This is a genomic window from Arthrobacter sp. GMC3 (assembly GCF_002929305.1).
GTDB lineage: Bacteria > Actinomycetota > Actinomycetes > Actinomycetales > Micrococcaceae > Specibacter.
Genome location: NZ_PJIO01000015.1, coordinates 1 through 57,671, shown reverse-complemented (window position 1 = coordinate 57,671; position 57,671 = coordinate 1). Strand labels below are relative to the sequence as shown.

The 57,671-nt window shown below is 63.6% G+C and carries 42 protein-coding genes (1 of these 42 running past the window's edge); 27 read left to right on the top strand and 15 right to left on the bottom strand.

Annotated elements, in window-relative coordinates; translation table 11 throughout:
- From CXQ94_RS18505 to CXQ94_RS18440, 14 genes are all read left to right on the top strand, one after another.
- Nucleotides 1-5,258, top strand: the 3' portion of a protein-coding gene (locus tag CXQ94_RS18505) for an Ig-like domain-containing protein (protein ID WP_104092067.1). The gene continues 838 nt to the left of window position 1, outside the view; the window shows 5,258 of its 6,096 coding nt (coding positions 839-6,096); its start codon lies off the left edge, out of view; the stop codon is at nucleotides 5,256-5,258.
- A 116-nt stretch (nucleotides 5,259-5,374) separates the two neighbouring features.
- A complete protein-coding gene (locus tag CXQ94_RS18500; RefSeq protein ID WP_104092066.1) occupies nucleotides 5,375-6,346 on the top strand; it encodes a MoxR family ATPase in 972 nt (323 codons plus the stop codon).
- A gap of 52 nt (nucleotides 6,347-6,398) precedes the next feature.
- Nucleotides 6,399-7,730 (top strand): DUF58 domain-containing protein, encoded by a 1,332-nt coding sequence (locus CXQ94_RS18495; RefSeq protein WP_104092065.1) that lies wholly within the window; start codon nucleotides 6,399-6,401, stop codon nucleotides 7,728-7,730.
- A complete protein-coding gene (locus CXQ94_RS18490) occupies nucleotides 7,727-10,213 on the top strand; it encodes a transglutaminase domain-containing protein (RefSeq protein WP_258067222.1) in 2,487 nt (828 codons plus the stop codon). The genes CXQ94_RS18495 and CXQ94_RS18490 overlap by 4 nt, the downstream gene beginning before the upstream one ends.
- The gene (locus CXQ94_RS18485; RefSeq protein ID WP_104092064.1) at nucleotides 10,214-11,596 is read left to right on the top strand and encodes an RDD family protein; all 1,383 of its coding nucleotides are present in this window, start codon (nucleotides 10,214-10,216) and stop codon (nucleotides 11,594-11,596) included.
- A 29-nt stretch (nucleotides 11,597-11,625) separates the two neighbouring features.
- Nucleotides 11,626-12,669, top strand: coding sequence for a PP2C family serine/threonine-protein phosphatase (locus tag CXQ94_RS18480; RefSeq protein ID WP_104092063.1), 1,044 nt, complete (start codon nucleotides 11,626-11,628; stop codon nucleotides 12,667-12,669).
- Nucleotides 12,662-14,587: an FHA domain-containing protein gene (locus CXQ94_RS18475; RefSeq protein ID WP_181034302.1), complete on the top strand. Its 1,926-nt coding sequence runs from the start codon at nucleotides 12,662-12,664 to the stop codon at nucleotides 14,585-14,587. Before CXQ94_RS18480 ends, CXQ94_RS18475 begins: the two co-directional genes overlap by 8 nt.
- Nucleotides 14,584-16,278: a serine/threonine-protein kinase gene (locus CXQ94_RS18470; protein WP_104092061.1), complete on the top strand. Its 1,695-nt coding sequence runs from the start codon at nucleotides 14,584-14,586 to the stop codon at nucleotides 16,276-16,278. Before CXQ94_RS18475 ends, CXQ94_RS18470 begins: the two co-directional genes overlap by 4 nt.
- An 83-nt stretch (nucleotides 16,279-16,361) precedes the next feature.
- On the top strand, nucleotides 16,362-17,078 hold the full coding sequence (locus tag CXQ94_RS18465) for a hypothetical protein (RefSeq protein ID WP_104092081.1): 717 nt from the start codon (nucleotides 16,362-16,364) through the stop codon (nucleotides 17,076-17,078).
- The gene (locus CXQ94_RS18460) at nucleotides 17,075-21,511 is read left to right on the top strand and encodes an FtsK/SpoIIIE domain-containing protein (protein WP_104092060.1); all 4,437 of its coding nucleotides are present in this window, start codon (nucleotides 17,075-17,077) and stop codon (nucleotides 21,509-21,511) included. Before CXQ94_RS18465 ends, CXQ94_RS18460 begins: the two co-directional genes overlap by 4 nt.
- A gap of 164 nt (nucleotides 21,512-21,675) precedes the next feature.
- Entirely contained in the window at nucleotides 21,676-21,942 is a 267-nt protein-coding gene (locus CXQ94_RS18455) for a WXG100 family type VII secretion target (protein ID WP_104086879.1), read from the top strand.
- Between the two features lie 196 nt (nucleotides 21,943-22,138).
- Nucleotides 22,139-24,433, top strand: a complete 2,295-nt coding sequence (gene ligA / locus CXQ94_RS18450) for an NAD-dependent DNA ligase LigA (RefSeq protein WP_258067221.1) — start codon at nucleotides 22,139-22,141, stop codon at nucleotides 24,431-24,433.
- Nucleotides 24,430-25,266, top strand: coding sequence for an inositol monophosphatase family protein (locus CXQ94_RS18445; protein WP_104092059.1), 837 nt, complete (start codon nucleotides 24,430-24,432; stop codon nucleotides 25,264-25,266). The genes ligA and CXQ94_RS18445 overlap by 4 nt, the downstream gene beginning before the upstream one ends.
- A gap of 223 nt (nucleotides 25,267-25,489) precedes the next feature.
- Nucleotides 25,490-26,971, top strand: coding sequence for a Cys-Gln thioester bond-forming surface protein (locus tag CXQ94_RS18440; protein ID WP_146070354.1), 1,482 nt, complete (start codon nucleotides 25,490-25,492; stop codon nucleotides 26,969-26,971).
- Between the two features lie 112 nt (nucleotides 26,972-27,083).
- Here the strand turns inward: CXQ94_RS18440 and CXQ94_RS18435 are convergent, their stop codons facing one another.
- Complete coding sequence (locus CXQ94_RS18435) at nucleotides 27,084-28,646, bottom strand: carboxylesterase/lipase family protein (RefSeq protein ID WP_104092057.1); 1,563 nt, start codon at nucleotides 28,644-28,646, stop codon at nucleotides 27,084-27,086.
- Between the two features lie 176 nt (nucleotides 28,647-28,822).
- Here CXQ94_RS18435 and CXQ94_RS18430 point away from each other — a divergent pair, with 176 nt between their 5' ends.
- Both CXQ94_RS18430 and CXQ94_RS18425 read left to right on the top strand, forming a co-directional pair.
- The gene (locus CXQ94_RS18430; protein WP_104092079.1) at nucleotides 28,823-30,184 is read left to right on the top strand and encodes a CoA transferase; all 1,362 of its coding nucleotides are present in this window, start codon (nucleotides 28,823-28,825) and stop codon (nucleotides 30,182-30,184) included.
- A 115-nt stretch (nucleotides 30,185-30,299) separates the two neighbouring features.
- Nucleotides 30,300-30,797: a GNAT family N-acetyltransferase gene (locus CXQ94_RS18425; RefSeq protein WP_104092056.1), complete on the top strand. Its 498-nt coding sequence runs from the start codon at nucleotides 30,300-30,302 to the stop codon at nucleotides 30,795-30,797.
- Nucleotides 30,798-30,859: 62 nt separating this feature from the next.
- On the opposite strand, the gene CXQ94_RS18420 is transcribed toward CXQ94_RS18425, so the two are convergent.
- The 5 genes from CXQ94_RS18420 to CXQ94_RS18400 form a co-directional block, all read right to left on the bottom strand.
- Nucleotides 30,860-32,260, bottom strand: coding sequence for a glycoside hydrolase family 3 N-terminal domain-containing protein (locus CXQ94_RS18420; RefSeq protein WP_104092055.1), 1,401 nt, complete (start codon nucleotides 32,258-32,260; stop codon nucleotides 30,860-30,862).
- Nucleotides 32,257-33,096, bottom strand: coding sequence for a carbohydrate ABC transporter permease (locus CXQ94_RS18415; protein WP_104092054.1), 840 nt, complete (start codon nucleotides 33,094-33,096; stop codon nucleotides 32,257-32,259). Before CXQ94_RS18415 ends, CXQ94_RS18420 begins: the two co-directional genes overlap by 4 nt.
- A 2-nt stretch (nucleotides 33,097-33,098) precedes the next feature.
- A complete protein-coding gene (locus CXQ94_RS18410) occupies nucleotides 33,099-34,055 on the bottom strand; it encodes a carbohydrate ABC transporter permease (RefSeq protein WP_104092053.1) in 957 nt (318 codons plus the stop codon).
- 163 nt (nucleotides 34,056-34,218) lie between these two features.
- Nucleotides 34,219-35,565, bottom strand: a complete 1,347-nt coding sequence (locus CXQ94_RS18405) for an extracellular solute-binding protein (RefSeq protein WP_104092052.1) — start codon at nucleotides 35,563-35,565, stop codon at nucleotides 34,219-34,221.
- A gap of 83 nt (nucleotides 35,566-35,648) precedes the next feature.
- Entirely contained in the window at nucleotides 35,649-36,800 is a 1,152-nt protein-coding gene (locus tag CXQ94_RS18400) for an ROK family transcriptional regulator (RefSeq protein WP_104092051.1), read from the bottom strand.
- A 235-nt stretch (nucleotides 36,801-37,035) separates the two neighbouring features.
- On the opposite strand from CXQ94_RS18400, the gene CXQ94_RS18395 reads away from it, so the two are divergent.
- From CXQ94_RS18395 to CXQ94_RS18375, 5 genes are all read left to right on the top strand, one after another.
- Complete coding sequence (locus CXQ94_RS18395; RefSeq protein ID WP_306418917.1) at nucleotides 37,036-38,388, top strand: LssY C-terminal domain-containing protein; 1,353 nt, start codon at nucleotides 37,036-37,038, stop codon at nucleotides 38,386-38,388.
- Between the two features lie 86 nt (nucleotides 38,389-38,474).
- A complete protein-coding gene (gatC, locus tag CXQ94_RS18390; RefSeq protein ID WP_104092050.1) occupies nucleotides 38,475-38,771 on the top strand; it encodes an Asp-tRNA(Asn)/Glu-tRNA(Gln) amidotransferase subunit GatC in 297 nt (98 codons plus the stop codon).
- A gap of 3 nt (nucleotides 38,772-38,774) precedes the next feature.
- Nucleotides 38,775-40,319, top strand: coding sequence for an Asp-tRNA(Asn)/Glu-tRNA(Gln) amidotransferase subunit GatA (gene gatA, locus CXQ94_RS18385; protein ID WP_104092049.1), 1,545 nt, complete (start codon nucleotides 38,775-38,777; stop codon nucleotides 40,317-40,319).
- Nucleotides 40,319-41,827, top strand: a complete 1,509-nt coding sequence (gene gatB, locus CXQ94_RS18380; RefSeq protein ID WP_104092048.1) for an Asp-tRNA(Asn)/Glu-tRNA(Gln) amidotransferase subunit GatB — start codon at nucleotides 40,319-40,321, stop codon at nucleotides 41,825-41,827. Before gatA ends, gatB begins: the two co-directional genes overlap by 1 nt.
- A 294-nt stretch (nucleotides 41,828-42,121) precedes the next feature.
- Entirely contained in the window at nucleotides 42,122-42,895 is a 774-nt protein-coding gene (locus CXQ94_RS18375) for a hypothetical protein (RefSeq protein ID WP_104092047.1), read from the top strand.
- Nucleotides 42,896-42,996: 101 nt separating this feature from the next.
- Here CXQ94_RS18375 and CXQ94_RS18370 read toward each other — a convergent pair whose 3' ends face one another.
- From CXQ94_RS18370 to CXQ94_RS18360, 3 genes are all read right to left on the bottom strand, one after another.
- Nucleotides 42,997-43,983 carry a formylglycine-generating enzyme family protein gene (locus CXQ94_RS18370; protein WP_104092046.1) on the bottom strand — a complete coding sequence of 329 codons (987 nt, stop codon included), beginning with the start codon at nucleotides 43,981-43,983 and terminating at the stop codon, nucleotides 42,997-42,999.
- A 77-nt stretch (nucleotides 43,984-44,060) separates the two neighbouring features.
- A complete protein-coding gene (locus tag CXQ94_RS18365; protein WP_104092045.1) occupies nucleotides 44,061-45,407 on the bottom strand; it encodes an aminopeptidase C in 1,347 nt (448 codons plus the stop codon).
- Nucleotides 45,408-45,469: 62 nt separating this feature from the next.
- Nucleotides 45,470-46,411 carry a LysR family transcriptional regulator gene (locus CXQ94_RS18360; protein WP_104092044.1) on the bottom strand — a complete coding sequence of 314 codons (942 nt, stop codon included), beginning with the start codon at nucleotides 46,409-46,411 and terminating at the stop codon, nucleotides 45,470-45,472.
- A gap of 89 nt (nucleotides 46,412-46,500) precedes the next feature.
- Here CXQ94_RS18360 and tdh point away from each other — a divergent pair, with 89 nt between their 5' ends.
- Both tdh and CXQ94_RS18350 read left to right on the top strand, forming a co-directional pair.
- Complete coding sequence (tdh, locus tag CXQ94_RS18355) at nucleotides 46,501-47,550, top strand: L-threonine 3-dehydrogenase (protein WP_104092077.1); 1,050 nt, start codon at nucleotides 46,501-46,503, stop codon at nucleotides 47,548-47,550.
- A 71-nt stretch (nucleotides 47,551-47,621) separates the two neighbouring features.
- On the top strand, nucleotides 47,622-48,833 hold the full coding sequence (locus CXQ94_RS18350) for a glycine C-acetyltransferase (protein ID WP_104092043.1): 1,212 nt from the start codon (nucleotides 47,622-47,624) through the stop codon (nucleotides 48,831-48,833).
- A 156-nt stretch (nucleotides 48,834-48,989) separates the two neighbouring features.
- Here the strand turns inward: CXQ94_RS18350 and CXQ94_RS18345 are convergent, their stop codons facing one another.
- Complete coding sequence (locus tag CXQ94_RS18345; RefSeq protein ID WP_104092076.1) at nucleotides 48,990-49,631, bottom strand: LysE family translocator; 642 nt, start codon at nucleotides 49,629-49,631, stop codon at nucleotides 48,990-48,992.
- 125 nt (nucleotides 49,632-49,756) lie between these two features.
- Here CXQ94_RS18345 and hutI point away from each other — a divergent pair, with 125 nt between their 5' ends.
- A complete protein-coding gene (gene hutI / locus CXQ94_RS18340) occupies nucleotides 49,757-50,968 on the top strand; it encodes an imidazolonepropionase (RefSeq protein ID WP_104092042.1) in 1,212 nt (403 codons plus the stop codon).
- Between the two features lie 39 nt (nucleotides 50,969-51,007).
- Here the strand turns inward: hutI and CXQ94_RS18335 are convergent, their stop codons facing one another.
- From CXQ94_RS18335 to CXQ94_RS18325, 3 genes are all read right to left on the bottom strand, one after another.
- Nucleotides 51,008-51,499 (bottom strand): hypothetical protein, encoded by a 492-nt coding sequence (locus CXQ94_RS18335; protein ID WP_146070353.1) that lies wholly within the window; start codon nucleotides 51,497-51,499, stop codon nucleotides 51,008-51,010.
- 45 nt (nucleotides 51,500-51,544) lie between these two features.
- On the bottom strand, nucleotides 51,545-52,210 hold the full coding sequence (locus CXQ94_RS18330) for a hypothetical protein (RefSeq protein WP_146070352.1): 666 nt from the start codon (nucleotides 52,208-52,210) through the stop codon (nucleotides 51,545-51,547).
- A gap of 250 nt (nucleotides 52,211-52,460) precedes the next feature.
- The gene (locus CXQ94_RS18325) at nucleotides 52,461-53,045 is read right to left on the bottom strand and encodes a ScbR family autoregulator-binding transcription factor (protein WP_104092039.1); all 585 of its coding nucleotides are present in this window, start codon (nucleotides 53,043-53,045) and stop codon (nucleotides 52,461-52,463) included.
- 842 nt (nucleotides 53,046-53,887) lie between these two features.
- Between CXQ94_RS18325 and CXQ94_RS18320 the strand changes: the two genes are divergently transcribed.
- On the top strand, nucleotides 53,888-54,790 hold the full coding sequence (locus CXQ94_RS18320) for an NADP-dependent oxidoreductase (protein ID WP_104092038.1): 903 nt from the start codon (nucleotides 53,888-53,890) through the stop codon (nucleotides 54,788-54,790).
- A gap of 68 nt (nucleotides 54,791-54,858) precedes the next feature.
- The gene (locus CXQ94_RS18315) at nucleotides 54,859-55,521 is read left to right on the top strand and encodes a maleylpyruvate isomerase family mycothiol-dependent enzyme (RefSeq protein WP_104092037.1); all 663 of its coding nucleotides are present in this window, start codon (nucleotides 54,859-54,861) and stop codon (nucleotides 55,519-55,521) included.
- Nucleotides 55,522-55,555: 34 nt separating this feature from the next.
- On the opposite strand, the gene CXQ94_RS18310 is transcribed toward CXQ94_RS18315, so the two are convergent.
- Nucleotides 55,556-56,104 (bottom strand): dihydrofolate reductase family protein, encoded by a 549-nt coding sequence (locus tag CXQ94_RS18310; RefSeq protein ID WP_104092036.1) that lies wholly within the window; start codon nucleotides 56,102-56,104, stop codon nucleotides 55,556-55,558.
- Between the two features lie 43 nt (nucleotides 56,105-56,147).
- Nucleotides 56,148-56,504: an iron chaperone gene (locus CXQ94_RS18305; RefSeq protein ID WP_104092035.1), complete on the bottom strand. Its 357-nt coding sequence runs from the start codon at nucleotides 56,502-56,504 to the stop codon at nucleotides 56,148-56,150.
- A 256-nt stretch (nucleotides 56,505-56,760) separates the two neighbouring features.
- Here CXQ94_RS18305 and CXQ94_RS18300 point away from each other — a divergent pair.
- Nucleotides 56,761-57,671, top strand: a 911-nt coding sequence (locus tag CXQ94_RS18300) for a leucine-rich repeat domain-containing protein (RefSeq protein ID WP_146070351.1), incomplete at its 3' end; no start/stop codon positions are given.

Genomic DNA, 57,671 nt, shown 5'->3' with positions numbered 1-57,671 from the left:
TCAATGGCGGGCAGGGTGTGACCACCGCCTTGAAAGTGGCCGGCCAGCCCATTGCCCCCGTGCAGCAAAGCGGCTGCGTACATGCGGCGTGGCAGGGAGTGAATGAATACCTGTTCTACTGTGCTGGCCAAAAAAACGAGCCGCGTGCCATCCCGAAGGCCGGGGCCAGCTCAGCCCTGGTCTTTAGGCAGAACCGGGACGTTGTGGTCCTCAACGACATGGCCGGTGGGGACGTGTGGCTGGTCAACAACAACCTCATGCTCGTCAACAACTGGGATGACCTGACCACCGATCAGCAAAAAGCGGACAATGCCGAGAAGGACTCCGCGGACCCCAACGTGGTGAACACGCTGCCGGACCGGAGCAAGCCGAACCGGCCGCCGGAACCTGCCCCCGACTCCTTTGGCGTTCGTGCCGGCGCCACCACCATCCTGCCCGTGCTGTACAACGACTCCGACCCTGACGGAGATGTCCTGACCGTCCGTGACGTCGGCGACAAACTGCAATCGGGGGAGCTGCAAACCATCTACGGTGGCACCGGCCTGCAACTGGCGGTCCCTGCCGGCGCTGCGCCGGGCAGTGAGAGCTTCAGTTACACCGCCGACGACGGCCGCGGCGGCACCGCCCCGGCCGCCGTCTCGATCCGGGTGGTCCCCGAGAGTGAAAACACCGGACCGATCTCCATGCGCCCCACCTCCATGGTGGTGGTACAAGGCCAGACGATCAGCCAAAACGTGCTCGCGGACATGATCGACCCCGACGGCGACAACATCTTCCTGGTCGGCGCCAAGGCGGGGGATGACACCGCCGAGGTGAAGTTCACCCCGGACGGCGAGCTGAGCTACGTGGATAACGGCCAGAGCGCCGGCCCCAAAACCGTCACCATCTCGGTCTCGGACACGCGCGCCATCACGGAAAAGCAGATTTCGGTCACGGTTAAGCCCTCCGGCGCCGTCCCACCGGTGGCCAACGCCGACTACGTGCGCGTGGTGGCCGGCCGCACCGCCGTGGTGGCACCCCTAAAGAATGACCAGGACCCCGGCGGTGGCGAACTGCGCCTGGCCAGTGTGGACAAGCCCACCACGGGTACCAGTTCACCGATTGCCGACAACGGCACCTTCACGTTCACCTCCGCCACCCCCGGGGCCGTGTACCTGAACTACCAGGTGACCAACGGGCCGCAGAGCTCCACCGGACTGATCCGCATTGACGTGGTGGCCCCCGACGATTCCCTGGCACCCATTGCCGTAAAGGACACCGCCATGCTGCCCACCGGCGGCACCACCTTGGTGGATGTTTTGGGCAACGACACCGACCCCGCCGGCGGCATTCTGGTGGTCCGGTCGGTGGAGGTCCCCGACGACTCTGGCATCTCCGTGACAGTCCTTGACCATAAGGTTGTCAAGATCACCGATGTGCGCAGTACCGGCCGGCCCGCAACGGTGAAATACACCATCTCCAACGGCCGTGCCACCGCGGTGGGCACCATTGCCGTGGTGCAGATCCCGGCACCGTCCACACTCCAGCCGCCCGTCGCCAAGGAAGACACCGCCACCGTGCGCGTGGGCGATGTGGTGCGCATCCCCGTGCTGGCGAACGATTCCGATCCCAACGGCGACGTCCTCAAGGACCCCGAAATCACCCAGGCCCCCGATGCGCAGAGCGGCAAACTGTGGGTGGACCAAAACTCGTTGCGGTTCCTGGCGGGAGACACCCCCGGCAGCTATTCGGCCATTTACAAGATCACCAACACCTCCGGCCAGTCCGACTCCGCCTCCGTGACCATCAATGTGGTGGCGCAAGACCCCGAACGGAACCTGCCACCGGCACCCCTGAACGTGGAGGGCCGCGTCATTGCCGGCTCCGCCACACGCATCCAGATCCCCTTGGACGGGATCGACCCCGACGGAGACTCCGTCCAGTTGGTGGGGATCGACACCGCCCCCACCCTGGGCACCGCAATCGTGGGCAATGGTTTCATCAACTACACGGCCGCCGGAAATTCGGCAGGCACCGACTCCTTTACCTACAAGGTGAAAGACCGCCTGGGCGCCGAGGGCGTGGGGCAGGTCCAGGTGGGCATCGCGCCCACGGAAGATAACAACCACCCGCCCAAGGCGCAGGACGACTACATCACCATCAGGCCCGGGCGTCAGGTTGCCCTGGACGTTCTGCTCAACGACGCAGACCCCGACGGCGACATCCTGGCCGTGCGCAAGGACGGCTTCGACGGGCCAGAGGAGATGAAGCCCTCCGTCACCGAGCAGGGCCGCGTCCTGGTGACGTCACCGGCAGCGATCGGAGTTGTGACCATGAGCTACACGGTGGCCGACCCGTCCGGCGCAACCGCCAAGGCCAACATTCGCATGACTGTCACCCCAGACGCCCCCTTGCGTGCGCCGATCGCCCGCGATGACTCCGTCTCGGTTCAAGAAGCCCTGGGAAAGAACACCGTTGACGTTCCCGTGCTCAAGAACGACGAGGATCCCGACGGTGTGGCAGAAAACCTGAAGGTCACCTTGACCCGTCCCACGGAGACGGCCAGTGTTGGAGCGGACGGCACCGTGCGCGTCAATCTGCTCCCCGAACCGCAAATGATCCCCTACACAGTGACGGATCAGGACAAGCTCACGGCCACCGCCATCATCTGGCTGCCCGGCACAGGGTCGCAGTACCCGGTGCTGAAAAAAACTGACACCATCAAGCTCCAGGCAGGCAGTTCGGCCACTCTGGATCTGAAGGACTATGTCAAGGTCCGTGACGGTCGCACCCCGCGCCTGACGCAGGCTGACAAGATCAAGCTGATTGGTGCGGCGTCGGAAAATTCGGTGACAGCCAATGGTGACGGCATCGTCTACGCCGCCAAGCCCGATTTTTACGGCCCAGGTTCCATCACCTTTGAGGTAACCGACGGCACCGGGCCTGACGATCCCGACGGTCTGAAATCCACCCTCACGGTCATGACCGAGGTGACACCGTCGCCAGCCAAGAACCTGCCGCCGGTGGTCACAGGTACCCAGCTTGAGGTGGCCCAGCTGGAGTCGGCCAGCCTGGATCTGTCCAAGCTGGCAAGCGACCCCGAGAACGACAAACTCTCCTTCAAGCTGACTGGGGACAAGCCGGCGAACATCACGGCGACCCTGAACGGGTCCGCGTTGAAGGTGGAAGCCGCCAAGGATGCCAAGTTGGGCTCCACCGGCAACCTGGACTTTGAGGTCACCGACGGCAAGAGTGATCCCGTCAAGGCCACTGTGACCCTGCGCGTCATGTCCTCCACCAAGCCCCTGGCGGTTGCCAATGAGGACGCGGTTCCCGACGCCCACGCGGGCCGGCAGGAAAGCGTGGATGTTCTGGCCAACGACACCAACCCGTTCCCCGACACGCCCCTGAAACTGGTGGACGTGAAGCTGATTACCGGTGCCAGCGGCACGGTAGTGGAGAAAACCTCCAACAAGGTCAATGTCACCGCACCGGAGAATTTCACCGGCAACGTGGTGGTGGGCTACACCATCGAGGACAAGACCGGGGACAAGAATCGTTGGGTTGACGGCAAGATCACCCTGAACGTCAAGGGCAAGCCGGCAATCCCTGCGGCGCCACGCGTGCAGGAGGTCAAAAGCAAGCAGGTCATGCTGCAGTGGACCACCCCCGTGGACAACGGTTCTCCCTTGACCGGATACACCGTCATGAAGAGCGACGGCGGCACCCAGGAATGCGCCACCAACACGTGCTTGATCACCGGGCTGAGTAACGCAAAGCCGTACACCTTCACGGTCAAGGCCACCAATGCCGTGGGAAGTTCCGAATACTCCAAGGCGTCGGCGCCGGCAACCCCCGACGCCTCGCCAGACACTCCCGCAGCCCCCGTGGTGAAGCGCGGCGACTTGACCCTGGACATCAGCTGGGTAACACCCGTGGGTGAATACTCTGCCGTGAAAACGTACAACGTGGAGATCTCTCCGGCCCCGGCTGGTCAAAACCCGCAAAAGACCGGCGTGAGTGGAAACTCGATGACCTGGAAGGGTCTCACCAACGGCACCGACTACAAATTCCGGGTCCAGGCCGTCAACAGTGCCCCGGATCCCTCGGCGTGGAGCACTTACTCGTTGGCCGGCAAACCAGCAGGCAAGCCCTTCACCCCGGCGGCCCCTGTCCTGAAAGTCCTGAACACCTTGGGCTCGGCCAACCAGGTACAGCTCGATTGGGTGCAACCGGATCTCAACGGCGGCATCCTGAAAAACTACACGGTGACCAAGTACCTGGATGGGGTCAGCCAGGGAGTCACCACCACCACCCAACCCACTGCAGTGATGTCGCTGCCTAACGGCACGGGCAACTACACCTTTGCCGTGGCAGTGTCCACAGAAGTGAACATTTCGGACCTCAGCCCGAAATCTAACGCCCGCCGCTCCGTCAGTGCGCCCGGGCCTGTCACAGGACTGAGTATCGCACCCACCAATACGGGGGCAGCCGGGGGACAGGTTATCGTGAACTTCAACCCTCCCAGTGGAGCCGCGATGGGCGGTTCGACGGCCGGTGAGCTGAAGTACACGGCCACTGTTTCCAGCAACGGATCGACTACGGCTATCACGCCCGGCATGGCGCTGGCAGCTCCGAACGGCGCTGGCACCACCGTCACCATCGAGGTGTCCTCCAGCGCCACTGGCGAGAAGAGCGGCAAGGTTACCTCGGGGTCCGCTACGCCCTTCGGTGCACCGGGGACGGCAGGCCTCAGTGGGGGCGACGGTGCGCAGGACAGCCAAGTGGTTTCCTACTCCTGGAGTTACCCTGGCGGGGCAACGGATACCGTCAGTGTCCAGGTGCAGGTCGACGGTGGCGCATGGTCCGCCAAGGCCAGCAATGGCAGTGCCAGCTACAACACCGGGGCATTCAACAGGACTGTCACCATCAATGCCCGGACTGTCAACTCAGTGGGTACTTTCGGGCCTGTGCGGACGGTGACACAAAAGAGCGGGGCTCAAACGCCACCGAAGCCCACTTCCTGGACTGTTCAGGCATCGCCGGTTCAAAGTTGCCTGGATATTGCTACTGGTAACGGCAATCACTTCTTCCCCGGCAATCCAGCCACGTGCACCTCCCAATGGCTGAACACAAACGTTCCTGTCCAAGTGAACTGCTATAGGAATTGGGGAGGCCAACCCTGGTACCACATCATCACCCCGGGGTATGAGCAGTGGAACCACATCCAAGTGGCCAGCACCAACAGGCCGAGTACAAGTGGCATACCGCAGTGCTAACACTTGCCCGGGCCTACCCGGATGCCCTTAATAACCATTAACGCCAATTACTGGATAAACTATTTCAGGTTTCGAGCGTGCTTGAAAAATGTATGACGAATGAAAGAGGAAGCACTATGTCCATGACACCCGAACAGGCCACATGGTTTGCAGGAACATTTGAAAAGCTGGTGGCCAATGTTGGGCAGGCAGTCTTGGGCAAGTCGCATGTGGTGAGCCTGACGCTGGCCTCCATGCTGGCTGAGGGACACGTCCTGTTTGAGGACGCCCCGGGCACTGGCAAGACCATGCTGGCCAGGGCGCTCTCGGCCACGGTGAAGGGTTCGCATTCGCGCATCCAATTCACACCGGATCTGCTGCCCTCGGATGTCACAGGTGTCACCATTTACGATCAAAAGACACAGGTCTTTGAATTCCATAAGGGACCCATCTTTGCCACCATCGTGTTGGCCGATGAAATCAACCGCGCCTCCCCGAAAACACAGTCGGCACTTCTGGAGGTTATGGAAGAGTCCCGGGTGACGGTGGATGGCACCACGTATGAGACGGGCCGCCCGTTTATGGTGCTGGCCACCCAGAACCCGATCGAGCAGGCAGGCACCTACCGTCTGCCCGAGGCCCAGCTTGACCGCTTCCTCATCAAGACCTCCATTGGCTACCCCGACCACGCCTCCACCGTGCAGTTGCTCTCCGGATCCAGCCAGCGCGACCGCACCTCCACCCTGCAGGCCATCATCACCCCGGCGGCAGTGGCGGAAATGGCCGACCTTGCCGCCACGACCCACACCGATGCGGCAGTCCTGGAATATGTTTCCCGCCTGTGTGAAGAGACCCGCAATGCGCCGGAAACCCGCCTGGGTGTCTCCGTCCGTGGCGCCATCGCCATGGTCCGGCTCGCCAAGGTTTGGGCAGCAGCCAAGGGCCGCAACTATGTACTGCCGGATGACATCAAGGAACTGGCACCCTACGTGTGGACGCACCGCTTCGTCATGGACCCGGAGGCCGAATTTGCCGGAGCCACCCCCGAGGTTGTCCTCGGGCGCGTCCTGGCCGAGGTTGCCGCGCCTCAGCAGCGCGCCACCGCTTAATGCCGAGCAGCCCCCAAAAGCACACTTTTTCACGCACCGCCCAAAGGAATACATGAGCAACAAACCCAGCGCAGGAAAGGTCATGGCCCTCCTGGCCAGGCCTTTCCACCGTGACGGTGCCCCCACGCGCCTGCACCCCACCTCATTGTGGGCAGAGGCGGCCAAAGTGGTGGAGCTCTATGTGGCTCCCGTGTGGGAGAAGGTCGCAGCCTGGCTGTCCCGCTTCGTTCGCCCCGTTCTGGCCACTGTCGGTGCGCTGGGTGCAGTGGTGATGGGCGCCGTCGTGGTTCTGTGGATTGTGGGTGCCGCTTTCGGCTGGCAGGAAGCAAAGGTTGCCGCATTGCTTGGCACCTTGCTCTTACTGATGGCCGTCGCCTTTGTTGTGGGCAAGTCGATGTACGCCGTCACACTGGATCTGGCCCGCACCCGTGTGGCCGTGGGCGATAACGCGGTGGGCAGTATTGCCGTCACCAACACCGCACCCCGGGCTGTGCTGCCGTCGGCGCTGGAACTACCGGTGGGGGCCGCCACGGCGCTCTTCCACCTGCCGCGGATGAAACCGGGCGAAGTTCATGAGGACCTTTTCACCATCCCCACCACCCGCCGCGCCGTGATCACGGTGGGGCCGGTGCGTTCAGTACGTGCCGATCCACTGAATCTGCTGCGCCGCCAGGTGCTGTGGACCGATCCCACCGACCTGTACGTTCACCCGCGCACCACCGGACTGGATGGCCCGGCTGCTGGATTCCTGAAGGACCTGGAGGGACTGCCCACCACCGAACTCTCCAGCGCTGACGTTTCCTTTCATGCCTTGCGCGACTACGTGCCTGGCGATGATCGCCGCCACATCCACTGGAAGACCACCGCCCGCACGGGCAAGCTGATGGTGCGCCAGTTTGAGGAAACCCGCCGGGCGCACATGGCCGTGGCTCTTTCGATCAACACCGATGAGTATGAGCGCGAGGACGACTTCGAGCTGGCCATCTCCGCGGCAGCATCGCTGGGCCGGCAGGCCATCAAGGAAGCCCGTGAACTTAGTGTGGTCACCCAGCGTGGACCCATCCGCTGCGAAACCGGCAAGAACATGCTCGATGACATGACCCGGCTTGCCGGTAACACCCGCCGCGGAAACGCCGTGGATCTGGCCCGCACGCTCTCCGATGTGGTGCCGAATGCCTCCGTGGTGTTCTTTGTGGTGGGCTCCAAAGTGACCCCGTCGCAGTTGCGCAGCGCTGCAGCTTCTGTTCCCCCGGGCGTGCGTTCCTTTGCCATCCGTTGCTTTTCCGGCGCGCAGTCAGCCCGGGCCAATATTGCCGATCTGACCGTGCTCACCCTGGGTGATCTGGGAGATCTGGCAGCAGTACTGAGAAAGGCTGTCGCGTGAGCGCCCGCAGAGACGCGGCCACGCCGCAAGCTAAACAGCAACGCACCCTGGAAACACGCAAGCCCTCGGCGTTTGCCGGTGGCCGCAAGCCGTGGCACTTCGCCGTGGATGCCGGCGTCCTGGCCGTTCTTTTGGGCATCGGTGTCCTGGGGTTCGGCCCCACCTTTGGGCACGACTACCGCTACCTGGTAGCCGGGTTCGGCGCCATCGTCATCGGCCTGGGTGTCGCCGCGGCAGGAGCGCACTGGCGCCTTGGCCTGGTCACCATGGTGGGCCATGCCTTCGCCGTGTACATGCTCTTTGGCAGCGCACTTGCCGCCTCCGGGGAAGCGATAGCGGGCTTCATCCCCACTCTTGACTCGCTGCGCGGGCTGTTGCTGGGCATCATGCTCTCCTGGAAGCAACTGCTGACCCTGGCCCCGCCTGTGGGCACGGGTGTTGAAGTCATGGTGGTGCCCTATCTGTCGGCCTTTGTGGCCGCCGTGGTTGCCGGCACCCTGGTCTGGCGCCTGCGCCGCGCCTACTGGACCATGCTCCCGGTGTTCGCCCTGTTCATCACCGGAATCCTCTTCGGCACCGCCGAAGTGTTCCTGCCCGTGCTGCGCGGCTCCCTGCTGGCGGTGGGCGCCATCGCATGGTTGGCGTACCGGCATGAAATGCAGCGCCGCGAATCCGCAGGCGCCATCTCCGCAAACCGGCCGGTGCAGGACGCCGCCGGTGCCAGGGCAGCGACCCTGCGCAGGATCGGCATGGCGGCCGGCGTGCTTCTGGTGGCTGGGGCCGTGACAGCGGTCGCCGCCCCGGCGTTGACCACCAGTTCCAGCCGTGAAGTTCTGCGTGACACCGTCATCCCACCGCCTGACCTGCACGATCTGCCGTCTCCGCTGACCAAGTTCCGTGACTACGTCAAAAACCAAAAAGACACGGTCCTCTTCGACGTCAAAGGGCTGCCCAAGAACGGCCGCGTCCGCATTGCGGCCCTGGATAACTACGACGGCGTCGTCTTCAACGTTGACCCCAATAGCTCGGCATCCTTTGCCCCCATCGGCGACCCCAAGACACTGAACCAGTCCGGCGGAAGCAAGGGAACCGACGTCGGCGTGGTCATTGACGGCTATACGGGCGTATGGATTCCCACCATGGCGGTGGCGCAAAGCCTTGGCTACCAAAGCGCCAGCGGCCCCACGCCCACGCTGTATCTGAATAAGGATTCGGGCAGCGCACTGAACCTCTCCGGTGTGCTCAAGAATGATTCGTACACCATGGACGTGCAGCTTCCCACAGTTGACCCGAACAAGCTGGCTGGCTCCGACTTTGGTTCCGTGCGCCTGCCCAAGCTGGAAAACGTACCGGCCGTTGTGGCCACCAAGGCCAACGACATTGTGGGCGAGGCCGACACCCCGCTGAAGAAGGTGCAGGCACTGGAAGGCGCTCTGCAGCGCGAAGGCAAATTCAGTAACGGTCTGGAAGGGCAGACACCCAGCAATTCCGGTCACAGCGCCGCCCGCATCACCAAGTTGCTCTCCGGTAAGGAAATGGTGGGCGACGACGAACAGTACGCCACGGCCATGGTCCTGATGGCCCGCCAGCTGGGAATCCCGGCACGCGTCGTGATGGGTTTCTACCTTGATGAAAAGGATCCGGGCAATGGCGCGGAAACGGTGAAGTTCAAGGGCAGCGACGTCCACGCCTGGGTGGAGGTGAACTTTGCCGGACAAGGCTGGGTGCCGTTCAACCCGACTCCGGACAAGGACCACATCCCCAACCCGCCGGAGCCCCAAAACGCTTCCAAGCCCAAGCCGCAGGTTTTGCAGCCGCCGCCCCCGCCGCAGGAAGCCGCGGACCTTCCCCCGGACAGCGCCCCCGACGCCCTGGACACCGACGGGAAAAAGAACAATCAGGCCGGCATCTTCGGCGCCATCTTGATGATTCTGGGTGTCGCAGCGATCCCGATAGTCCTCATCGCCGGGCCTCTGCTGCTGATTGTGCTGCTCAAATCCAGGCGGCGCAAAGGCCGGTTTACCCAGGGCCTGCCCACGGATCGTGTCAGCGGCGGCTGGTCGGAGGTGATGAGCCTGGCCACCGACATGGGTGCCGGGCTGGAGCGCAACGGCACACGTCGGGAAACCGCCTCCGCACTCTTTGAGGCGTTCCCTGCAAGCCAGGGGACGACGGCGGTACTTGCCGAACGGGCCGACGCCGCCATCTTTGGGCCGGGCCAGCCAAGTGAAGAAGACGTCGCCACGTACTGGCAACAAGTGGATCATTCGCTCGCGGACATGAGCGGGTCTGTAGGATTCTGGAAGCGGCAGCGGGCAAAGTTCTCGCCGCGGTCGCTGCTTGTCGATGCCAAGGCACGGGCGCAGCGCGCAGCGCTTGCCCGATCCCGCGGCGCCGCCGAGCCCACAAACGGCCAGGGTGGCACTGCTGACGCCTCACGGTTGGTCCAGATCATCAAGAAGTTCCAAAGGGGTAAAGAGTAAATGGCGCGAAACGTGGAGGATCCCTGCCGTAATTGTGGGGCCGTACTGGCTCCCGGCTCGGCGTTTTGCACGCTGTGCGGGGCCGCTGTGCCCAACCGGTCGGCCGCGCCGGCCCCCGGTACCGTGCCGTTGGGCGCGCCCGGAACCCCTCCGCAGGCCAGCCTGCCCGGCATCATTGAGGTTGGCATCACAGCGCCGGCGCCCCTGGTGCAACCACAATTTGTGGGCACCGATCCACGACTGCTCGCCGGGACCGCACTGGTCCAAGGCGGTGCCGGCAGGCGTCTGGTGGCCTGGCTCATTGACAATGTGTTGCCCTCCATCCTCATTGGTGTGGCAGTTATCGTGGGCCTGATCGTCATGAGCGGGACGACCGGTGGCGGCAACTCGACCCCCGATTTCAGCTGGCTCCTGATACTCACGGGCATCGCCGTGCTGCTCTCACTTGGCTACCGGGTATGGCTGTGGATCTGGGAGGCCCGGGCAGGGAAGACCCCTGGCAACCTCATGCTGGGACTGCGCACTACCAACATGGAGGGCGGGCCAGCCGGGCTGTTGGCCATCTTCCTGCGCACGCTGATCATTGGCCTGGGCTCCATCGTCCCTTATTTGGGCACCCTTCTGATCATCATCTCCAACGCTTGGGACGCCAACGGAAAAAGGCAGGGTTGGCACGACAAGGTGGCTAATACCCTGGTCTTCAACGTCAATGCAGGCCGGAACCCACTGGAGACCGGCGGCATTGCCGGCCGCGAATCCTTTGCACCTGCGCCCATGCCCGCCATCTCCCAGGTCAACTCACCCCTGCCAGGAGCCGCACCTGTGAGTGCGCCCTACGATGGGCCGCCCGCACCACCGCAACAGTTCGCGCCGCCCGTCCAGCCCGTCCAGCCGGTCCAGTCCGTTCAGCCGGTGCAGTCGTTCGCCCCACCGGCAAATCGCTTTGCCCCACCCCTGCAACAAACCTCCACGGTGGACCCCATCACCACCATCCCGCTGTCCACACCGCAGGATGATCCCGGCCAGACCCGGGCGCGTTCGGAGATCGCCGGACCGGGGCTGCGTTTGACCTTCGACGACGGGCGCACCGAAACCCTGGCGACGGTGGCGCTCGTGGGTCGCAATCCCGCCGGATACGATGGGGAGATGATTGAACGCCTTGTATCCGTCCAGGATTCCAGCCGCTCCGTTTCCAAAACCCATCTGCGCTTGCAGGTGGCTCCCGAGGGACTTTGGGTGACGGACCGCAATTCCACCAACGGCAGTGCCATTACTAGCGCGGCGGGCCATAAATCGCCGCTGCCTGGCGGGGTGCCGCAGCTGGCCGAAATTGGTGCCACGGTGCACTTTGGTGACAGGTCCTTTTTGGTGGGTCGCGCGTGAGTCTTGGAGCAGGGGAGGGCGGGGCGCCGATGCACCCATCCGCCGTCGACGCCGGTGAGCGCGCACCGGCCGTCTCGGGACTGCGCCTGAGTGTTGGTTTTGGCACGGACCGTGGGCTCCGGCGCGAGCTCAACGAGGATTCGTTCATTGCCACCGATCCGATCTTTGCCGTGGCCGACGGTATGGGTGGCCACGAGGCGGGGGAGGTGGCCAGCCGGGAGTGCATCAGCGTGCTCGGCAGGCAATCCGTGCTCGCCGCAGGTTCACGTTCTGCCACCGCGGTGGACCTGCAGCAGGCTCTGCGCCAGGCTGACCAACGGATTCGGGACGTTTCCAACGCGCGCGCCGGCACCACCGTCTCCGGTGTGGTTCTCGTGGAGGAACGCGGCGTCCCCTACTGGCTGGTGTTCAATGTGGGCGACTCGCGCACCTACCTCCTGAGCCAGGGCAGTTTCGGCCAGGTCAGTTTCGGCCAGGTCAGTGTTGACCACTCCGAGGTCCAGGAACTTGTCGACGCCGGATTCATCACCGCCGCTGAAGCACTGGTCCACCCACGGCGCCACGTGGTGACACGCGCGCTTGGAACAGGCAGCGACACCGAAGCGGACTTCTGGCTTATCCCCGTCGAAGAAGGCGACAGAATCATGGTCTGCTCCGACGGCCTCACCGGCGAGGTCAGCGACGATCATATCCACCGGGCACTGAGCACCCTGCGCCACCCCCAGGATGCCGTTGATGCTCTCATCCAATCGGCACTGCGCTCCGGCGGTCGCGACAACGTCACCGTGGTGATCGTCGACGCCAGCAATGTCGCGGGCAGTCCCAGCGAGACAACTCGGGGGAGCCATGGCTCCGCAGCCGAGGACACACTTCCGCGCCTTGAGGCGGAGCCGGCGGAACCGGCTGGATCCGTATCCGGGGCGGCACAAACACCGCCGGTGTTCCTGGTGACGGGCGTTCCGCAAGAACTTACGGCTCCGGCCACCAAAGAATCCGTGGAACCGGGCAGCGACAATGCTGCCGGGCAGGCATCTCCCCGCGAGGGGAAACTGGGGGAAGAAAACCATGAATAGCACAACGTACCGCACCGGTTCCTGGCTTTGCATTGCCCGTTCGGGCTCGGTCATCGTGCTGGAAGCTGCCACGGATCCGGCAACAGTCACCGCGCTCTGGGACTACCTTGGTGCCCAGACCCCGACAATCCACGGTGTGCTCAACGCTGTGACCGGGAGGTTCGGTACGGACCTGACAGCCATGCCGCAGTTTGCCATCCTGGTTCAATCGGACCGCCTGCACGTGATTTTGCGTGGCGAAATTTCCCTTGTTGCCAGTACGGCGGACATCGAGGATTTGGTGTCCGGGCGCGATGTAACAACCTGGAGTGAGCGCTCGCTTGTCTTGCCAGACTTCTGGGAGCTGAGCCTTCAGGACGCCGGGACGGCAAGCCAGGACGCACTGCCTGAGGCCCTTCCTTTGGGGGAGGCCGTGGTGCGCCTGCGTGAATTGACTCGTGAAAGTGCTCCAGCTTCACGGGCCGTGCCAGCGTTGCCCCTGGCACCTCCCGCCGCCCAAGACCGCGCCGAGGCTGATCCAGCAGGGCCCCTGACCTTCGAGGCAGTGCACGGGGCCTCCGTGGATGAGCCGCTGGACCTGGACTCGATCTACGACGCCCCGGCAGCGGTAGACGCTGAGGGCGAAGCTCACCATGATGTGGACACGGCCGACGACGACGCCTATGCGGGCTTCGCTCTGGCCGCCGATGCCGAGTGGACCGCCCAGTTGGCCGAGCCCACCGGAAGTCAGCCGGCAATCGAGACCAGCAACGTGCCCGAGGGCGAATCGGATCTTGACCGCACGATTTTCCCGGACCATGGCCAGGACGACGAGCCTGCCTACAGGGCACCGGACGCCGAAGCTGCCCCCTTTGCCGGCTACGATCCGGCCGACGCGGAGCTGCCAGAGGTTGACGGCGGAACCAATGGCGGAGACGACGTCGAAGATGGCACGGACTTTGACACCGACCTTGGCGATTTCTCGTACGCCGAGCCCGACGCGGCCGAACCCGGCGACAGCCTCGACGATTCCGCTCCCGCCGGGGCCCGCGAGCCCGACCTCGACGGATTCACCACCGACTACGACCATCTCTTTGGGGCCACCGAGCTGCGTTCCGTCGAAGACGCGGCCGTCCGATTCGACGACGACGGCCACGAACTCCCCAAGGACGACGCCGGCCTGGTCCCGCCGCCGCCGGCCATGCCCCCCGCGGTAGGAAGCTATGCGCCAAAGCCTGCCGACGAAGATGCTCTCGAGCCAAGCGAACCCGGGGCCAGCGAAGAGCAACCGTGGCAGCCGCCGTCGGGCCTCCTCATTGACTCGGTGCCCTGGGGAAACCACGACACGCCTGCCAGTCATGAGACTCCCAGCGCCGTGACGGACGACGGCGACCCCGACCATGACGGACAGACGATCCTGCGCAGCGACTTGCCGCAGACCCCCGAAGCGGCGTCAGAACAAGATGACCGGCCCTCCACCGGACCCATGGTTTTGGCACGTCTGTGCCCGCAAGGCCATGCCAACCCGCCGAGCCATTCGCTGTGTTCGGAATGCGGCGCCGCAATCAACTCGGAACCGCGCGAAATGAGCCGCCCCCGGCTGGGCCGCATGCATGTCTCAACCGGTGAAGTCCTGGGCCTGGACCATTCCCTCATTATTGGCCGCCAGCCCTCAGTGTCCCGCGTGCTGGGCGGCGTCATGCCCCGTCTGGTCCAGGTACAGAGCGCCAGCGGCGACATTTCCCGCTCCCACGTGGAGGTCCGCCTGGACGGCTGGGATGTGCTGCTGGTCGATTTGAAGGCCACCAACGGAACGGTCTTGATCCGTGAGGGCCAGGCCCCCCGCCGCTTGGGCCAAGGCGAGGAGGCCATTTTGCTCAACGGTGACATCGCTGAACTCGGCGACGGCGTCTCCTTGCTCTTTGAAGGGCTTCCGTGAGCAGCAAACGCCTTCCCGTAGCCCCTCCGGAGATCCCCGGCTACACGTTTATCTCGGTGCTGGGCTCCGGGGGGTTCTCCGACGTTTACCTCTACGACCAGGACCGGCCGCGCCGGAAAGTGGCGGTCAAGGTGCTGCTGGCCGACCTGAAGACCGACGGGGCCCGCCGCCGTTTTGAGTCTGAGGCGAACCTGATGGCCCAGCTCTCAACGCACCCGTACATCGTCACCATCTACCAGGCAGAGGTGACCGACGCCGGGCACTCCTACCTGGCCATGGAGTACTGCTCTCGACCCAGCCTGGACGTGCGATACCGGCGCGCCCGGTTTAGCGTTGACGAGACGCTGAGCGTGGGCATCCAGGTGGCCTCGGCCGTGGAAACCGCCCACCGGGCCGGAATCGCTCACCGAGATATCAAACCCGCCAACATTTTGGTTACCGATTACAACCGCCCCGCGCTGACCGACTTTGGCATCTCTGGCACCATGGATGCCGCACAGGACGACGACGCCGGGATGTCCATCCCGTGGTCGCCGCCAGAATCGTTCACCGCCGGGTCAACCGACGGCGTGAAGGTCGATATTTGGGCACTGGGCGCAACCCTTTACACGCTATTGGCAGGGCATTCGCCGTTCGTTGTCCCGGGTGCGGACAACTCTCAGCGCGAGCTGATCTCACGGATCAACTCTTCCCCGCTGCCCAAGCTGGGCCGCCCCGACGTGCCCGAGGCACTGGAACTGGTGTTGGCCACGGCCATGTCAAAGTCGCCAGCCTCCCGCTACAGCTCGGCGAAGGCCTTCGCCCGGGCATTGATGCGTGTCCAGACGGACCTGAACCTTTCGGTGACCCCGTTCGAGGTCCAGGAAGAAAGAGTCCACGAAGAAGTTGATCCGGACACCCACTATGAGGCCACCCGGGTCCGTAGCGTGGTCTCGATCGATCCCGACTCGCACCCGTCGGCACCCACTTTCCCGTCAATCTTCCGCCAGGCCCCGGCTGCAGGGGCCACGGGTTCGGGGCTGACGCAAAACGGCTCAACACTACCCGGGCAGGGGCCAACCGCCGTGCCCGGGCCGGATGCATTCGCCGACACCGCAGCAGGACCCACACTGCCCGGCGTCTCCACCCCGGTCCAGCCCGCCCAGTGGGCCACCCCCATGCCACGGGCTGTGGCGCCCCCGGAGGCCGAGGCCGTACTGGCCTCCACGGTGCACCGCAGTGACCTTGCCCCACCGCTCAACACGGCTACGGGGCCTGAACTGCGCGTTCCGACGTCCAAAAAACGCCGGTGGCTGGGACTGGGCGCTGGCGCATTGCTGGCGGCCGCCGTCGTGGTGGGAATTGTGGTCTTCGTCAACGGGGGAGCGCCTAAACCGGCCGATCCTGATGTTGCCGGGCCATCCACGCCCCCACCAGCGTTGGTGGTCGGAGCCGACGTTCCGGCAGTCACCGATTTGCAGGGCACAGCCAGCGACGGCGGGGCCATCTGGACGTGGACCAATCCAGCACCCGAAGAGGGCGACAAGTACCTGTGGGCGGCCATCAGCATGGTGGATTCTGGCCAGTTCAAGGCGATCACCGAAGGCCACGTCTTTGTCACCAACAACTCCAATGGCGAGTCGTGTGTATCGGTGAAGTTGGTGCGCAAGAGTGGAAACACCTCGGCAGAAACTAAGAAATGCTTCCCATGACAGACATATCGCGGGGCACAGAAAATTTGCAGTTACCTTGGCGGAAGCCGCCGATGAATGAGAATGGAAAGGTAGGGGCCGCCATGGGGGAACTAGCCGTCGACTTTTGCGGTGAGTGGTACGAGCCCTCACCGGATGAGGTCTTCAAGATTGGCAGGGAAGGCGATCTGGAGATCGATGACAACCCGTACCTGCATCGCAAGTTCCTTGAAATCAGCCGTTACGACGGGATTTGGTGGCTGACAAACGCGGGCACCATGCTCTCTGCCACCATTGCCGATGCCGCAGGGGGGATGCAGGCCTGGATGGCTCCCGGGGCTCGCATTCCGCTGGTTTTTGGACACACCAACGTCATCTTTACGGCGGGTCCCACCACCTACGAATTCTCGGTACATCTGAAAACCCCGTCCTTCATGGCGCTTAGCCGGGGCGAGGACTCCGCCGGCTCAACCACTATTGGCCCGGTGGTGTTCACCGATTCCCAAAAAGCCCTAATCGTGGCACTGGCCGAGCCCATGCTGCGCCGGGAAGGCACAGGGTTTAGCGCCATCCCATCCTCCGCGCAGGCCGCCAAACGCCTGGGCTGGGCGCTGACGCGGTTTAACCGCAAACTTGATAATGTGTGCGACAAACTGGACCGCGTGGGCGTGGTGGGCTTGCGTGGCGGTGGCGGGAAATTGGCCACCAACAGGCGGGCCAGGCTGGTGGAGCATGCCGTGACCTCCCAACTGGTCACCCCCGATGACCTCCCACTGCTGGACCGTATTGTCCAGGCCGCCCGCGAAACAGACGCCGAATGAAGATCCGCCTGACCCTGCGCCGCGGTCCCCAAGAAGACAAGAACCTGGCACTCACTGTTGACGGTTTGGCGTCGGTGCAAGACATTGCCACCGAACTTTACCTGGCCGACCCTTCACGCAAGGGCGCGCAGGCGCCGCCGAATCTTTCCCTGCTGGTGGAGGAATCCATGGTGGGTGGCGCGGGCGGGCGCACCTTGCCCCCGGAGAGCAACCTGCTCGAGTCAGGGCTGCGGCCGGGCGCTACGGTGTCGTTGACCCAGGTCAGCGACACGTTCCACCTGCCCCATCAGGACAGGGGACCGGCGGCCGCCACCCTGCGCGTCATGGCCGGACCTGACCGTGGCAAGGAATTTGCTCTGCCGGTGGGTACCACCTACGTGGGTCGTGACTACAACGCCGACGTGCGCCTCAGCGACCCCATGACCTCCAAGCGGCATGCCCGCATCACCGTCGGGGACACTGTTGAGATTGCAGACACCGGCTCCGCCAACGGTTTGATGATGGAGGGCGTGGCAATATCCCGTGCGACCCTTGGCTCCTCGGACCAGATCACACTTGGTGAAACCACCATTTCGGTGGTGAGTCTTGGCCGGGGCACGCAATCGGGGCCCACCGGCCCGCTGGTTGAATTCAACAGGTCCCCGCGCGTTGTCCCGCAATTCACCATTGAGGAACAAACCGTCCCCAGCGGTCCGCAACGCCCCAAACGGCAGCGCTTCCCGCTGGTGATGATGGTGGCACCTCTCCTCATGGGTGGTGTCATGTTTGCCGTGACCCGGCAGGCGACCACCCTGATCTTCATGGCGATGATGCCGTTGATGATGATCGGCAGCCACTTTGACCAAAAACATCAGATGAAAAAAGACACGCAGGAGAACATCGAGCACTTCCGTGGTGCCGCAGCCGAGTTCCGACGCCAAATGACCCAAAGGGCGCAGATCGAGCGGGCCGTCCGCTTGGCCGAATGCCCGTCGGCGGCCGAAACTGTCGATGCCATCTACAAGCTGGGGCCGCTGATGTGGACCCACCGCCCCGAGCACAAGGCCTTCCTCTCTTTGCGCCTGGGAATTGGCCGCCAGCCGTCCCGCACCCCTGTCAAGGCGCCCAGCGACAACAACACCCTGCCCGAGTTCATGGCGGAAATCCAGGAACTCAAGGAAGAGTTTGTCGACATTGACGCCGTACCCGTGGTGGCGCAGCTTCGCCACAGCGGTGCCTTGGGCGTGGCCGGACCCCGCGGAGTGGTCGACGATGTGGCCCGGGGCCTTGTCCTGCAAGCTGTGGGCCTGCACTCGCCCGCGGAACTGGCTGTTGCTGCCATGACGTCCATGGAGTCCAAGAAACGGTGGGAATGGCTGCAATGGCTGCCCCACGCCGGTTCCGTGCATTCGCCGCTGGCCGCGGAGCATCTGGCAGCCGGCACCGGTGCGGCCTCAATGCTACTGGCCGCGCTGGAAGATTTGATGGTCACTCGGGGTGCCAAACTGGCTGCCAACTCCGCCACCCACCGCGGCTTGCTTGACCCGGCCAAGGCCAACGCGCCGGCCCCGGTAGTCCCGGCGCTACTTGTCATCATTGAAGACGACGTCAAGGTGGACAGGGCACGGCTGACCCGACTGACCGAGTCCGGAGCCGACGTCGGCGTCCACATTTTGTGGGTGGCCAGTGCCGTTGAGGCGCTGCCGGCTTCGTGTCGCGATTTCATCCACGTTGCCGAAACCGCCACCACCGGTCAGGTGCGATTGGGCGGGCTGACCTACCCGGTCAGTTGCGAAAGCGTCGACGCCGAGCTGGCGGCCACACTGGCCCGCATGCTGGCGCCTGTCGTGGACAGCGGCAAGCCCGTCGACGACGACTCAGACCTCCCGCGTAGCGTCTCCTATGTGGCGCTGGCCGGGCACGATCTGGTGGAATCCACCACCGGCATCGCCGACCGTTGGCTGGAAAACAATTCGGTGGGCTCCCGTGCGGTGAAGAACCGCAAGTACCAAGGTTCTCTGCGCGCCTTGGTGGGCTCCAAGGGAGTGGAGCCCATGTACTTGGACCTGAAAACGGAGGGTCCGCACGCCCTGGTGGGTGGCACCACCGGCGCCGGAAAGTCGGAGTTCTTGCAGGCCTGGGTGCTGGGCATGGCCGCGGCTTACAGCCCGGACCGGCTCTCCTTTTTGTTCGTCGACTACAAGGGCGGGGCGGCGTTCGCCGACTGCGTCAAACTGCCCCACACGGTGGGTCTTGTCACCGATCTGTCCCCGCACTTGGTGCGCCGGGCGCTCACCTCCTTGCGAGCCGAGTTGCACTTCCGCGAGCACCTGCTCAACCGCAAGAAGGCCAAGGACCTGCTGGCCATGGAGCGGGAGGCCGATCCCGAGACGCCGCCGTCGTTGATCATTGTGGTGGACGAATTCGCGGCGCTGGCCAAGGAAGTACCCGAGTTTGTCGACGGGGTGGTGGACATTGCCGCCCGCGGCCGTTCCCTGGGCCTGCACCTCATTCTGGCAACCCAGCGCCCGTCAGGGGTGATCAAGGACAATCTGCGCGCCAACACCAACATGCGCATCGCCTTGCGCATGGCCGATGTTGACGACTCCCAGGACATTCTGGGCGAACCCACCGCAGCCTATTTCAGCCCCTCAATTCCCGGCCGCGGTGCCGCAAAAACGGGGCCGGGAAGGATCCAGGGCTTCCAGACTGGCTATGCGGGCGGGTGGACCACGCGCACACCGCAACGTCCCCGCATTGACATTGTCGAGATGGACTTTGGCTCTGGTTCTCCGTGGGAGCAGGAAATCGTCAAGGAGGCGGTGGAGGACTCCGCAGGCCCCAACGACATTTCCAAGGTGGTCGCGAACATTTCCCTGGCAGCCGTGGAGTTAGGTGTGCAGCCGCCGCGCAAACCCTGGCTCAATGAGCTGCCGGAAACCTACGATTTCTCCAAGCTGCCCAACCCTCGCACGGATGAAAAACTGCTTCTGGGCGTCATGGACGACCCCGAACACCAGGCCCAGCCCACCGTGTTCTTCGAGCCGGACAAAGACGGCAACATGGCCATCCTGGGGGCCAGCGGTTCGGGGAAGTCCGCTGCACTGCGCACTATTGCCATCGCCGCCGCCATCACCCCGCGCGGCGGGCCGGTGCAGGTCTATGGCATTGACGCCGCTTCCAATGGCTTGCAAATGCTGGCGGCGCTTCCACATGTGGGGGGCATCATCAACGCCGAGGACAACGAGCGGGTGGGCCGGTTGCTGCGGTACGTCCGCGGTGTCATCGAAGAGCGTGCCGAGAGCTTTGCCACCGTCAAGGCGGGCACCATTGCCGAGTACCGCCGTCTGGCGAACAAGCCGAACGAGCCGCGCATCATCGTCATGGTGGACGGGCTGGCCACATTCAGGGACCTGTACGAGTTCCGGGTTGGCATGACACAGTTTGAAACCCTGCAGCAGATAGCCACCGACGGCCGTCCCATGGGTGTCCACCTTGTCATTGCCGGGGACAGCTCAAAGTCGCTGCCGGCGTCGTTGGCGGCCTCCGTGCAGCGCCTGCTGGTGCTGCGTATGGCCACCGCCGATGACTATTCCAACCTTGGCCTGCCCCGCGATGTCCTGTCCGCGGCGTCCCCTCCGGGGCGTGGAATGGTCGACGGCGGTGAGGTGCAGCTGGCCATTTTTGGTGGCAACGCAAACCTTGCCCTCCAAGCACGCCAGGTGGAAAAGCTGGCCGACGCCATGCGACGGCAGGGTGTTGCGCAGGCACCGCGGATCGAATCGCTACCCGAATCACTGGATTTGAACGTGCTACCGGCAGCCGAACACGGGCACGTGATGATCGGTGTGGACGACTTCAATCTGGAGCCTGCCGGGCTGAGCGCAAACGGTGCGCTGATGCTCACCGGCCCGCCCGGGTCGGGGCGCACCACCGCCCTTGTCACCTTGGCGGAGGCACTGAAACGTTCGACGCCGGGTACCCGGCGCGTGTACTTCGGCTCCCGGAAATCCGCCATCGCAAACCTGCCTGTCTGGGACGAGGCGTTTACCACCAACCACGGCGTGGCCCCCGAGTTGCAGCGGTTGATCGAGTGCGTGGAGGCCGAAACCCATCCGGTGGCGTTCTTCATCGAGGGCGTCACGGAATTTACCGACTCCGAAGCCGAGATGGACTTGGTCACCTTGATCAAGGCCGCAGTCAAAGCCAACCATCTTGTGGTGGGTGAGGCGGAGTCATCCACCTGGGCCGGTGCCTGGAGCCTGTCCAGTCTGTTCAAGGCCGGCCGACGCGGCCTGCTCATGAACCCCGGCGACCTTGAAGGTGACACCCTGATGAGCACACCGCTGGGCCGCATCTACAACAACAAATTTATCCCCGGGCGCGGCTACATCGTGGGCAGGGGCAAGGCGTTCAAACTGCAGGTGGCCACCACCATGGACCACGAACGGTAACCGACAGGGGCGAGGGACCCGCTGCGAGTTTGTGAGCCCCATTATGGGGAGTGCTGCATGGGTACCGCTCCCCATCGACCGTCTTGCCGGCGGTTGATAGATTGTGATTAGTCAACCGGTTGGAGAAACTAGCCGGAACGCTTTACATACGAAGGATGTGCATCATGGCTGGAATGATTGGTAACGACCCGCAGGACATGGGCGAATTGGCCACGAAGCTGAACCAGGCTGTGGAGCAGATTCACCAGCTCACCGCCATGTTGGACAGCAAGGCACAGTCCGTTCGCTGGGAAGGCCCGGATGCTACTCGCTTCAAGTCGACGCAGTGGCCCCAGCACAAGACCGCGCTGACCCGCGTGTCCCAGGAATTGGAAAGTGTCAAGAACCTCGTGAACAAGCAGAAGCAGGAACAGCTCAACGCTTCCTCCTAGTCCCCACCCGCTCCCACCACTCGCTTCGCTCGTGGCGGGGCCCTCGCGGGCGTGGGCCCATCACCCGCTCCATAAATTCGTTTAGCTCGTGGCGGGGCCCTCGCGGGCGTGGGCCCATCACCCATCACCCACCGGCCACCGCAGCGCTCCCAATCTTTTGGGAGCGCTGCGGTTCCATTTAAGGCAAGATGGAACCGTGACTAGCGAGCAAGAGAACCAAGACGCAAATCTTTCCCCCGATTCCCTCCCCTCAGCGGCGGAACGCGAACGCTACGCCGTGTTGGTGGAACAGATCCAAAAGTTCCGCAGCGCTTACTACAACGATGACGCGCCGCTTGTCTCCGACGCCGACTTCGATCTTTTGTATTCAGAGCTGGAGGCCCTCGAGGCCCTGCATCCTGAACTTGTCACCAACGACTCCCCAACCCAGGTGGTGGGTGGGGACGTGTCGGTGGCGTTTGCCGCCGTCGACCATCTGGCCCGCATGTACTCACTGGAGGACGTCTTTTCCCTTGAGGAACTGGAGGCCTGGCTGCGCAAAGCCGAGGCCTCGGTGGAAAAGCAGCACGGGCTGGCGCCGAAATGGCTCACCGAGCTGAAGATTGACGGCCTCGCCGTGAACCTGCTCTACCGCGACGGCGTTCTGGTGCGGGCGGCGACGCGCGGCGACGGCTTCACGGGTGAGGACATTACCCACAATGTGGCCACCATCAAGGAGATTCCGCAACAACTGCACGGCAGCGGTTTCCCGGCCGAGGTGGAGATCCGCGGCGAGGTGTTCATCGCCTCGGCGGACTTCGCTGTGCTGAACGAGCAGATGGTGGCGGCCGGCAAGGCTCCCTATGCAAATCCACGTAACACAGCGGCCGGCTCACTGCGCCAAAAGGACCCGGCGGAGACGGCCAAGCGGCCGCTCCGCATGTACGTCCATGGCATCGGCGCCCGCGAGGGCCTGGACACCACCTCCCAGTCCGAGACCTACGCGCTCCTGCACGAGTGGGGCATGCCCACCAGCCCCTACTTCAAGGTGCTGGACACCGTGGCAGAAGTCCTGGAGTTCATCGCCCACTACGGCGAGCACCGGCACGATCTCATCCACGAGATCGACGGCATCGTGGTCAAGGTGGATGACTTCGCCACGCAGCGGGCGCTGGGCAACACCTCCCGGGTCCCGCGCTGGGCAGTCGCCTACAAGTACCCGCCCGAGGAAGTCCACACCAAGCTGCTAGACATCCAGGTCCAGGTGGGCCGCACGGGCAGGGTGACACCCTTTGGCATCATGGAACCGGTCAAGGTGGCGGGCTCCACCGTGGAACGGGCCACGCTTCACAACCAAGACGTGGTCAAGGCCAAGGGAGTGCTCATTGGTGACACAGTGGTGCTGCGCAAGGCCGGCGACGTCATCCCGGAGATCGTAGGACCGGTAGTGGCACTGCGCACTGGGGAGGAGCGCGAGTTCGTCATGCCCACGCACTGCCCGTCCTGCGGCACGGAGCTGGCCCCGTCGAAGGAGGGCGACATTGACATCCGCTGCCCCAACGCCAAGTCCTGCCCCGTGCAGCTGACCGAACGCGTGGCGCACCTGGCAGGCCGGGGCGGCTTCGACATCGAGGCGCTGGGCTACGAGGCTGCCGCCGCGCTGACCAATGCCCCGGGCCCGGACCCTGCGGACAACGGTGGCGTAATTGCCCCCAGCGGCCCCGGGGTGATCACCAGCGAGGCGCAGGTCTTCGCACTGGCGGAAAGCTACCCCGATCCCGCGTTGCGCGAGGCGCTGGCTGAGGTCAACGTGTGGCGTGAAATCCGGGCCAAGGGCGCAGGCACAGGCACGTTCCAACTCGTGCCCTACTTCTACACCAAGGCCACCGCCAAGAAGCCCTCGGTGCCGTCCAAGACCACCGAGAAGCTGTTCAAGGAACTGGACAAGGCCAAGCCGGCGCCGCTGTGGCGCGTCCTCGTTGCCTTGAGCATCAGGCATGTTGGCCCCACGGCGTCGCGCGCCCTAGCCACCCGTTATGGCACCATGGACGCCATCCGGGCGGCACTGTTGACCGCCGATGCCCGCGAGCAGCTGGCCAACGTCGACGGGGTGGGCGCCATCATTGCCGATGCCCTGATCGAATGGTTTGCCGTGGACTGGCACCTGGAGATCGTTGACGCGTGGGCTGCCGCCGGGGTCCTCATGGCCGATGAGGCCGATGAATCCACGCCCCGCACTTTGGAGGGCCTGACCATCGTGGTGACCGGAACCTTGCCGAACTTCAGCCGGGATGAGGCTAAAGAAGCCATCATCACCCGCGGCGGCAAGGCCTCCGGATCGGTCTCCAAGAACACCTCCTACGTGGTGGCGGGGGAAAACGCCGGCACCAAACTGGACAAGGCAGAATCATTGGGGCTGAAAGTCCTGGACGAAGACGGTTTTGCGCGGCTGCTTGCACAGGGCCCGGATACCGAAGCGGCAGAGAGCACAGAAGTGGAGCAGGGAGCATGAGCCAGGTTACCGTGGACGAACTATTAGAAGTGGCGCTACGTGCGGCTGCCGCGGGGGCGGCCGTGCTGGCCGCCAGGGACCCGGCTGGCTTTGGTGCCACGGAAAAGTCCTCGGACGCCGACTGGGTGACCGCCTTTGACATGGCTGCAGAGAACGCCGTCCGGGCCGTGATCGCGCAGGCCCGCCCGCACGACGTCATCACGGGTGAGGAACTGGCCCCAGCGCTCCCCGCCGAGCCCTCCGGCTACCGGTGGAGCATCGACCCTCTCGACGGCACCATGAACTTCATCCGCAACATCGCCTATTACGGCACCTCCGTCGCCGTGATGGGGTCCGACGGCGACTGGTTGGCCGGGGTGGTCAGCGCACCCGCCCTGCGGCGCATTTATTTCGCCATGCGTGGCGGCGGTGCCTGGCTGGATGAAACCAGGGCCGACGGCGTCTCTTCCGTTCGTCCCCTCACCGGGCCCACCGACGCCCGGGGCGGAACCCTGCTGTCCACGGCGCTGACGTATGACCCGGACGTCCGGCGTCGTCTGGTTTCCGAACTCGATGGGCGCATGGATCACTTTGGCGATTTCCGCCGCCTCGGCTCGGCCGCGCTGGAGCTGTGCGCCGTCGCCGACGGCGGCGTGGACGCGTACCTGGAATACGGGCTCTTTGAGCACGACTTTGCCGCAGGTGGGCTGATTGCGCGGGAAGCTGGTGCCTGGGTGCACACGCCCGTGTTGAGCCCAGCGGTGAAGGGGCTGCCCCCACGCGAGGAAGTTCTCTCCGCGTGGACCGGTGCCTGTGTGCCGGGTCTGGAAGCCGGCTTCGCCCCGGCGAACTAGCAGAAAACCAAAAATCACAGCTTCGCATTTAGGGGCTTCTTCGCGCCCAATTTGCGCTTTTTTGTGCTCTTTCTCAGGGGACCAGAAAAGTTTCTTGAAAAACTCGTAGGAAGTTCCGTCATGATTTCACTTTTGCTCACTCTTAACAATTGAGTCAGTAAAGTGTCCGCTGACGAGTCCTGCCCAGAGGCGGGAAACCGACTTTGAGTAGCAAGGAAGCACTTTGAAGAGAATCGCTCGTCAGCGACCAGTTCGCCTATTGTCCATGTTGGCTGCGGCAGCCTTGATTGGGGGCGGAGCAATTGCTGCCGTTGGCATCCCCGCCCAGGCTGCCACCCCCACTCCCGCTGTGGCCGCGTTCAACGCGCCCGAGTGTGTTGGCGCAACGCTTCTCGACCCGAAAAAGGCGCAAGGCGAAGTTGGCGATTTGACCAAGGTGTTTGGGACGCGGCTAGACCAATTCAACAATGGACAAGTGGTTCCGCTGTATGACGCATATGGGGAGAACTCTTTCAATGCTGCCTACCCACCGGTGTGCGGTACACGCAATGTGGCCGGTGTCGGCGCGGTGTCGGAGTGGATGTTCTGCACGGACATTTGGTCCCATGTGTGCTCGGGAGCGGACAAAGACGGAAATCTCTTGAACGAGGACGGCGTAGTCATTCCGGGCCTCGACGATAAGCCACTCGGCAACCCGAAGCTCACCAAGGATCAAGAGAAGCTCATTGCGTATCTGATCCAGAACGGTCACCCCTACAAAGGTGCTAAGGCAACGGCCGACGACTACTACACCTTCAACGGGGTGAGTGAGGCCATCAAGTCAAAAGCCAGTGACAACCGGGCGGCACTGCAGGTCCTCATCTGGTGCATCAGTGATCCGGTAGATCTCAACCGGCCGGGTTTGAGTCCAAAGGGCATTGTGTCCGAAACGGATCGTCAACAAACATGTGAGAACAGCATGAATGCGGGCGAACAGAAGAGATTGCTGGCCCTGATCCCCGACGTACCGACCGTGACCTTGGCTTTTGCTAACTCGGGGGCGACCCTCGAGCTTGGGGATTCGGCAACGTTCACCCTGACTACCAACCTCTACAACCAGCCGATCAATCTGGGGGCCACCGGCCTGGCAGGCAACCTCGTAGTCCTCTCAGGAGCAGCCACCCTTTCAGGAACCACCTTGACAGTCACAGGAACGGACCCCGCAGCGTCCACCACGATCAAGCTCGGCTTCACAGCCACAGCCGCCGGCAAGGTTGACATCGCTGCGTCGGCCCAGCCCGCCTCCACTACACACATTGGCTGGAACCAGAGCCCCGGAGTGGCGACCGGAGGAAAATTGTGCCAGATATTCGCCACCTTCAATGAGGGCGAGCAGCTCCTTGTTAGCTCCCAGGCGAGCGCGTTGTTCGACGAGAAAGCAACGGAGACGACTCCAGCGACTTCCCCCGGGACGGATACGGATACTCCGACAACCCCTGGGACGGATACGGGTGCTCCGACTGACTCCGCCACCCCCACGCAGACATCCACCAATTCCTTGAGTGCCACCGCCACCGCTGCCGCATTAACATCCGATGACGCGCAGAACAACCTTGCCTACACTGGCGCAGGCTCAGCCACGCCACTGTTCCTTGGCGCTCTGGTGCTCGGCGGCGCCGGTATTGCCATGGTTGCTTCGCGGCGCAAGAACAGGAAGCACGCTTAGCAGTCAGCGACACCCTTAAAAGCTTGTGGTGGTGCTGCACGATCCATTAGGACGTGCGGCACCACCACAAGCTTTTAAGGGTCTACAGCTTCGAGGTTTGAATTACGTGGACCTAGCGGTTCAGCAGGGGGCGAACCGAGGCATATCCGTCGGACATCACCGATGATGGGGTGTCGTAGACCTTAACCTGCGCCGATCCGGGCTCATAGCTCGGCCAGCCGGGATTGCGGTCGACGATGAGGGCAACCGCGTCTCCATGGACGTCATCTGCGAGCAGTCGCGGGGGAGTGGCGCCCGCCAAGGCGTCCACCCGCTCGCCGTCGAGGCAGTCAAAATAGAACGGCACGTCAAGGCAATGCACCGCACTACCAAACACGGGTGAGCGCCAGGAGAAGCGGTAGACCCACGTTCCTGCGGAGCCGGTAGCCCGCCCGGCCAGGCGTGCCTCGGCGATCCGCACAGTTGCCGCCCGGAACATGGAATCGCTGAGGTAGCGCCCCAGCATGGCCGCGGTTCCGCGTTTCCCTACGTCCTTGTTGGCCGCCATGTAGGCCTTGCGCGCGTCTCCCTTGAGTCCGGCCTTGCCCAGCAACAGCCGCGCCGGAATGAACCGCAACTTGTTCTTGACCCCGTCAAGGGCCATGGAGAATTCGTCATCCGCCGTACCCAGGACCAGCGGCTTGTCCGCGCCAATGCCCTGGCGCAGCGAATCAAGGGTGGGGCGGACAATCAGTTCACCATCCACCATGGGACCCAACGCCAGACCTTCGGAGGCGAACCGCTGCATCATGGCGAACGGCGCCTCGGGCCCGCCTTCTGGTTCCTGGGCCGTTTGCTGCAGTTCCAGGATGCGCTCCTCGCTGAGGGTGGCAAAGCCGCTGCGCGTAGCCTCGACGCCGGCCAGGACGGCCAGGCGACGGGACAAAGTTTGGGCGCGGTCTCGGGTGACGTCGGCGATGGCGCCGGAAATGCTGTGCACGGCGGTGAAGAGGTGTTGCGCCCGGGGCATGGCCAACAGTGTCAGTACGGCGCCTCCGCCTGCGGACTGCCCGGAAATCGTGACCCGCTCAGGGTCACCGCCAAACGCGGCGATGTTTTCCTGTACCCATTCCAACGCCAGCAGCCAGTCCAGGACGCCGCGGTTGTCCGGTGCCCCCTCGATCCGGCCGAACCCGTCAAAGCCAAGCCGGTAGGAGACCGAGACGGTGACCACGCCGTCGCGGTTGAACGCCGCCCCGTCATACCAGGGGCCGGCGGGGGAGCCGGCTGTGAAGCCGCCGCCGTGGATGTACACCAGCACCGGAAGGGAAGAGTCCGTGGTGGGGGCTGGGGTAAAGACATTGACGTTCAGCGTGGATTCTCCCGGGATGGACGGTTCGGGAATGAGCGTGATCTCCGAGAGGGTCTGGCGCTGGGGAGTGGGTCCATACTCGGTCGCCTCAAGCACTCCATCCCAGGGCTCAGGCGGCACAGGGGCGCCAAAGCGGAGGTCTCCCACGGGAGCTTGTGCAAAGGGAATCCCAAGAAACGCAGCGCTCCGCCACGTCCGTCCTAAGGACGCCGTGCTCCCAAGTTCCCGCCACGCGCCGCGGACCTGGCCGGACGAGGTGGTGACAACTGGACCAGCGTCGGTAACCGGCTTGGGGGACGTGACGAGATCTGACGGTTGGTCCATGGGGATTCCTTGCTCCTGAGGCGCTTTAGATAATTCAAGCGTTGAACTAATAACAACACGTTAGTGGCTTGCCACGTAAAAATACAGGATTTGACCACCAGAGACGAAACTTTTTGTCCGCACGATCGATCCGGTGATCGGTTAGGTGCGGCACGGGGTGTTGTAGTGTGGGCGCCATGGAACTCAGTGTCGAATCCGGGGCGTTCGCCATACCCGAAAGCGTTCACGTCACCGGAACCGGATCGTTGACGTCGGCCTTCGACGTCACCGGCCTGGCCGTTGCCTCGATCGCGGCAGCAGCCCTGGCCATTGCAGAATTGGTGCATTCACAAGGGATGCCCCGACCGGCCGTCACCATGGACCGGGATTTGGCATCAGCCTGGTTTGGCATGTCCTTCACACCCAGTGGCTGGGAACTCCCGTCGCCCTGGGACGCGCTGGCGGGCGACTACCCCTGCGCCGACGGTTGGATTCGACTTCACACCAATGCCCCACACCACCGGGCCGCAGCGCTGAAGGTTTTGGGGTTGGCCCCCGAGGCTGATCGGGCACAGGCGGCCCAGGCTGTTGCCCGGTGGGATGGGGAGACCTTGGAAACCGCCGTCGTCGCCGCGAAAGGGTGCGCGGCCTTGATGCGCTCGCGCTCGCAGTGGCTGGCCCATCCCCAAGGCGCGGCAATCGCCGCCGAACCCCTGGTCCACTGGGGTGCGGCCCGCGTTGTTCCCCCGGCGGACCATCAGCTAGCTACGCCGGGGCGGCCCCTGGCAGGCGTGCGCGTCCTTGACCTGACCCGGGTCATTGCCGGACCCGTGGCGACCCGGTTTCTGGCTCAGTACGGGGCTCAGGTGCTGCGCATCGATCCGCCCGATTGGCAGGAGCCTGCCTTGGAGGCCGAAATGACACTGGGCAAGAACTGTGCGCGGCTGGATGCGAAGACGGCCAGCGGTATGAGCCGGTTAAGGGAGCTGCTGACGGAGGCCGACATCTTGGTGCACGGATACCGCCCCGGCGCACTAGCCGGGCTGGGGCTATCCGAGGATGTCCTGGCTCAGGAATTTCCCGGCCTGGTCTGTGTGGCCCTTGACGCTTACGGCTTCAGCGGCCCCTGGGCTGGCCGTCGCGGCTTCGATTCGCTGGTGCAAATGAGTTGCGGCATTGCCGAGGCCGGGATGACCCACTTTGGCAAGGACGCCCCGTTTCCGCTTCCGGTGCAGGCCCTGGACCACGCCACCGGCTATCTGCTGGCGGCGACGGCGGTGGAGGCGTGGCGTGAGCGGCTCGCCGGGAGAGTCCTCACGGCCAGACTCTCGCTGGCCCGTACGGCAGTGGAGTTGCTCCGCACCGGTCCTACGGGAGCCACTGCGGCCCACCGGGAGCAGCCCGCCCTGGTGGCCGAACACACTGCCTGGGGCCCGGGCTTCCGGTCGCCTCCGGCCATCGCTATTGACGGGGTCCCCTGTGGAACCAGGGTCCAGGCGCGCGGTTATGGGTCGGTGGAGCCGGTGTGGCCCCTGAACGACCTGGAGGGCTCGGGCTAGGCGCTCGGCGGGAAATTTCCCGAGAGGCACCCGGGTGCGGAAGTATGGGTAGGCAAGGTCCGCCGTCGTCCTTGCCCAGCCAGCCGCCCCGAATTCAGAGCAGGAACCACCGCGCATGAACCTGATTGTCCGTCCCATCACGCCCGCAGATTACGACGCCGTTGCCCGCGTCACCGCCGATGCCTACCTAGGTGCGGGGTACTTTGCCAGCACCGAGCACCCCTATGTGGCGAAGATCTTGCAGGTGGGGGACCGTGCCGCAGTGGCACCGATCATCGTGGCTGAGCGCGACGGCGTGGTGATTGGCTCGGCAACCCTGGCCGTCCATGGAGATGAGTGGGCCGACGTCGCCCTGCCGGACGAGCTGGAGTTCCGTTTACTGGTGGTGGACCCGGCGGTGCAACGCAGCGGTGCCGGTGCCGCCTTGGTCGAGGCCATTGTGGCGCGTGCCCGGACCATGGACGGGATTCGCGCGGTCAGCCTGACCACCGGAGATGACTGGCATGGCGCCCATGCGCTCTACCGCAAGCTTGGCTTCACCCGCGTTCCGGAGCGGGACTGGCCCATCCCCGAGAACGGCAAGATGCTGCGCGTGTACCGAATGGCGCTTTAAACAAGGAAACTGGCCCGCCTCCCAGGGTGAGAAGCGGGCCAGCTGCCTGGCATGATTGAGAATTACTTCAGGAGTCCGACCAGCGCCTCGGAGACGGCCAGAGACGCGCCATATGTGACGATGTCGGCGCCGCCACGGGGCCAGCCGCATTCGATCACGATGGTGTGGTGGCCTGCCGCGCGGAGCCGGTTCGCCACCTCCCATGCCTCGTGGTGGGGATCCAGACCGCGGCCCGTCACGGCCACCTTCTGGCCAGGACTCAAGGACTCAACAGCAACAGTGGCCCCAGTTGCGGCAGGTCCCCACGGCACGGTTCCCACAGCGTAGTTGGTTTGAGTCTGAACCTGCACGACGGCGGCCTGCGCCTCATCCGCCAACCAGGCGTGGGCCTTGGCTGAGATCTCGAAGGTGCCGCGGATGGTGTCCGCCGACGGAACCGAGCCAGCCACACCCGTATTGGTTCCAGTTGTGGCCGGGTACGAGGTAGCCAAATGAGCGGTACGGGCCGCAGCATCCTGCAAGCGCTCCACCGGGAGCGAGCCGTCGGCAACCGCTGCCACGACGCCGTCGAGCACCTGCTCGTAGAGCTCCGCAGAGGTTTCTGAGCCAATGCAAAGCAGGTCGGCGCCTGCGGCCAAGGCACGGACGGCTGCCGCCGGAATGCCGATCTCACCTGATGCGCCCACCATGTCCAGGGCATCGGTGACAATGGCACCGGTGAAGCCCAACTGGACGCGCAAAACATCCTGCAAAACGATCCGCGAGAACGTGGCGGGGTTTACCGGGTCCAGCGCATCCACCACAATGTGGCTGGTCATGATGCTGGCAGCACCCACTGCTGCTGCCGCCCGGAAGGGGACAAGCTCGCGGTGTTCCAAAACGCCGGCCGAGACGCTGACCCGGGGGAGTGCAAGGTGGGAGTCCGAGGTGGTATCTCCGTGGCCGGGGAAGTGCTTGGCGCAGGCGGCAACACCCGCGCTTTGCAGGCCGTCAATCCATGCCGCAGTATGGGCTGCAACTACCGTGGGTGAGGCACCAAAGCTGCGCACCCCAATCACAGGATTCTCAGCGGCGGAGTTAACGTCAGCGTCGGGCGCCAGATTCAAATTGATACCAAAGGAAGCCAACTCCGCACCGATGGCCGCCGCAGACGCCGCAGTAACGGCCAGATCTGCGATCCTGCCTAAAACAGCATTGCCCGGCTGGTTGGAGCCCTTCAAGTAGTGCAGGCGGGTGACGTCCCCGCCCTCCTCATCAACGGAGAGTAGGGCATGCGGGGCGCGTGCGCGCAGTTCTCCGCACAGTTCCCGCAGTTGCTCCCAGGACACCAGGTTGGTGCCAAATAGGCAAACGGCGGCCAAGCCGTCGTCGAACGCCTCAAGGATCCAGGCAGGAGCGCTCACACCGACAAAACCTGGCATGAGCGTGCCGGCAGCCAGGCGCCGGATATCCGGGGCCGTCATCCCTTCACCGCTCCGCTGACCAGGCCCGAGCTCATCTTGCCCTGGACAATGAGGAAGAAGATGATCACGGGCACTGCCACGAGCATCGATGCCGCCATGACCATGCCCCAGTCGGTTTCGCGGGTGGCCGAGGCCTGGACGAAGCCGCGCAACCACAGCGGAAGGGTCTTGGTTTGGTCCTCGGTCATGACCACCAGGGCCACCGTGAACTCGTTCCAGGCCTGCAAGAACGCGTATACGCCGGAGGCAACCAGCCCCGGAGCCAGCAGCGGGAACGTGATCTTCAAGAACGCTTGCGTGCGGGAGAGGCCGTCCACCATGGCCGCCTCCTCCAACTCCGCAGGCACGCCCGCGACGAATCCGCGCAGCATCCAAATAGTGAAAGGAACGACGGCGGCGGTGTAGAGAATCGTCAGACCCAGGATGTTGTTGAGCAGCCCCACGGAGCTCATCATCTTGTACTGGGCGATGAACATGCCTTCAGCGGGGAGCATCTGGATCAGCAACAGGGCCAGAATGAAGGACTTGCGGCCCTTGAACTTGAACCGGCTAATCGCCAACGCACCGAGAAAAGCGATGATCAAAACGGCTGCAACAGTGCTCAAGGTGACGGTAAGCGAGATGGCCAGGGCCCCGAAGAACTTTCCGTCCGCGACGGCTGCCTTGAAGTTATCAAGGGAGCCGCCAAAGGGCAGAAATGTGGGGGTTGTTGACTGCAGGACAACGTTGGGCAGGAAGGAGGAATTGAACATCCAATAGACGGGGAATACCCAGACCAGGGCAATAGCCACAGCCAGGATGGAGAAGAGGGCTGTGGTGAGCTTCTTGCGACTCATAATTAGTTTTCTTCCTTCATCAGGGACCGGACGTAGTACCAGCTGATGGCAACCGTCAAAATAAGCATCAGGATCGAGACGGCACTGGCCGTGCCGAAGTCCCCTGAACCAACACCGAGTTGGTAAATGTAGGTGCCGAGCATGTGCGTCTCATTGGCCACACCTCCGGCGTCCTGTAGGAGCTTGACTTGGGTGAACACTCGTAAATCCCAGATGATCTGCAAAAGCAACACGATGGAGAGGACGGGGGCGATCAGCGGCATGATGATCAGACGGGTTCGCTGCCAACCGGTGGCACCATCCATGGCGGCCGCTTCCAGCACTTCACCAGAAATCTGGGTGAGGCCGGCGTAGATGCTCAGCGCCACGAACGGCACACTCATCCACACCACGATGATCATGGCGATGACGAAGAACGTCACGGGATCGGCCAACCAATTGTGGCCCTGGGCATCGATGCCGAACTGAACCAGGAGCCAGTTCAGGACCCCTCGGCGCCAGTCGATAAGCCAGACCCATACCGTCATGGCGGCAACAACAGGCATGGCCCAGGCCAGGAGCATGGAGACCTGCAAAATAAGCCGGGCTACTGTTCCAACACGCTTCATGAGCAACGCCAGCAAGCCGCCGATGGCAACAGTGGAGGCCGCGCAGAGCAGACAGAACAGCAGGGACCGGCCCAGGATGACCCAAAGTTCGGGGTTGCTAACCAGCTCAATGTAATTGCCCAGACCAACAAATTCGGGGGCAACACCGAATTGTTGTTTCAGGCCAAATTTTTGGAAGCTGGTGATGAATTGCCAGATGACCGGGTAGCCCAGAGCCGCCAGCAAGATGATGATGGTGGGCAGGATCAAGAAGATCGGCGTTTTGCTGGCTTTCCGCTTGCGGAAGGCGGGCTCAGCGGATTTCTCACCCCCGGAACGGTTGGTGGGCGGCGCTTTGACTTCCGTAGACATAGGGGGGCCTTTCATGACGGCTGGTGCCGTGGTTCTCCTGCCCGGCGCAAGGCTGCCGAAGACAGGCTGCGCGGGGCGCAGGGTTGGTGCGGGTAACTAAAACTGCGGTAACAAAGATGTGGTGGCCGGGGGCAAGGCCCCGACCACCACTATTTTGGTGACGCTACTTCAGGTTCAACTGGGGGGTGATCTTTTCGTCGTACTGCTTGGCCAAAGCGGTCAAGTCAGAGGAGTCGCGGATCTTGCCGAAGAATTCTTCCAGAACCATTGAGGCCTCAACGGAAGCCCAACCGGGAGCTGCCGGTGTCAGCTTGGAATTGGAAGCAGAAGCAATGGCAGCCTTGGCAAACTGGTCAGTTCCCAAGGAATCGACGTAGTCCGAGTTTGCCGGGCCGAGGCCGGCTGCGCCGAGCTTCTTCTGGTAGTCAGCGGAGAAGATGATGCGCAGCAGGTCCTTGGAGAGTTCTTGGTTCTTGGACTTTGCCGAGATACCAATGTTTGAGCCGCCTGCCAGGACAGGGGCGGGCTTGCCGTCATTACCGGGCAGGACGAACGCGCCGAACTTGGCGTCATTCCACTCACGCACGGTCTTGCCGTCCTTCTGAACAGCGTCACCGATGGACCAGTGGGCCCAACCCGGTGCCATGATCGTGGCGGCGGCAAGGGTTGTTGCGCCGGTGGTGGCACCCTTGTCATCTTTGATCTCATCGGCGTCGTTGATGTACAGCCACGGCGTGGCATCCTTGGCATCCGAGGGAGCCTTGGAGGCGTTCTTGTACAGGTCCTGCAACTGGGTCAGACCCTTGACTGTCTTGGGATCGGAGAGGGTGGAAACCCACTTTCCGTTGTCTTTCTTGGCCAGGTCTCCGCCATTGGCAAAAATCCAGGACAGTCCATTGCGCCAGTCCTGGCCGCCCAGGAAGAATCCGGAGAAGTCTTTGATGCCGCGGGGGTTCTTTGCGGTGATGGTCTTGACGTTGGTGTTGAATTCATCCAGCGTGGTGGGCGTGGAGACGCCGGCCTCAGCCCAAACATCCGTGCGGTTGAACATGTAGCGTGAACCGAAGTAGTACGGAAGCGCGTACTTCTTGCCATCCACGGAACCGGCCTCGACGAAGGACGGCAGCAACTTTGCCCCTCCGAGTTCGTCGTACATGTCCGAAATGTCGGTGAAGGCGCCAACATTGGTGAAGGTCGGGGACTGGGTGTTGCCCATTTCCACGACGTCCGGGGTGTTGTTGGCGTCGGGGAGAGCCGTGGTCATCTTTGTCACGAGGTCACCCCAACCCTGCTCTTCAATCTTCAAGGTGGCGCCGGTCTTGGCCTTGAACGTGTCCTTCAAGTACGTGCGCAACTCGTCGCTGGTGTCGCCGCCAGCCAACCACAACGTGATGGACTTGTTGGCATTATCAGCCTTGTCGGTGGCAGCGGGAGCACCCGCACCGCCTCCGCAGGCGGACAGCGTAAGCGCAGCAGCCGTTATTGCTGCAAGCCCCAATATCTTCTTCATACAATTACCTCTCGAAAGAAACGAGCCCTTGAGCGCGAAATGCGCCGTGGGCGTTTGAACGGACGGGTGAGATGCGATGGGATTTAGTCCACTCCCAATTGGCTAGAAAGCACCATGACGACTGTTCCTCGCAGAACCGTGTTTTGGGGTTCGTCGGCGAGACGGACAGCTGTGGGGGGTGGTAGAAGGGGAAGCACTCGCTGGGCGAGGGTTTCGCGGACGCTTTCAAGAAACGTCTCGTTGATCAGGTGCGGCGGACCACAGAGAACTATCTCGGCAAGGTCAATGGCCGCAACGATGGGGGCAAGTGCGACAGCGAGACGCTCGCCGGCTTTGTGGAAAACTGCCTCCGCGGCAGCGGAAGGGTCCGGCGCTGACGCCACCTTGGCAAGTGCACGCTCTAGGGCCGGTACTGCCAGCCAGGTCTCCAGGCAACCGTACCGTCCACAGCTGCAGAGCAGGCCACCGTCGGTACCGACGGTGAGGTGGCCAATTTCGCCGGCCGCCGAATGCACGCCACGGGCCCTAACGCCGCCCACCATCAAACTGGAACCAACGCCGCGACCCACCCGGACAAGGATCATGTCATCGGTGCCGCCACCAAAGGTGTACTCGCCGTGGACGGCGGCATCGGCGTCGTTGTGGACCTGAGTGGGCAGCCCTGTTGCGTCCTCGATCATGTCGCCAAGGGGGAGATTTTCCCAGCCAAGATTGGGGGCCGTGAGTACCGTTCCCTCTGCATTGACGATGCCGGGGGTACCCACCCCGATGCCCAGGAGCGGTGCGGTGGCCAGCGTCACTCCATGGTGAGTTAACTCGATGACAATCTGTGCCAGCTCGGCACCTTTTTCATCGGCGATGGCCCGGTCGGCTTGCGCCAGAATTCTGCCGTCCAAGTCCATGACGGCGGCTCGCAAGACGTCATTTTCGGTCAAGTCCAGGCCGACTATTTGCAGGCCGTGGCGGTTGATGTCCACAAGGATTGCGGGTTTCCCCGGGCGCACCGCACTGGAGATGCCCAGTTCCACGGCGTGACCCCTGGCAATGAGTTCGGTCACCAGATCGGAGATGGTGACACGGGTAAGCCCTATTGCACGGGAGAGGTCGGCGCGGCTCATGGGGCCAGCGGCGTGGAGGGTGCGCAGCGCAAAAGCAAGGTTGTGAGCGCGTACATCCGAGGGAAGGCTTGCCGAGGTGTCGGTGTCCGTTCGGGTACGTCCGCGTGCAATGGTCATGAATGTTAGTAAACTGTACTAACAAACTATTTGCAATATGTGCGGGTCATATTTTGTGAGCTGAGATGAAAACGTGACCTACGCTTCAGGTGCCCCTTTGGGTGGAAACTGCCCATTTGATACCGGTGATGGTGTCTGGTTGCGGTGACCCGGGGGCCGCCCACCTCGCGTCGGGGCTTGCCCGGCCGCCCGGGAACCCCCTGCGTGGCGCCGCCGTGAGCGCTAGGATGGCCGTGTGTCAAAGCCCACTGTCCCCACGCAACTTCTGGCGAAGTCCTGGAGCGACCGCTGGCATGCCCGGCGTCGATCGGTCAGCGCCCTAGTGGACAACCTGGTCTTTGTCTTCAGCGGGATTGCTGCCTTGTGGCTGGCCTGGCTGGTGCTCTCCGAAGGGTTCACCTGGGGCTGGTACCTGGCCCCGTTCTTCGTGCTGTTCTGGCTGGTGCTTGCCTATCTGGTGTTGCCACGCCTGCACCGCATTCTGACCTCGATCTACGTCCCCGACTATTTCATTGGCCGGGCCCGGACGAGTGACGGGCTACTGGGGGACCCTATCAACCTTGCTGTGCTTGGCACCGAGGCGCAGCTTCATGAGGCCATGACCCGGGCCGGCTGGATCCGGGCCGACGAGATCACCTTGGCCTCGAGCCGTCGAATCATCACCTCCACCATCTTCCGGCGCAGCTACGACGAGGCGCCCGTGAGCCCCCTGCTGCTTTTTGGCAGGCAGCAGGACCTGGCGTATCAGCAGGAAGTTGAGGGCAACCCCGCCAAACGCCACCATGTGCGCTTCTGGCGTTGCCCCGAGGGCTGGATGCTCCCGGGCGGGCACACCGCCGAATGGCTCGCGGCCGGAACATTCGACCGGGCCGTGGGCTTTTCCCTGTTCACCCTTCAAATCACCCACAAGATCGACGCCGACACGGATACCGAGCGCGACCACATCGTGGCAACGCTGGTCGACTGCGTTGACGAGGTCGAGGTACGGGTGATCGAGGACTTCTCCACCGGATACCACTCCCGCAATGGGGGAGGGGACACCATTGAGACCGACGGCGACCTGCCGGTGCTAGATCTTCGCCCCGTAAAGATTCCTGCCAACGGCAACCCGCTGGGGCCAGATCTGGAAACCCGCCGGGCCGCCAGGGCCGCGAGGCGCCCGGTCTCCACCTCCCTGGGGGTGTTGCTCATGGTGATCCGCGTCGTTGTCGGAGCCATTTCGGTGGCAATGATTGTGGGCGATCGCGGGGAGATCATCAAGAGCGCCGCCTCCAGCGTCAGTGCCGATGAGGCGCAGGTGCTGGACGTTTTCCTGGCTGTGGTCAGTGCCGTCTTCGCCGTGACCGTTGCCCTGTACCTGCTCCTGACATTCCTTGTGTTCCGGGGCAGCAATTGGGCCAGGAACGCCGCCATGGCTTTCAGCGCTGTGCTGGTGGTCTTGTCCGCCTTGGCGATCGTCCAGGGCGAGGCCATCACCTTGGGTAACAGTTTGTTCGGACTTCCGCTGGACATCTTGGTGCTATTGGCCCTCTCTGCCCGCAGTTCCCGGCTGTGGGCGCGGCGAGATTCATCTCCCATCACGCGGTGAACCCGCCTTGCGCCACAGGGGAATTCATCCTGTAGCGCGAGATAAGCTAGGGGTACACATTTTATTTATTTTTGTAGGGGAGATCCATGGCTGCGATCAACCGTGACGACGTAGCGCATCTGGCGCAACTGGCTCACATCGAGATGAGTGACGACGAACTGGACCGCATGGCCAATGAATTGGCTTTGATTGTGGATTCCGTCAAGAGCGTCAGTGAGGCTGCCGGGGACGACGTTCCCACCACCTCGCACCCGATTCCGCTGACAAACGTCATGCGCGAAGACGTCGTCGGACACGTACTCACCGTCGAGGAGGCGCTCTCGGGTGCCCCGGATTCTGCGGATGGCCGTTTCAAGGTGCCCGCAATTTTGGAGGAAAGCTAAACCATGACCGCCAACGAACTGATTCGCCTCAGCGCGTCCGCCATGGCCGCGAAGCTGGCCGCGGGTGAAATTACCTCCGTCGAACTGACGCAGGCGCACCTTGACCGCATTGCCGACGTCGACCACGGTGACCGCGGCGTCAACGCCTTCCTGCACGTCAACGCCGAAGAGGCACTGGCCGTTGCTGCCGACGTCGATGCCCGCCGCGCCGCCGGCGAGGAACTTCACGAGCTGGCCGGTGTGCCGATCGCCATCAAGGACCTCATTGTCACGAAGGGCCAGCCCACCACGGCTGGCTCGAAGATCCTTGAGGGCTGGATGAGCCCCTACGACGCCACCGTCATCAAGAAGATCCGCGCAGCCCGCATGCCGATGCTGGGCAAGACGAACCTTGACGAATTCGCCATGGGTTCCTCCACCGAGCACTCCGCCTACGGCCCCACCCGCAACCCGTGGGACCTGGACCGCATCCCCGGCGGTTCCGGCGGTGGCTCCGCGGCCGCCGTCGCCGCCTTCGAGGCACCCTTTGCCCTGGGTACAGACACCGGTGGCTCCATCCGTCAGCCGGGCGCCGTCACCGGCACGGTTGGCGTGAAGCCCACCTACGGTGCCGTGTCCCGTTACGGTGCCATCGCCATGGCCTCCTCGCTGGATCAGATCGGCCCGGTTTCCCGGACGGTTCTGGATTCCGCACTGCTGCAGGAAGTCATTGGCGGGCATGACCCGTTCGATTCCACCTCGCTGACCGACCCCTCCATAGGCCTTGCTGCCGCCGCCCGCTTGGGCAATGTGAAGGGCATGAAGATCGGCATCATCAAGGAGCTGCACGGCGAGGGCTACCAGGCCGGCGTCGAGAACCGCTTCAACGAATCCCTGGAGCTGCTGCGCAGCGCCGGTGCCGAAATCGTTGAGGTCTCCTGCCCGAACTTCGGCTACGCGCTGGGTGCCTACTACCTAATCATGCCCAGCGAAGCCTCCTCGAACCTGGCCAAGTTCGACGGCGTCCGCTTCGGTATGCGCACACTGCCCACCGAGGGCCCGCTCACGATTGAGCGCGTCATGGGTGCCACCCGCGCCGCCGGCTTCGGCGACGAGGTCAAGCGCCGCATCATCCTGGGCACCTACGCCCTGAGTGCCGGCTACTACGACGCCTACTATGGCTCTGCCCAGAAGGTGCGCACGCTGATCCAGCGCGACTTCGCCGCAGCCTTCGAGCAGGTTGACGTGCTGATCTCCCCGACGTCGCCCGTGACGGCGTTCAAGTTGGGCGAGAAGCTCGATGACCCGCTGGCCATGTACCTCAACGACGTTGCCACGATCCCGGCGAACATGGCCGGCGTCCCCGGCCTGACCTTGCCCGGTGGCCTGGCCGATGAAGATGGCCTGCCTGTGGGCATCCAGCTGCTGGCACCTGCCCGCGAAGACGCCCGCCTGTACCGTGTTGGCGCAGTCCTGGAGTCCTTGCTTGAGGCACAGTGGGGTGGCCCGATCCTGGACCAGGCCCCCGTACTTGCATCCACCGCGACCGTAGCCGAGGAGGCAAACTAATGAGCGTTGACACCATTTTGAGCTTCGAAGAAGCCATGGAAAAGTACGAACCCGTCCTCGGCTTCGAGGTCCACGTGGAACTGAACACCAAAACCAAGATGTTCTCCTCCGCACCCAACGTCTTTGGCGACGAGCCCAACAGCAACGTCAACGAAGTCTGCCTGGGCCTGCCCGGTGTGCTGCCTGTCGTGAACAAGAAGGCCGTCGAGTCTTCGATCCTGATCGGCCTGGCGCTGAACTGCAAGATCGCCCCGCACAGCACCTTTGCGCGCAAGCAGTACTTCTACCCGGACACCCCGAAGAACTTCCAGACCTCACAGTACGATGACCCCATCTGCTACGACGGCTGGATCGACATCGAGCTCGAGGACGGCACTGTTTTCCATGTCGAGATCGAGCGCGCCCACATGGAAGAGGACGCCGGAAAGCTGACCCACATGGGTGGCTCCACGGGCCGCATTCAGGGCGCCGACTACTCGCTGGTGGACTACAACCGTTCCGGTGTGCCGCTGGTGGAAATCGTCACGAAGACCATTGAAGGCGCCGGATCGCGCGCCCCCGAACTGGCCAAGGCGTATGTCGCGGCCATCCGGGAAATCGTGAAGAACCTGGGCGTTTCCGAGGCCAAGATGGAGCACGGCAACGTCCGTTGCGACGCCAACGTCTCCCTGCGCCCGCACGGCCAAGAAAAATTGGGAACGCGTACCGAGACGAAGAACGTGAACTCGCTGCGCGCCGTCGAAAACGCCGTGAAGTTCGAGATCCAGCGCCACGCTGCCGTCCTGGACTCCGGTGTGGCCATCACGCAGGAAACCCGTCACTGGCACGAAGACACGAAGTCCACCACCTCAGGTCGACCCAAGTCCGACGCCGACGACTACCGGTACTTCCCGGAACCGGACCTGGTGCCCATCGTCACCACCGCCGAATGGGTTGAGGAACTGCGTTCCCGCCTGCCCGAGCCGCCCGCCGAGCGCCGCAAGCGCCTGCAAGGCGACTGGGGTTACACGGACCTGGAATTCCGCGACGTGGTCAACGCCGGTTTGATGGACGAGATCGAAGAAACCGTTGCGGCTGGAGCATCGGCCGCCGCCGCCCGCAAGTGGTGGATGGGCGAGATCGCCCGTCGCGCCAAGCTGGCCGACGTCGACCCCGCCGCACTGGGTGTCAGCCCGGCAGTCGTGGTGGAGATCGAGAAGCTCATCGCCTCTGGCGCCATCAACGACAAGCTGGCCCGCAAGGTGCTCGACGGCGTCCTTGAGGGTGAAGGCACACCGGCCGAGGTTGTCGCCAAGCGCGGCCTGGCCGTGGTCTCCGACGACGGCGCACTTCAGACCGCCATCGACGAAGCACTGGCAGCCCAGCCCGACGTCGCCGAGAAGATCCGCGGCGGCAAGGTTCAGGCTGTTGGCGCCATTGTTGGCGGCGTCATGAAGGTGACCCGTGGACAGGCCGACGCCGGTCGTGTGCGCGAGCTGATCCTCAAGACGCTCGGCGTCGAAGGGTAGTAGCGCTTCACATTCGGCGGTGAATCCGGCATTCCCTCGGCTGCTATCCGACCGACGGCCGCGGGCGGCCTTTCGGTCTTCTTTACGCAGCCTACGGAAACACCGGATTCACCGCCCCGGCATGAAGAGGAAACAGTGAGTCGGTAGCGCCAGCCCCCATTTCCGCCGCGCCACCTCTGTAGGGTGCGCGCGCTGGCAGATGACCCCGAGGTGGTCCTTGGAGCCCGATTTATCGGACTCCCCAGACCACATCGGGGTCATTTCTCGTTGGGGGTGCTGTGGCAGGATGGAATCATGAGTCTTGAATGGGAAATCCGCGCCCGCGTCCAGTTTGAGGGCGACGCCCATGTCATAGAGGACGCCTGCGGTTTCAATGGCCCCAACGCGTGGGTGATCGACGGGGCAACGCCGTTATTGGGGCAGTTGGGCCTGCCGGCGGCGTCGGATCCGCAGTGGCTGGCCCAGGCGCTGACCATGATTCTGGCCGGGCCGTGTACGGATAAAGGCCGTTCTGGCGTGCGCGCCGTCCTGGCCTCCGCCCTGGCAAACATCGACTCCTTGGCTGACGCGTTGGTGGGGGAGGAGCATGTGCGGTTCCCGAGTGCGGCCATCTCCGTGGCGCAACTCAACCCCGACGGCGTGGAGATCGCGAGCCTGGCCGACTGCACCGTGGTGGTGCGCACGCTCGACGGCGTCACACACTTGGTGCGTGCTGAACTGGCCGATTCACGGGTGGACGATGCAGTGGGGGATCGTACCGAATTGCTCAAACGCGATCGCGAACTGCGCAACACGCCCGGACGGCTGTGGGTTGCCCGTCGCGAACCCGAGGCGGCCGATCACGCCCATGTGGTGCAGCTCAGCCAACCAGAAATCATGGTGATGGCCAGTGACGGGGCTTGGCGCGCCGTCGACCTTGGCCTGGTCAGCGGTCCGGAGGAGTTCCTGGCCCGGTGCCGAACAACGCTGGGCGCGCTGGGTTTGATGCACGAGTTGCGCACCCGCCAGGGCGAAATCGGCGAGGTGGCAGACGACGCCACCGTCCTGACCCTGGCGCCGCGCACGTAGAAGTATTTGTGTCCTGTTATGCGCCCCGGTCGTAATGGCTACGGCGCATAACAGTGTCATGCGCCGCGGTGCCGGCAACCATGGCGCATAACAGAACAGGGTTAGCGGACCACGGTGCGGAAGCCCAGGTTGCCGCTGGCCGAATCCGGTGTGTTGGAGCTGCGGGCGGCCAAACGGTAGCGGTTGCAGTACGAATCGTGGCACAAGTAGGAGCCACCCCGCATGACCCGGCCGCGGCCAATGGTGGGGCCCACCGGATCGGTCACGGTCCCGGTTGCCAGGCAGGAGCGGTAGTACTTGGGCAGGAACCAGTCCGAACACCACTCCCACACGTTGCCGCTGGTCTGGAACAGTCCATAGCCGTTGGGCTCAAAGCTGTTGACGGGCGCCGTAGTCAGGAAACCGTCCTCACACGTGTTGACGGTCGGGAAAGTCCCCTGCCAAATGTTGCAGCGGTGCTCCACTCCGCCGTCTTCGAGCTCGCCGTGAAGCTCATTCCCCCACGGGTAGCGGGCCTGTTCCAGCCCTCCACGGGCAGCGAATTCCCACTGAGCCTCGGTGGGCAGTGCGCGGCCCGCCCAGGCACAATATGCCAGTGCATCGGTGTAGGAGACCTGCGTGACCGGGTGGTCCGGAATGTCGCGCCACGACGACCGCGGGCCGGCCGGATGGGCCCAGTCCGCGCCGCGCACGTTCAGCCACCACGGGACGCTGGCAGCCGTGCCGAGGATGTCCTTCGCATCGGCGTCAACGGCCAGGTGGAACACGGCCGAGGTGCCAAACGCCTCCGACTCCGTCCTGTAGCCGGTGGCCTCCACGAAGGCGGCAAAGGCCGTGTTGGTCACGGCGGTCGCGTCGATCCGGAACGCCGCGAGCTGCACCTGGTGGACAGGGGTTTCACCGTCGCCCGCGTAGCCCTCGTCGAAGGGATCGCCCATGGCGAAGACGCCGGCGGGGATCTCCACGTCGTCATGGAGGGGGGCCGTGCGGCGCGGTGGAACCGTCAAGGAAAAGTGCGACGGCGGTGCCTCGGCGGAGTGCTCGTGCCCGGAGGCGATTCGGCCGTCGGGACTACAACAACTGGACATGGAATCTTTCTGCAAGGGGAAATGATGGAACATCGTTTGGTTTGTGCAGGCTCGACGCCGGAGAAGTATCCCGGAGGCTATGCCAGGGCGCCCATGGGATCCCACGCCGGCAAGACGATGGGATCGGCCGCCAGAGCTTGACGCAGTTCGGGGGAGAGGCGCGACTTGTTGACCACCACTTCGAAGACGTACTCGTCGAACCAGTTATCGGCCATGGTGTAGAAGCCCTGGTCCCCGTTTTCATCGCCCCAGCTGTTCTCCACTCGCCAGCGGCGCGTTACGCCGTCGAGCACGTCCACGCCTGTCAGCAACATGGCATGGGTCATGGCCGATTCGCCAAAGCGGACGCGGGTTTCCTTGTCCATGGCCAGCTCGGCACCGTAGAGGCCCGCATAGTCGTAGAGGCGGGCGTCCCAGATGCCGTCCTTGCGGACCATCTGCGGTCCCACGTCGCAGCCGAACCAGACCGGCTCCCCGTCCAGGATGGCTTCCTTGGCCAGGCGCTTGGCCAGCTCGATGTCCACGTTGAGGTAGAGCACCGGCGGGGCGCCGACCACATTGCCTAGGTGCTCCACGGTGAGGGTGCTGCCCTTGGCGTGCTCCGCGCGTGGGTCGTCAACGAGGCAGACATAGTCCGAAAGAGTGATGGTGGTGTACTTGGCCAGGAATTCCTGCGGGGTCATCACGCCCTCACGGTGGAAGACCTTTTTGTCGTGCGTGTACTCCCACTCGAACTGCGTTGGCGGCGTGCCCAGATGCAGGGTGAGTACCCGGTGCACCTCCGTGATGATCCGTTCCCGGGCCCGTTCTTCCCCTGCCATGTCACCGGCAATACGGAGCTCGCGCACCTCCTGTGCCCCGCGACGCAACAGGGCGCACAGTACGGCGTTCATCCGCCCGGTGTTGGAGGAGGATTCGGTCTCGGGCATGGCCGCCTTGGGCACTGCCCCATACTTGCTGAAGATGTTCACGGCCATGTCCCACTGCCCGCCGTCGCCCATCACCGACTGCAAAAGGAAAGACACCAGACGGTCATCCTCGGGCCGTTCGGCGGTTTCCAGGATGGACTCAAGGAAGTAGTTTGCCCGCTCCAGTTTGTCGAAGTACATGGCGTAGTTCTGGGAGAACTCGAACTCCTTGACATCCAGCACCTCCTTGGCGCCGGCGCGCAGCAGGTTCAGGGCCGCGAAAAGCCAGCACCGGCCGGACTTCTTCTGGTTCGTGACCTTCCAGTCGTCGATCCGGTTCGAGACGGTCGTGGAGAGACTTGTCGCGAGCTGGTGGTCGATGGCGAGGTCGTCCACGCTGACCCGGGCAATCGCGTTCTGCGTGCGCTTCAGGACCGGGTCCGCGGTGAAGGATGTGTGCAGCTGGGTAATCAGCTCCGGGGCCAGGGTGGCGGTCGTCTCTGTGATGGGGGTCATGTATTCCGTTCTATCCCGATTCGCTGCCAGCTGCAAACGGCGATCAAAAACGCACCCGCCAGTCAGCGGACCATGTCGTCCATGACGTGTTGGAGCGCCTGCGCCACCAGCATCACGGAGGCGCGTTTGAGATTCTCCGGCCGGACCAGAAGGTCGATCCGGCGCCGGGTGCTGATCCCCGTCAGCGGGCGCAGCGTCACCTCAGGATTCAGGGCGGGGCTGGAGGTGTAGCGCGGGAGTAGGCCAATGACGTCGCCCGTGGAGACCAGCGCCGCAACCGTGGAGTAGTCGTTGATCCTGTGCACCACGTTTACCGGCTGGCTGGCCACGGCGCCAATCGCGCTGAGCACATCGGCCGGCGAATATCCGCTCCTGCTCGCCACCCAGGGATAGTGCACGACGTCGTCCGCGGACAATGTCGTCTTGCTCGCCAAGGGGTGGTCTACTGACAGGGCTATATCCAACGGCTCATGCGCTAGCGGGATGACTCGGATCTTGCTTTCCGGCCACGCGGGGCTATGGTCCATCCTGTGGGCCAGCACCAGGTCATACCTGGCGGTCAGTGCTGGGAAGTCGTGCTGGGCCACGTCCTCATCGCTCAATTTGACCCGGGGGACGCCGGCCTCGGGCGTGGTGGCCGTCGCGTCGCCGTCGCGCAGCCCGGCCAAATGGCGTACCAACGGTGCGAACAGGGCCTGCCCGGCGCTGTGGAAACCGCTAATGGAGACGGTGCCGTGGCGGTCGTGCTGGTAGGCGCCAATGGCAGCCTTCGCCGTGGCCATGGCGTTGATGACCTCTGCTCCGGCGTCGGCCAGGACTTGCCCGGCCTCGGTGAGCACCAGGTTGCGGCCGTCCTTGCGGGTCAGCGGCGTGTCCACCTGGCGCTGGAGCAGCGAAATTTGCTGGGAGACCGCAGACGGTGTGACGGACATGGTCTCGGCGACGGCCTTGACGCTGCCCAGTTCGCCGAGCTCGCGCAGCATTTGTAGTTGATGAAGTTCCACGCCGCAACAATACCATTTAGCTTGAGCTTAATCGAGGATGGAGTAAAATTCGATTGTGCTAAATGGTTTGGGCGGCTCTAATGGTAACCATGAAAGCACTTTATAAGTCCGGCGCCCACGCAGGATTCGAACTCGTTGACCGCCCGGAGCCCACAACAGGGGTGCGAGATGTAAAAATCAAGGTCGCCACCACGGGCCTCTGCGGCACAGATCTGCACATCCAGGCCTGGGACGCCTGGGCTGCCGCAACCATCAACGCTCCGCTGATTGCTGGCCACGAATTCTACGGCGAGGTGGTGGAAGTCGGCGCCGACGTCCACGACGTCAAAGTGGGGGACAAGGTCTCCGGCGAGGGTCACGTAGTCTGCGGCATGTGCCGCAACTGCCGCGCCGGACGCCGCCACATGTGCATCAACACCATCTCCGTAGGAGTGCAGCGCGACGGCGCGTTTGCCGAATACGTGGTCATCCCCGAATCCAACGTCTGGGTCCACCACGACCCCTCCATCACCCCCGAACTGGGCGCCATCTTTGACCCGCTGGGCAACGCCGTCCACACCGCGCTCAGTTTCGGCCTGGTGGGCGAGGACGTACTCATCACCGGTGCCGGACCCATCGGCCTGATGGCTGTGGCCGTGGCCCGCCACGCCGGCGCCCGCAAGATCGCCATCACCGACGTGTCCGAACCGCGCCTGGCCATGGCCGCCGCGATGGGCGCCGACCTCGCCGTCAACGTCGCCACCACCCGCCTGAAAGAGGCGCAGTTGCAGCTGGGCATGCGCGAAGGCTTCGACATCGGCCTGGAAATGTCCGGCCACCCCACGGCCTTGCCGGAAATGATCGACAACATGAACCACGGCGGGCGCATCGCCATGCTGGGCCTGCCGAGCGAGTCCATCGACATCAACTGGGGCAAAGTTGTCACCCACATGCTGACCCTCAAGGGCATCTACGGCCGGGAAATGTTTGAAACCTGGTACGCCATGAGCGCCATGCTCTCCTCCAACCCGGTGCTCCGTACGGCCGTGGCAAGTGTTGTCACCGACGTGCTGCCAGCCACAGAATGGGAGCAGGCCTTCGAGATCGCCAAGTCCGGCCGTGGCGGCAAAGTCGTCCTTGACTGGTCAGTCTTCTCCTAACAATTCCCAGCACGACGGCGGGACTCGCCTTCCGCCGTCGTCCGCCCCTTCCTCACCCATCAAGGAGTCCCATGTACACCGCCATGAAAGACGCGCTCACCGCCGAGCTGTCCGAGATCCGCACTGCAGGCCTGTTCAAGACCGAACGCCAGATCACCTCCGCCCAGTCAAGCCACGTGCAGGCCGGCCCGCTGGACGGCGCCACCGCCCCCGTGCTGAACTTCTGCGCCAACAACTACCTTGGCCTGGCCGATCACCCGGCCATCATCGACGCCGCCAAGGCTGCCATGGATGAGCGCGGCTTCGGCATGGCCAGCGTCCGCTTCATCTGCGGCACCCAGGACCTGCACCTTGAACTTGAGGCAGCAGTCTCAAAGTTCCTGGGCACCGAGGACACCATCCTTTTCTCCTCCTGCTTCGACGCCAACGGCGGCGTTTTCGAGTCCCTGTTCGGGGCCCAGGACGCCATCATCTCCGACTCCCTGAACCACGCCTCCATCATTGATGGCATCCGCCTGTCCAAGGCCGCGCGCTTCCGCTACGCCAACCAGGACATGGCAGATCTGGAAGTCCAGCTGCAGGCCGCGGCCGCCATGAACGACGGCGCCGGAGCCCGTCGCACCATCATCGTCACCGACGGCGTCTTCTCCATGGACGGATTCCTGGCACCCCTGGAAGCCATCTGCGACCTGGCCGACAAGTACGACGCCCTGGTCATGGTTGACGACTCCCACGCCGTGGGCTTCATGGGCGCCACGGGTGCCGGCACCCCCGAGCACGCCGGAGTCAGTGACCGCGTGGACATCTACACTGGCACCTTCGGCAAGGCACTGGGCGGCGCATCCGGCGGTTATGTTGCCGCACGCGGCGAGATCGTCGCCATGCTGCGCCAAAAGGCCCGCCCGTACCTGTTCTCCAACTCCCTGGCCCCGGCCATTGTTGCGGCTACGTTGAAGGCCCTGGAATTGGTGGCAACCTCCGGGGAACTGCGCACGCGCCTGTTCGAGAACGCCAACTTGTTCCGCACACGCATGAGCGAGGAGGGCTTCGAGTTGCTGCCCGGCGAGCACGCCATTGTCCCGGTCATGTTCGGCGACGCCGTCGAGGCCGCCCGCGTGGCCAATGAGATGCTCGCTCACGGCGTCTTTGTTACCGCGTTCAGCTTCCCCGTGGTGCCCCGCGGTGCCGCCCGCATCCGCGTTCAGCTCTCGGCTGCCCACAGTGCCGACGACGTCGAGGCCTGCGTCCGCGCGTTCGTCGCCGCCCGCGGGGCTGCTGCCTAGCGGACCCTGCGCCCGGCCCGAAACTTATGCGCAGCCCCAGACCCCTGGGGCTGCGCAGCTCGGTCAGCTGCGCAACGGCACACCGGTGGGCTTGCGCATAAGGGAAGTCAAACTAACTTATGCGCACCGCGCCGTTACCCTGCTGCGCATAACAAATCAGCTGGTGGCGCCCGACGCCATGACACCGACGCCCAGGACGGCCAAGATGCCGCTGCTGATGCGTTCGATTAGGGTGTTGACCTTAGGCTTGCGCAGCCACTTCATAGCCTTGTAGGCCACGAGCGCAATCACGCTCAGGTACAGGAAGCCGATCACGGCAAGCGTCAGGCCCAACACCATGGCCATGGCCAGCGTGTTGCCGCCGTGGGGGATGAACTGTGGCACCACGGCCAAATAAAACAAGCCCACTTTGGGGTTGAGCAGCGTGGAAACCATGCCCGCACCAAATCCGGCACGCTTGCTGTAGACCAGCGGCTGACTGCCCTCCTGCGTGGCCGCCCCGGCCGCAGCCGCCTTGCGCGCCTTGATAAAGGATGAGACGCCTAGGTAGAGAAGGTAGAGCCCGCCGGCGATCTTGATCCACCGGAACATCTCCGCGGACTGTTCCAAAATGGCTGCCAGCCCAAACCCGACAAGCGCGGCCCACACCAGGGCGCCTACACCCGAGCCGGCCGCCGCCGCAATGCCGGCGCTTGCACGGTTGAGTGAGATGCGCAGGACCATGAAGGTGTCTGGACCGGGGATCAATGCCAGCATCAGGCAGAGTCCGGCAAAGGCGAGCAGGGAAACCAAAGTCATGGACACCATTCTCCGGGCCCGCACTGCCTGCCCGCAAGCTCGGGGCCCGCACACCGTCTGCCATGCCAGACGCGCCCGTCACCCAGGGCGCCCGAGCCAGCCCCTCGGCGTCGTACGCTGGTCAGATGAGTGAACTGATCACCAACATCGGTGAATTGATGACCCAGGACCAACAGCTCGGCACCCTGCGCGACGCCGCCGTGGTGATGGAGGGGGAGCGGATCGCATGGATTGGTCCCGCGGACAAGGCCCCGGCAGCCGATGTGCGCACCGACGCGCAGGGCAGGGCGGTGCTGCCCGGGTGGGTGGACTCGCATACGCACCTGGTTTTCGCCGGCGACAGGACCGCCGAGTTTGAGGCCCGGATGGCGGGGGAGAGCTACAGCGCCGGCGGGATTGCCGTCTCGGTCAACGCCACGCGCGCGGCCAGCGACTACGACCTCACCCGCATGGCGATGGGACGAGTGGCGGAGGCGGTATCGCAGGGCACCACCTACATTGAGACCAAGACCGGCTATGGGCTGGATGTGGAGAATGAGCGGCGCAGCGCCAGGATCGCCTCCACCGTGGCCGATGATGTCACCTACCTGGGCGCGCACCTGGTCCCGTCGGGCATGGATGCCCAGGAGTACACGGATCTGGTCTGCGGGGACATGCTCGACGCCGTCCGCCCTTATGCGAAATGGGCCGACGTGTTTTGCGAAACCGGCGCCTTCACCCCCGAGCAGTCCCGCCAGGTGCTGACGGCCTCCCGCGATGCCGGGCTTGGCTTGCGCGTACACGGCAACCAGCTGGGCCCGGGCGCCGGTGTGGCCCTGGCCGTGGAGTTTGGGGCCGCGAGCGTTGATCACGTCAACTTCCTCACGGACGACGACGTCGATGCCTTGGCGCGTTCATGGTCGGGCTGGGATGTGGTCCGGGGCAGTGGGGTGCGTGGCACGGTTGCCACGGTGCTGCCCGCCTGTGACTTGTCCACCCGGCAGCCGCTGGCCCCCGCGCGTCGACTTTTGGACGCTGGCGTGCAGCTGGCCATTGCCTCCAATTGCAACCCTGGCACGTCGTACACCTCGTCGGTGGCGTTCTGCGTGACGACGGCGGTGCTGCAGATGCATCTTTCCGTTCACGAGGCAGTCCGGGCCGCCACCTATGGGGGTGCGCTGGCACTGGGCCGGGAATCGGGACTGGATGAGGACGGCAAGCGCGCGGTGGGGTCCATCGCCGTGGGGCACCGGGCGGACTTCCACATGCTCAAGGCGCCCTCCGCAACGCACTTGGCCTACCGCCCCGGCATTCCGCTGACCCACGCCGTGTGGCGGGCCGGGGTCAGGGCCGTCTAGGCACAGTCCCGGGCGGGAACGGCCGCCGTAGTGCCGAAACTACTGGCTCTGGCGAGTGGGCGGCCCCGCAGGTTTCGCTGACGGCTCGGGTTTTCTCCCCGTACGGACAAGGGCAAAAACCAGCAGGGCCACCGCCACAAGCCAGCAGAGCGCCATGATCATGGAACTGAAGTCTTCCCCGTAGTCGGCGAAGCTCAGCCCGTTGAAAAGTGCTCCCAAGGTGAACAAGGCGGCGATGCTGCTGGGCCATCGCCAGTGGCGCCCGCCAGCGGGGAGGCTGCGCAGAAAGAGGCCCAGTGTGCCGGCGAACAGAAGTACTGCCAGCCACGCGTGGATCAGCAGGGCCCATCCTCCGCCGTCGCTCATTGACCAGAGAAGACTCTTCCAGGAGCTGGAGAAATATTCGCCTCCCGCACCTGGATGGGTGGTTGGCAGTTCAACGAAAAGGTTGAGGATCATGCCGGCAAGGAATTGCAGACCGAAGAGCCACAACACGATGACCGCATGCACTCTCAGGCGTGAACTAGGCATATCGCGTTTCTAGCACCAACCCCGAGGGCCGTCAATGAATCGGTACTAGTCGGCGTCGTAGGGCGTTCGGTTCAGCGTAATTCCCCAGCCAGCGTTGCCCAGGAAAATGTCGTCAGGGCGTTGTTCGAACTTCAGGGGACTTAGAACGTTTCTAGCCATTCGTTCCTGTTCCGCGTTCCAGGGGAAATCGCAGGTGCCCACCACGCTCTTGATGGTGTCAGGGGCGGGGGTGATGGTGGACCCGGAGATGGTGACCTTCACCAAGTAGGCGGCACAAGGAATCCGCACCGTCATCCATGCACTCCCGCCAACGCTGGCAAACCTCACGGCGTAGGTGCCGGAATCTATCCCCGGACCGCGGGGTACTGAGGCTGGCTGGAGGGAACCGGAGGTGAAGTACTGGCACAGAAGTGTTTCGTTGCCGGGTGTGGCTTGTGAAAGCATTCCCGGGCAGTCGTCGGGACCCGGGTTGGCTGGGGCCACAGGTGCTGGCGGCATGGGTGCAATAGTCATCCCCGGCGGCAGTCCCGCTCTCAACGAGGGTTGGACCGCGGGGACTGCTGGCGTGGCGACGTTGAAGGTCTCGTGTCCAACACTTGACGGGGGAGGGGATGCACATGCCGTAGCAGCGGACACCAGGGCCAGACAGGCCAGGAAGGGCAGCGCCTTGCTGCGCAAGGCAAAACGTGTTTTTCCCCCGGGTGCCACCATGCCCGGAACACTACGTGAGGGAGAATCGGCGTGGCAACCCCTGGAAGGTATTTGCCAGGATGGGGGGAAGGTAGGCGGCTACGGAACGCGGCTAAATGCCAACACGATTCACAGCGGACATGAGAATGGCCTCACCAGTTTATTGGGGGACAACTGGTGAGGCCATCTCCAACGAGCCTAAAGGTTTTTGCTCACTCAGGTCAAATCTTCCCAACGAGCTCCACCATGGCTATCGCGTCGTAGTGGCCCGTTACCGGGCTGGGGCGAGTGCTCGCAAGGTGAACTCCCACATTTCATCGATCCGTTGCAGGACGTCCTCGCGTGATGTCAACACGTTCGATACCAACTGCACCCCGGTAAAGGAGGAAACGAGGTAACGGGCAAAAGCCGCCGGGTCGATATCGTCTGCCACGGTTTCTTCGATCTGGGCCTGACGTAGGAGGGCCTCCATTGTCGTGATCCAGTCCCTGTAGGGCGAAGCGACATTGGCGCTGAAGGCCGACGACTCAAAGGTTAGACGGATGCCGGCCCTCACCACCGAGTCATCGAGCAGTTGGTGGCCGAAGAGCCTGCACATGCCAATGATTGTTTGAAGTGCTGGCCCTCCGGAGCTTGCCAGGTCCGCTGATAGATCGCGGACGCGCAAATGCTGCTCCGCGATCACGGCTAGGGCGAGCTCCTCTTTTGACTCGAAATGAAAGTAGAGAGCGCCCCGGGTCACCGCTGCACGCACAGTGATGTCGCTCAGGCTCGCGTTCGCGTAGCCCTTTTCGTCGAAGACCAGCGCTGCCCCTTCAATGATGGCCCGGCGTGTGTCTTTGGCACGTTGTTGCATGGTGAGGGTGGACCTTCTCTGCGTGACAATCGGGGATACTCTAAATCTTGCTTTCAACGAAGAGCCGAGACCATTGCCCGCCAGTGGTGTCGGTTCCAGAATCCTAGGTCTTGTTACCTGCACAATCATAGGAAGCCGCGTCGCTGCCTCTGCCGAATCTTCGGATCATGCGCAACTAACAGCAATGCTTTTGCGCCAGCCTCAACGCAGGACTCGGAGCTCCCACGCTACCACCGCGTTCGGGGCGGACCCCACAGGGGTTGTTGAAAATGATGGCAGCTGGTAAATGCCTCCCGCTCGCTCATCCTCAACCCGGTCAGGCCCTCCCCGCCACATCCTCGGAGCCGTCACTGGGGCCCGACTGCTCCGAACTGCCGCCCAGGCTTCAAGACAATGAAACCTGCGCCGTCCGGGGTATCGCAGTAAACCTGAGGAGGTCACAAACAATCGGGTTGGTCAGTTTGTTTTTGATTCATCCGGGCTCTAAACTCACACTAGAGACGATTCAGGATTCGCTGAAGCGTCACTTGCTCTCTGTTGGGGGAAGTGCGGTCGATACTTCGACCGCACTTTGACAGCACTTCAAATCCACAGAGTCTCAGGCCGCTGCCGCATAGATCAGGGCCTACTGAGCGCCCGATAGAGGCAAAAAGCCAGTCGCCGGGGACACGAACGCCCGGCTGCACTAGGCCCGTGATCCGGTACAAATTCGCGCCGCGATGTGCCATGCAAGCTCCACGAACCCGAACGGATTCACCGACAGCGTCGGCCATGCCTTCGCGCGCTCGCACATGGTTGACTATGGTGGACGGCCTTGGTGGCCGCGGTGGGAGCGAGGAATGATGAAAGCAGCACGTTTTAGCCGGTTCGGTGGCCCAGAGGTCCTCGAGATTGTGGATCTCCCGGAGCCGCACGCCGGCCCAGGCCAGGTGAGGATCGCGGTCCGAGCGGCTGGCGTCAATGCCAGCGACTGGAAGAAACGCAAAGGCCTGATGGACCCGGAACTCCCGCAAACCTTGGGTTACGAGGCTGCCGGAATCGTCGATGAGATCGGTGCCGGTGTCACCGGTGTAGCCGTTGGCGACCGGGTTTTTGGCTTCTGTATTGACGGTGCAGCCCAGGCTCAGCTGGCTGTGCTGAGCTACTTTGCACCGATCCCTGCTGCGCTTGACTTCCCTGGCGCGGCCGCCCTGCCCGCGGCCATCGAAACGGCTACCCGCGCACTGGACCAACTCGGCGTCACCAGCGGCAGCACGGTACTCATCAACGGCGCCTCGGGTGCCGTTGGCGCCGCAGCCGTCCAGCTCGCCGTGGCGCGTGATGCACGGGTGATCGGAACCGCCAGTGCGGCAAATCATGACTACCTTCGATCCTTGGGGGCTGAGCCGGTGGCCTATGGTGAGGGGCTTAGCGGTCGTGTTCGTGCGCTGGCGTCCGACGGCGTCGACCTGGCCCTGGACATTGCCGGAAGCGGCGTTCTCCCAGAACTCATCGAACTGGCAGGTGGCCCGGATAACGTACTGACCATCGCCGACTTTGCTGGGGCACAGGAGCACGGCGTTAGGTTCAGCCACGGCGACTCCGGACGGGCCCTGCACGTGCTGGATGAGATCGGAGAACTGATCGAGTCCGAACGCTTCACGCTTCCGGTGGTTCAAACCTTTCCGCTCGCCGAGATCGCACAGGCCCATCGCGTCAGCGAGGACGGGCAAGCGCGCGTGAAGCTGGTGCTCCTGATCGAGTAGTGCGGCTGGAAGTTCAAGGGTGGACGTAGGATTGGAACCACTTAAACGGCACAAAGGACATTCACGCTATGGCACAAAAATCACAGGACCGGCTTTGGGCCCTTGTACATGCTGAGCGCGCTGCTTTGGCGGAGGATTTGGCGGCTCTCACCGCAGAGCAGTGGCATCACCCGACGCTCTGCGGGCAGTGGGACGTTGAACAAGTTCTGGCGCATTTGACGGCCGCGGCAAGCCTGAACCAGTGGCGATGGATGCGCAGCATGCTCGGTGCGCGTTTCCGACCGGACGTGCACAATCAGCGCCGGCTCCAGGAGCACCTCGGCGCCACGCCGGCCGAAACCCTGGCCCAGTTTCGCGCCGTCGTCACTAACACCGTGGCACCCTCCTCCCACACCCCTGCCTACTTGGGGGAAGTTTTAGTGCATGCCCAAGATATCCGCCAACCCCTGGGACTTGCCCACCTTCCGAGCATTGATGCCTTGAGCCCTGTCGCCGAATTCTATGCAAGCCGTAACTTCGCGGTTGCCAGCGGTACGCGCGCCGCGGGACTTCAGTTGACTGCCGACGACGGTCCCTTCACCGCAGGTGCGGGGCCTGCGGTCACAGGCTCGACCCTTGCCCTGGTGATGGCGATGGCCGGACGCGCAACTTACCTTGAGGAGCTCCGGGGACCTGGCCTGCAGGTACTTCGCTCACGCCTGGACGGAACTTCACCCGTTTCACCGCAATAGGGCGGCGAACTGTCCTAATCCCGCACTTGCCCGGCTACTTTTTGGGCTCATAGCGCAGTGCTACCGCGCCAGAGGCGAACTCCAGCTGGCTCACTAGCCGCAAATCGACGCGCTGGGCCAGTCCCGCGAACAATGAAGGCCCATGGCCAACAATCGCGGGCTGCACCACGAACTCGTACTCGTCGATCAAACCCAGCTGTGCCAACGCCATGGGGAGCATCACGCCGCCCACGAAAAGTCCCTTGCCAGGCTGGCGTTTGAGCGCTTGAACGGCCGTCTCCAGATCCCCGCGTAGCAACTCCGCATTCCAATCGACCCGGTTCAGGGTGCTGGATACAACGTACTTTTTGGCCGCGTCGATGGTCTTGGCAAAGGGCTCCATCCACGTGAGTCTGGCCCCCGATTGCATCGATGGCCGCCAGGCGGTCTCCATCATTTGGTACGTGACCCGGCCAAAGAGAAGTGCGTCGGCCCGGGCGAAGTTCTCCACGGCATGGCGATGCATGTCAGGATCGGCGATCATGGTGCGATGGTCGCTGCATCCGTCCAAGGTGACATTGATGGAGTACCGAAGTGGCTGCACGGTGCCAGCCTAAACCCGATCGATCATGACGTCACCCGCTGGCCTAACGGGCTTTTGCATCAATCTCGTCCCGCCGTGTTTGGACGATGCGCCGTACGACGTCGTCGGGAAGCTGATGTGCTGCGGAGTAGTGGATGCTTCCGGTTGTTGTGTCGAAATCTGCCAGCGCGTCCAGTGTTGCCGCTACCACCGCACCGCTGTAGGGGTACAGGGCTAGGAACTTCTTTGCTTGCACTGTGGCGAGCAGGCTCTTTCCCCGATAGATGAGTGCGGCCATGGCGTAGCTGGTGCCCTCCTCGGCCTCGGGGACAATTTCACGGGCGATCGCGTAGACGCGTTCCAGGGCGGTGCGATCGGCACCCTCGATCGTGGCCAGGTACGTGCTGACTTCGGTACTCATGAGCTGATCCTACGCTTGCGTTCGGCAAGGAACCCCTGCGCGCCAGTGTTTAGCTAAGGGCTCTTTCCAGCAGCGGTGAGCGGGCGTTCGGCCTAGGGTGAAAAGATCTCTTTTTGTTTTGGCGTCATAACCAGTCTCGAAATGACTCTCCTGCAGATATAGGCAAGCTGCTCAGAGCGGTGCTTGCCAATCGACAGCCTATGTTTGGCCCCGGGATTCCCGGCAGGCAGCTGTGGGCGATTCCAGAGGAGACCCTATGATCGTTGAATCACTTGCCGCCCGCAGTACCCGACGCCGGCCGTCCGGCAAGGCGCTGGGGGCGGTCGCGTTGGCTACAGTCCTTGGCCTCGGCTCGCTTCTTGCTGCTGCCCCTGCGAATGCTGCCGATGTGAGCTTCGCCGATCCAGCGTTGCAGGCCTGTGTCAATCAGCGACTCGGCCAGCCTGATACCGCACCGGTCGCCACCACCCAGGCTGCTGGCATCACCCAGCTCAACTGTTACAACCTGGGGATCACGAACCTGGGAGGCATTCAAAAACTGACCTCGCTGTGGGATCTATCCTTCGGGAACAACGCCGTATCCGATCTGAGCCCACTGCAAGGCGTCACGACTCTCACGCAGCTCAACTTCTCCAATAACCTGGTCACGGACCTGACCCCGCTGGGCTCGTTGACGAACATGATCGCCATCTCCGCGGGCGGAAACCACCTCTCGGACCTGGGCCCGCTGAGCACGCTGAACAAGATCAACTGGCTGAACATAGTCGATAACCAGGTCTCGGACCTAGGTCCTTTGTCATCGCTGACGCAGCTCGCCTGGCTCTCGATGGGCACCAACCAGATCGTGAATCTGGATCCACTCTCGGGACTGGCACAGCTGAATACTATCTACGCGACCGAGAACCAGATCGCTGACCTTGGCCCACTGGCGACACTTACCAAAATCCATTCACTGGACCTCAGCGGCAACCAGATCGCTGGCCTTGGCCCGCTGGTGACACTGACGCTCCTTGACGGCATCGGTATTGACCGCAACCACATCGCCGATTTGAGTCCTCTCGGGGCACTCCCCGTGCTGGCCCAGGTACACGCCCGCGATCAGACGTTGACCTTGCCCGATGTTGTTGTTGGGCAGAGTTACCCTAACCCCTTGCGTGAACCCCATGG

Coding starts and splice junctions, on each gene's coding strand:
- CXQ94_RS18365 (WP_104092045.1), bottom strand. CDS start 45,407: ATGACCCCCATCACAGAGACGACCGCCACCCTGGCCCCGGAGCTGATT.
- CXQ94_RS18350 (WP_104092043.1), top strand. CDS start 47,622: ATGTACACCGCCATGAAAGACGCGCTCACCGCCGAGCTGTCCGAGATC.
- CXQ94_RS18375 (WP_104092047.1), top strand. CDS start 42,122: ATGAGTCTTGAATGGGAAATCCGCGCCCGCGTCCAGTTTGAGGGCGAC.
- CXQ94_RS18410 (WP_104092053.1), bottom strand. CDS start 34,055: ATGTCTACGGAAGTCAAAGCGCCGCCCACCAACCGTTCCGGGGGTGAG.
- CXQ94_RS18465 (WP_104092081.1), top strand. CDS start 16,362: ATGGGGGAACTAGCCGTCGACTTTTGCGGTGAGTGGTACGAGCCCTCA.
- CXQ94_RS18335 (WP_146070353.1), bottom strand. CDS start 51,499: ATGCCTAGTTCACGCCTGAGAGTGCATGCGGTCATCGTGTTGTGGCTC.
- CXQ94_RS18405 (WP_104092052.1), bottom strand. CDS start 35,565: ATGAAGAAGATATTGGGGCTTGCAGCAATAACGGCTGCTGCGCTTACG.
- CXQ94_RS18485 (WP_104092064.1), top strand. CDS start 10,214: ATGGCGCGAAACGTGGAGGATCCCTGCCGTAATTGTGGGGCCGTACTG.
- CXQ94_RS18455 (WP_104086879.1), top strand. CDS start 21,676: ATGGCTGGAATGATTGGTAACGACCCGCAGGACATGGGCGAATTGGCC.
- CXQ94_RS18435 (WP_104092057.1), bottom strand. CDS start 28,646: ATGGACCAACCGTCAGATCTCGTCACGTCCCCCAAGCCGGTTACCGAC.
- CXQ94_RS18330 (WP_146070352.1), bottom strand. CDS start 52,210: ATGGTGGCACCCGGGGGAAAAACACGTTTTGCCTTGCGCAGCAAGGCG.
- CXQ94_RS18425 (WP_104092056.1), top strand. CDS start 30,300: ATGAACCTGATTGTCCGTCCCATCACGCCCGCAGATTACGACGCCGTT.
- gatB (WP_104092048.1), top strand. CDS start 40,319: ATGAGCGTTGACACCATTTTGAGCTTCGAAGAAGCCATGGAAAAGTAC.
- CXQ94_RS18345 (WP_104092076.1), bottom strand. CDS start 49,631: ATGACTTTGGTTTCCCTGCTCGCCTTTGCCGGACTCTGCCTGATGCTG.
- CXQ94_RS18305 (WP_104092035.1), bottom strand. CDS start 56,504: ATGAGTACCGAAGTCAGCACGTACCTGGCCACGATCGAGGGTGCCGAT.
- CXQ94_RS18415 (WP_104092054.1), bottom strand. CDS start 33,096: ATGAGTCGCAAGAAGCTCACCACAGCCCTCTTCTCCATCCTGGCTGTG.
- CXQ94_RS18400 (WP_104092051.1), bottom strand. CDS start 36,800: ATGACCATTGCACGCGGACGTACCCGAACGGACACCGACACCTCGGCA.
- gatA (WP_104092049.1), top strand. CDS start 38,775: ATGACCGCCAACGAACTGATTCGCCTCAGCGCGTCCGCCATGGCCGCG.
- CXQ94_RS18475 (WP_181034302.1), top strand. CDS start 12,662: ATGAATAGCACAACGTACCGCACCGGTTCCTGGCTTTGCATTGCCCGT.
- CXQ94_RS18370 (WP_104092046.1), bottom strand. CDS start 43,983: ATGTCCAGTTGTTGTAGTCCCGACGGCCGAATCGCCTCCGGGCACGAG.
- CXQ94_RS18495 (WP_104092065.1), top strand. CDS start 6,399: ATGAGCAACAAACCCAGCGCAGGAAAGGTCATGGCCCTCCTGGCCAGG.
- CXQ94_RS18315 (WP_104092037.1), top strand. CDS start 54,859: ATGGCACAAAAATCACAGGACCGGCTTTGGGCCCTTGTACATGCTGAG.
- CXQ94_RS18430 (WP_104092079.1), top strand. CDS start 28,823: ATGGAACTCAGTGTCGAATCCGGGGCGTTCGCCATACCCGAAAGCGTT.
- hutI (WP_104092042.1), top strand. CDS start 49,757: ATGAGTGAACTGATCACCAACATCGGTGAATTGATGACCCAGGACCAA.
- CXQ94_RS18445 (WP_104092059.1), top strand. CDS start 24,430: ATGAGCCAGGTTACCGTGGACGAACTATTAGAAGTGGCGCTACGTGCG.
- CXQ94_RS18480 (WP_104092063.1), top strand. CDS start 11,626: ATGCACCCATCCGCCGTCGACGCCGGTGAGCGCGCACCGGCCGTCTCG.
- tdh (WP_104092077.1), top strand. CDS start 46,501: ATGAAAGCACTTTATAAGTCCGGCGCCCACGCAGGATTCGAACTCGTT.
- CXQ94_RS18325 (WP_104092039.1), bottom strand. CDS start 53,045: ATGCAACAACGTGCCAAAGACACACGCCGGGCCATCATTGAAGGGGCA.
- CXQ94_RS18420 (WP_104092055.1), bottom strand. CDS start 32,260: ATGACGGCCCCGGATATCCGGCGCCTGGCTGCCGGCACGCTCATGCCA.
- CXQ94_RS18500 (WP_104092066.1), top strand. CDS start 5,375: ATGTCCATGACACCCGAACAGGCCACATGGTTTGCAGGAACATTTGAA.
- CXQ94_RS18460 (WP_104092060.1), top strand. CDS start 17,075: ATGAAGATCCGCCTGACCCTGCGCCGCGGTCCCCAAGAAGACAAGAAC.
- CXQ94_RS18320 (WP_104092038.1), top strand. CDS start 53,888: ATGAAAGCAGCACGTTTTAGCCGGTTCGGTGGCCCAGAGGTCCTCGAG.
- gatC (WP_104092050.1), top strand. CDS start 38,475: ATGGCTGCGATCAACCGTGACGACGTAGCGCATCTGGCGCAACTGGCT.